54 protein-coding genes and 1 tRNA gene (1 of these 55 only partly in view) are annotated in these 57,671 nt (G+C 31.1%); 38 read left to right on the top strand and 17 right to left on the bottom strand.

The window, feature by feature from the left end:
- The 3 genes from CIW83_RS00290 to CIW83_RS00300 all read left to right on the top strand — a co-directional run.
- Positions 1-544, top strand: the 3' portion of a protein-coding gene (locus CIW83_RS00290) for a TraX family protein (protein WP_094898691.1). The gene continues 248 nt to the left of window position 1, outside the view; the window shows 544 of its 792 coding nt (coding positions 249-792); its start codon lies off the left edge, out of view; the stop codon is at positions 542-544.
- Positions 545-610: 66 nt separating this feature from the next.
- Complete coding sequence (locus CIW83_RS00295) at positions 611-1,321, top strand: response regulator transcription factor (RefSeq protein WP_094898692.1); 711 nt, start codon at positions 611-613, stop codon at positions 1,319-1,321.
- 13 nt (positions 1,322-1,334) lie between these two features.
- On the top strand, positions 1,335-2,735 hold the full coding sequence (locus CIW83_RS00300; RefSeq protein ID WP_158219971.1) for a sensor histidine kinase KdpD: 1,401 nt from the start codon (positions 1,335-1,337) through the stop codon (positions 2,733-2,735).
- Between the two features lie 95 nt (positions 2,736-2,830).
- On the opposite strand, the gene CIW83_RS00305 is transcribed toward CIW83_RS00300, so the two are convergent.
- The 8 genes from CIW83_RS00305 to CIW83_RS00330 form a co-directional block, all read right to left on the bottom strand.
- Positions 2,831-4,579: an ABC transporter ATP-binding protein gene (locus CIW83_RS00305; RefSeq protein ID WP_094898694.1), complete on the bottom strand. Its 1,749-nt coding sequence runs from the start codon at positions 4,577-4,579 to the stop codon at positions 2,831-2,833.
- 13 nt (positions 4,580-4,592) lie between these two features.
- Positions 4,593-6,347, bottom strand: coding sequence for an ABC transporter ATP-binding protein (locus CIW83_RS00310; RefSeq protein WP_094898695.1), 1,755 nt, complete (start codon positions 6,345-6,347; stop codon positions 4,593-4,595).
- Positions 6,348-6,463: 116 nt separating this feature from the next.
- On the bottom strand, positions 6,464-7,171 hold the full coding sequence (locus CIW83_RS00315; RefSeq protein WP_201259595.1) for an AraC family transcriptional regulator: 708 nt from the start codon (positions 7,169-7,171) through the stop codon (positions 6,464-6,466).
- A complete protein-coding gene (locus tag CIW83_RS22505) occupies positions 7,144-7,413 on the bottom strand; it encodes a hypothetical protein (protein ID WP_201259596.1) in 270 nt (89 codons plus the stop codon). The genes CIW83_RS00315 and CIW83_RS22505 overlap by 28 nt, the downstream gene beginning before the upstream one ends.
- Positions 7,414-7,469: 56 nt before the next feature.
- On the bottom strand, positions 7,470-7,847 hold the full coding sequence (locus tag CIW83_RS24120) for an MptD family putative ECF transporter S component (protein WP_201259597.1): 378 nt from the start codon (positions 7,845-7,847) through the stop codon (positions 7,470-7,472).
- Between the two features lie 29 nt (positions 7,848-7,876).
- Positions 7,877-8,071 carry an MptD family putative ECF transporter S component gene (locus CIW83_RS24125; protein ID WP_201259598.1) on the bottom strand — a complete coding sequence of 65 codons (195 nt, stop codon included), beginning with the start codon at positions 8,069-8,071 and terminating at the stop codon, positions 7,877-7,879.
- Positions 8,072-8,098: 27 nt separating this feature from the next.
- Positions 8,099-9,601, bottom strand: coding sequence for an ABC transporter ATP-binding protein (locus CIW83_RS00325; protein WP_201259599.1), 1,503 nt, complete (start codon positions 9,599-9,601; stop codon positions 8,099-8,101).
- 27 nt (positions 9,602-9,628) lie between these two features.
- Complete coding sequence (locus CIW83_RS00330) at positions 9,629-10,357, bottom strand: energy-coupling factor transporter transmembrane component T (protein WP_094898697.1); 729 nt, start codon at positions 10,355-10,357, stop codon at positions 9,629-9,631.
- Positions 10,358-11,367: 1,010 nt separating this feature from the next.
- On the opposite strand from CIW83_RS00330, the gene serS reads away from it, so the two are divergent.
- The 10 genes from serS (at position 11,368) to CIW83_RS00380 (ending at position 24,538) form a co-directional block, all read left to right on the top strand.
- A complete protein-coding gene (serS, locus tag CIW83_RS00335; RefSeq protein WP_094898698.1) occupies positions 11,368-12,639 on the top strand; it encodes a serine--tRNA ligase in 1,272 nt (423 codons plus the stop codon).
- A gap of 113 nt (positions 12,640-12,752) precedes the next feature.
- Complete coding sequence (locus CIW83_RS00340; RefSeq protein WP_094898699.1) at positions 12,753-13,724, top strand: TAXI family TRAP transporter solute-binding subunit; 972 nt, start codon at positions 12,753-12,755, stop codon at positions 13,722-13,724.
- Positions 13,702-14,262: a DUF1850 domain-containing protein gene (locus tag CIW83_RS00345; RefSeq protein ID WP_094898700.1), complete on the top strand. Its 561-nt coding sequence runs from the start codon at positions 13,702-13,704 to the stop codon at positions 14,260-14,262. Before CIW83_RS00340 ends, CIW83_RS00345 begins: the two co-directional genes overlap by 23 nt.
- Positions 14,259-16,250, top strand: coding sequence for a TRAP transporter permease (locus CIW83_RS00350; RefSeq protein WP_094898701.1), 1,992 nt, complete (start codon positions 14,259-14,261; stop codon positions 16,248-16,250). The genes CIW83_RS00345 and CIW83_RS00350 overlap by 4 nt, the downstream gene beginning before the upstream one ends.
- A gap of 115 nt (positions 16,251-16,365) precedes the next feature.
- Entirely contained in the window at positions 16,366-17,874 is a 1,509-nt protein-coding gene (locus CIW83_RS00355) for a M1 family metallopeptidase (RefSeq protein ID WP_235601184.1), read from the top strand.
- Between the two features lie 251 nt (positions 17,875-18,125).
- On the top strand, positions 18,126-19,316 hold the full coding sequence (locus CIW83_RS00360) for a D-alanyl-D-alanine carboxypeptidase family protein (protein WP_094898703.1): 1,191 nt from the start codon (positions 18,126-18,128) through the stop codon (positions 19,314-19,316).
- Positions 19,317-20,042 (top strand): LytTR family DNA-binding domain-containing protein, encoded by a 726-nt coding sequence (locus CIW83_RS00365; protein ID WP_094898704.1) that lies wholly within the window; start codon positions 19,317-19,319, stop codon positions 20,040-20,042.
- A gap of 118 nt (positions 20,043-20,160) precedes the next feature.
- Positions 20,161-20,766 carry a sensor histidine kinase gene (locus CIW83_RS00370; RefSeq protein WP_255374246.1) on the top strand — a complete coding sequence of 202 codons (606 nt, stop codon included), beginning with the start codon at positions 20,161-20,163 and terminating at the stop codon, positions 20,764-20,766.
- An 87-nt stretch (positions 20,767-20,853) separates the two neighbouring features.
- Positions 20,854-22,689 carry an ABC transporter ATP-binding protein gene (locus CIW83_RS00375; RefSeq protein ID WP_158219972.1) on the top strand — a complete coding sequence of 612 codons (1,836 nt, stop codon included), beginning with the start codon at positions 20,854-20,856 and terminating at the stop codon, positions 22,687-22,689.
- Complete coding sequence (locus CIW83_RS00380) at positions 22,682-24,538, top strand: ABC transporter ATP-binding protein (protein ID WP_158219973.1); 1,857 nt, start codon at positions 22,682-22,684, stop codon at positions 24,536-24,538. Before CIW83_RS00375 ends, CIW83_RS00380 begins: the two co-directional genes overlap by 8 nt.
- Positions 24,539-24,715: 177 nt before the next feature.
- On the opposite strand, the gene CIW83_RS00385 is transcribed toward CIW83_RS00380, so the two are convergent.
- From CIW83_RS00385 to CIW83_RS00405, 5 genes are all read right to left on the bottom strand, one after another.
- Positions 24,716-25,012, bottom strand: coding sequence for a GNAT family N-acetyltransferase (locus CIW83_RS00385; protein ID WP_094898708.1), 297 nt, complete (start codon positions 25,010-25,012; stop codon positions 24,716-24,718).
- Between the two features lie 78 nt (positions 25,013-25,090).
- Positions 25,091-25,606, bottom strand: coding sequence for a hypothetical protein (locus CIW83_RS00390; RefSeq protein ID WP_094898709.1), 516 nt, complete (start codon positions 25,604-25,606; stop codon positions 25,091-25,093).
- Between the two features lie 124 nt (positions 25,607-25,730).
- Entirely contained in the window at positions 25,731-25,991 is a 261-nt protein-coding gene (locus CIW83_RS00395; RefSeq protein ID WP_094898710.1) for a CD3324 family protein, read from the bottom strand.
- Positions 25,992-26,167: 176 nt separating this feature from the next.
- Positions 26,168-26,767: a response regulator transcription factor gene (locus CIW83_RS00400; protein ID WP_094898711.1), complete on the bottom strand. Its 600-nt coding sequence runs from the start codon at positions 26,765-26,767 to the stop codon at positions 26,168-26,170.
- 5 nt (positions 26,768-26,772) lie between these two features.
- A complete protein-coding gene (locus CIW83_RS00405) occupies positions 26,773-27,579 on the bottom strand; it encodes a sensor histidine kinase (protein WP_158219974.1) in 807 nt (268 codons plus the stop codon).
- A gap of 710 nt (positions 27,580-28,289) precedes the next feature.
- Between CIW83_RS00405 and CIW83_RS00410 the strand changes: the two genes are divergently transcribed.
- The 11 genes from CIW83_RS00410 (at position 28,290) to CIW83_RS00450 (ending at position 41,647) form a co-directional block, all read left to right on the top strand.
- Positions 28,290-29,933: a hypothetical protein gene (locus CIW83_RS00410; RefSeq protein WP_094898713.1), complete on the top strand. Its 1,644-nt coding sequence runs from the start codon at positions 28,290-28,292 to the stop codon at positions 29,931-29,933.
- A gap of 152 nt (positions 29,934-30,085) precedes the next feature.
- Entirely contained in the window at positions 30,086-31,708 is a 1,623-nt protein-coding gene (locus tag CIW83_RS00415; protein ID WP_094898714.1) for a hypothetical protein, read from the top strand.
- Between the two features lie 445 nt (positions 31,709-32,153).
- Positions 32,154-32,315: a hypothetical protein gene (locus CIW83_RS22045; protein WP_158219975.1), complete on the top strand. Its 162-nt coding sequence runs from the start codon at positions 32,154-32,156 to the stop codon at positions 32,313-32,315.
- Positions 32,316-32,423: 108 nt separating this feature from the next.
- Positions 32,424-34,067 (top strand): hypothetical protein, encoded by a 1,644-nt coding sequence (locus CIW83_RS00420; protein WP_094898715.1) that lies wholly within the window; start codon positions 32,424-32,426, stop codon positions 34,065-34,067.
- 440 nt (positions 34,068-34,507) lie between these two features.
- Positions 34,508-34,681: a hypothetical protein gene (locus CIW83_RS22050; protein WP_158219976.1), complete on the top strand. Its 174-nt coding sequence runs from the start codon at positions 34,508-34,510 to the stop codon at positions 34,679-34,681.
- A 106-nt stretch (positions 34,682-34,787) separates the two neighbouring features.
- A complete protein-coding gene (locus tag CIW83_RS00425; protein ID WP_094898716.1) occupies positions 34,788-36,107 on the top strand; it encodes a hypothetical protein in 1,320 nt (439 codons plus the stop codon).
- Between the two features lie 24 nt (positions 36,108-36,131).
- On the top strand, positions 36,132-36,425 hold the full coding sequence (locus tag CIW83_RS00430) for a hypothetical protein (RefSeq protein WP_094898717.1): 294 nt from the start codon (positions 36,132-36,134) through the stop codon (positions 36,423-36,425).
- Positions 36,426-36,452: 27 nt separating this feature from the next.
- The gene (locus CIW83_RS00435) at positions 36,453-37,757 is read left to right on the top strand and encodes a radical SAM protein (RefSeq protein WP_094898718.1); all 1,305 of its coding nucleotides are present in this window, start codon (positions 36,453-36,455) and stop codon (positions 37,755-37,757) included.
- Positions 37,754-39,082: a radical SAM protein gene (locus CIW83_RS00440; RefSeq protein WP_094898719.1), complete on the top strand. Its 1,329-nt coding sequence runs from the start codon at positions 37,754-37,756 to the stop codon at positions 39,080-39,082. Before CIW83_RS00435 ends, CIW83_RS00440 begins: the two co-directional genes overlap by 4 nt.
- A gap of 17 nt (positions 39,083-39,099) precedes the next feature.
- Positions 39,100-40,740, top strand: a complete 1,641-nt coding sequence (locus tag CIW83_RS00445; protein WP_094898720.1) for an ABC transporter ATP-binding protein — start codon at positions 39,100-39,102, stop codon at positions 40,738-40,740.
- Positions 40,733-41,647 (top strand): M55 family metallopeptidase, encoded by a 915-nt coding sequence (locus tag CIW83_RS00450; RefSeq protein WP_094898721.1) that lies wholly within the window; start codon positions 40,733-40,735, stop codon positions 41,645-41,647. The genes CIW83_RS00445 and CIW83_RS00450 overlap by 8 nt, the downstream gene beginning before the upstream one ends.
- An 8-nt stretch (positions 41,648-41,655) precedes the next feature.
- On the opposite strand, the gene CIW83_RS24715 is transcribed toward CIW83_RS00450, so the two are convergent.
- Positions 41,656-41,772 (bottom strand): IS3 family transposase, encoded by a 117-nt coding sequence (locus CIW83_RS24715; protein ID WP_143598493.1) that lies wholly within the window; start codon positions 41,770-41,772, stop codon positions 41,656-41,658.
- Between the two features lie 90 nt (positions 41,773-41,862).
- On the opposite strand from CIW83_RS24715, the gene CIW83_RS00455 reads away from it, so the two are divergent.
- The 5 genes from CIW83_RS00455 (at position 41,863) to CIW83_RS00475 (ending at position 45,789) form a co-directional block, all read left to right on the top strand.
- Positions 41,863-42,795 carry an ABC transporter ATP-binding protein gene (locus tag CIW83_RS00455; RefSeq protein WP_094898722.1) on the top strand — a complete coding sequence of 311 codons (933 nt, stop codon included), beginning with the start codon at positions 41,863-41,865 and terminating at the stop codon, positions 42,793-42,795.
- Position 42,796: 1 nt separating this feature from the next.
- On the top strand, positions 42,797-43,852 hold the full coding sequence (locus tag CIW83_RS00460) for an ABC transporter permease (RefSeq protein ID WP_094898723.1): 1,056 nt from the start codon (positions 42,797-42,799) through the stop codon (positions 43,850-43,852).
- Positions 43,839-44,963: an ABC transporter permease gene (locus CIW83_RS00465; RefSeq protein ID WP_094898724.1), complete on the top strand. Its 1,125-nt coding sequence runs from the start codon at positions 43,839-43,841 to the stop codon at positions 44,961-44,963. Before CIW83_RS00460 ends, CIW83_RS00465 begins: the two co-directional genes overlap by 14 nt.
- A 116-nt stretch (positions 44,964-45,079) precedes the next feature.
- A tRNA-Arg gene (locus CIW83_RS00470) sits at positions 45,080-45,156 on the top strand.
- Between the two features lie 279 nt (positions 45,157-45,435).
- Positions 45,436-45,789, top strand: a complete 354-nt coding sequence (locus CIW83_RS00475) for a hypothetical protein (protein ID WP_201259601.1) — start codon at positions 45,436-45,438, stop codon at positions 45,787-45,789.
- A 286-nt stretch (positions 45,790-46,075) separates the two neighbouring features.
- Here CIW83_RS00475 and CIW83_RS00480 read toward each other — a convergent pair whose 3' ends face one another.
- Positions 46,076-46,615: a class I SAM-dependent methyltransferase gene (locus tag CIW83_RS00480; RefSeq protein WP_094898725.1), complete on the bottom strand. Its 540-nt coding sequence runs from the start codon at positions 46,613-46,615 to the stop codon at positions 46,076-46,078.
- A 382-nt stretch (positions 46,616-46,997) separates the two neighbouring features.
- Between CIW83_RS00480 and CIW83_RS00485 the strand changes: the two genes are divergently transcribed.
- The 7 genes from CIW83_RS00485 to tadA all read left to right on the top strand — a co-directional run bounded on the left by CIW83_RS00485 (position 46,998) and on the right by tadA (position 53,443).
- The gene (locus tag CIW83_RS00485) at positions 46,998-47,903 is read left to right on the top strand and encodes a YafY family protein (RefSeq protein WP_094898726.1); all 906 of its coding nucleotides are present in this window, start codon (positions 46,998-47,000) and stop codon (positions 47,901-47,903) included.
- A 60-nt stretch (positions 47,904-47,963) separates the two neighbouring features.
- Complete coding sequence (locus CIW83_RS00490; RefSeq protein ID WP_201259602.1) at positions 47,964-48,671, top strand: hypothetical protein; 708 nt, start codon at positions 47,964-47,966, stop codon at positions 48,669-48,671.
- A 29-nt stretch (positions 48,672-48,700) separates the two neighbouring features.
- The gene (locus tag CIW83_RS00495; protein ID WP_094898727.1) at positions 48,701-49,147 is read left to right on the top strand and encodes a pyridoxamine 5'-phosphate oxidase family protein; all 447 of its coding nucleotides are present in this window, start codon (positions 48,701-48,703) and stop codon (positions 49,145-49,147) included.
- 37 nt (positions 49,148-49,184) lie between these two features.
- Positions 49,185-49,661 (top strand): GNAT family N-acetyltransferase, encoded by a 477-nt coding sequence (locus CIW83_RS00500; RefSeq protein WP_094898728.1) that lies wholly within the window; start codon positions 49,185-49,187, stop codon positions 49,659-49,661.
- A 383-nt stretch (positions 49,662-50,044) separates the two neighbouring features.
- Positions 50,045-51,730, top strand: a complete 1,686-nt coding sequence (locus CIW83_RS00505; RefSeq protein WP_094898729.1) for a [Fe-Fe] hydrogenase large subunit C-terminal domain-containing protein — start codon at positions 50,045-50,047, stop codon at positions 51,728-51,730.
- 14 nt (positions 51,731-51,744) lie between these two features.
- The gene (locus tag CIW83_RS00510) at positions 51,745-52,911 is read left to right on the top strand and encodes a SpoIIE family protein phosphatase (RefSeq protein ID WP_094898730.1); all 1,167 of its coding nucleotides are present in this window, start codon (positions 51,745-51,747) and stop codon (positions 52,909-52,911) included.
- Between the two features lie 79 nt (positions 52,912-52,990).
- A complete protein-coding gene (gene tadA / locus CIW83_RS00515) occupies positions 52,991-53,443 on the top strand; it encodes a tRNA adenosine(34) deaminase TadA (RefSeq protein ID WP_094898731.1) in 453 nt (150 codons plus the stop codon).
- A gap of 55 nt (positions 53,444-53,498) precedes the next feature.
- Here tadA and CIW83_RS24130 read toward each other — a convergent pair whose 3' ends face one another.
- Positions 53,499-53,630, bottom strand: coding sequence for a hypothetical protein (locus tag CIW83_RS24130; RefSeq protein WP_255374242.1), 132 nt, complete (start codon positions 53,628-53,630; stop codon positions 53,499-53,501).
- Positions 53,631-54,065: 435 nt separating this feature from the next.
- Between CIW83_RS24130 and CIW83_RS00520 the strand changes: the two genes are divergently transcribed.
- Positions 54,066-56,414 (top strand): excinuclease ABC subunit UvrA, encoded by a 2,349-nt coding sequence (locus CIW83_RS00520; RefSeq protein ID WP_094898732.1) that lies wholly within the window; start codon positions 54,066-54,068, stop codon positions 56,412-56,414.
- Positions 56,411-57,328: a serine hydrolase gene (locus CIW83_RS00525; RefSeq protein WP_094898733.1), complete on the top strand. Its 918-nt coding sequence runs from the start codon at positions 56,411-56,413 to the stop codon at positions 57,326-57,328. The genes CIW83_RS00520 and CIW83_RS00525 overlap by 4 nt, the downstream gene beginning before the upstream one ends.
- Positions 57,329-57,415: 87 nt before the next feature.
- On the opposite strand, the gene CIW83_RS00530 is transcribed toward CIW83_RS00525, so the two are convergent.
- Positions 57,416-57,640, bottom strand: a complete 225-nt coding sequence (locus CIW83_RS00530) for a hypothetical protein (protein ID WP_094898734.1) — start codon at positions 57,638-57,640, stop codon at positions 57,416-57,418.
- Positions 57,641-57,671: the final 31 nt, after the last annotated feature.

Below are 57,671 nucleotides of genomic sequence, written 5' to 3' on the forward strand. Positions count from 1 at the left end.
GATTACAAAATGGTTTCAACGTGGTGATAACGTTGCTCTCATGGCGAATATTTTTGCGACTCTCTTTTTAATTACTGTTTACTTAACCATCATTGACTATTTAGGAAAAGGTATTAAAGAAAGACGTATCATGCCTATAGTGTTGGGGATTTTGGGATTGGTGTTGCCTGTTGGCCTTGGTATATTTATGATGATGAACCTCCATATTCCAGGAATGATTTATGCCATGTTTTTATTGCCAACTCCAATGATCGTTGAAGGTGGCCCAGTATTTGTAGGGCTGGGAATCTTGTTTTATTTATCCCGTGATAAAAAAGCACTTCAACTTACTCTGTATGCGTTGGTATCTATTGCTCTAATACCATGGCAAAACCTTTCTTTACAGGGACTGTTTTATAATAATTTCCAATGGCTGATGATAGGAGCTTTACCTTTTTTAGCACTTTATAATGGACAGAGAGGAAAGGGGATGAAGTATCTGTTCTATGTATTTTATCCTCTCCATATTTATGGTTTATATATTCTATCCACTTTTTTTGTGTAAATCACTTAACATGTGGCGCTGGATTTGGGTATACTATAGCTAAATTACAAATAAAGGAGCTATACTATGGATGTGCTATTTAATAAAAAAATACTTGTTGTAGATGATGAAGTCGAGCTACTGGAGATAATTGAACATGTTTTGAAGTTGGAAGGATTCACACAGATAAAAACTGTAAACACGGGAGTTAAGGCTTTAGAGCATTTTCATAGCTGGCAGCCGGATTTGGTGATTTTAGATGTAATGTTACCTGATATTCAAGGTCATGATCTGTGTAAAATTATAAGGGAGGATTCACAGATTCCTATCGTATTTGTGTCTGCTAAAACGGAAGAAGTTGATAGAATTGTAGGCTTTGCAATTGGAGCAGATGATTATGTGACAAAGCCTTTTAGTCCAAAGGAGCTTGCATATCGGGTTAAAGCACATTTAAAACGCTCAGAATCTGTAGTTGAGACACAGGATATTGAGACCATTAATTTTGGCCCTTTTAAGATGACTCCCTTAAAAGGGGAGCTCTTTAAAGGAGAGGAAGAAATCCTATTGCAGCCTAAGGCATATAAGCTACTTGAATATTTTGCTAAACATCCTAATTTGATTTTAAGTAAGGAACATTTATGCGAGTCAGTCTGGGGAGAGGATTATATTGGCTTTGACAACACTATTATGGTACACATTAGAAAGATAAGAGAGCAGATTGAAACAGACCCGTCCAATCCAGAGTATTTAGTTACGGTAAAAGGATTGGGTTATAAGCTAGTAGTAAAGGATAAATAATATGAGGCTACATTTGACTTTTAAATATCTAATGAGTATTATTATGGTTATCATTGTGGTGGGATTAGTCAATGGATTTATAGCCTTTAGTTTATTTCAATTTGGACCTAGGGAATCCTATTCCTATGGCATCGCCAATGAGCATTATATTACCCCGGAGGATTATGCCAGACAGTTTTTTCAGTATATTAGTTTAGAAAAAGGACAATTTTCCTTAGACAAAGATGCACAGAATTCCCTAATGGAAAATAATGCTTGGATTCAGATACTCGATACAGATTATAAGGTAATTTTTCAATTCAATGGAAATAAAGAACTTCCGCAGATATATACACCAATGACTTTGGTGCACAATTATAAGTACGCAAATCCAGATACGATGTTTGTAAGCGAGGTATCTTTTGAGGAGGAGACGTATACCTATTTAATTGGTATGCCATATAGCGACATTCAAAGGACGTTTTTTACGTTTAATAAAACTTATTTTGCCAGTATTATAGGTGGACTTGCGCTACTTGTTCTGGCTGTGGACCTAATTTTAGGTTTGCTCTTTGGCATGGGTTTTAGCAGAGGATTAACAAAGCCCGTAGGACAGATGATCAAAAGTATAGAGGATCTGACTGAGGGACATTACAATCAAGTTCTACCAACAAATGGCTTATACGGTTCGGTCTTTTCTAATATCAATAAGCTGTCGGACCAGCTACAATCCAATGAGAAAGAACGTGTTGCCATAGATACCATGAGAGAAAATTGGATCTCCAATATATCTCATGATATAAAAACTCCTTTAGCATCTATTCGTGGATATGGGGAATTACTCCGTAGTGATGAAAGAATATCAGAAGAGAATATGCATCATTATTTAAAGGTTATTGAAGATAAGGCACTTTATATCTCAAATCTAGTGGATGATTTAAATTTAAGTACAAGACTTGAGAGAGGGCATTTGGTGTTAAATTTACAGACGGTGAACCTAGTGACTTTGTTAAGAGATATTGTTATCGATGTGCTTAATGGTGTAGATATATCTAATGTTCATTTGGATTGGAACTGTGATGAAACACAGATTTTATATGAACTTGATTCAATTCTTTTTAGGCGAGGGATAAACAATATTTTATATAATGCCATTATACACAATGATAAGTCAGTTAATATCAAGGTGAAATTAAGCTATGAGGAAGGACAAATTCACATACAGGTAGCTGATGATGGAAAGGGAATTTCGCCTGAGGATTTGCTATATATTTTCAACAGGCATTATAGAGGCACAAATACCTCCAATGGAGTTGAGGGAACAGGTTTAGGTATGGCTATAACTAAACAGATTATAAAGATTCATGGAGGAGAAATCAGTGTAAAGAGTGAGCTTGGTTCTGGTACATGTTTTGAAATTATTCTTCCCAACTAAACAATTATATCCTTACCTTGTACACTAGAATACAAGATAAGGATATAATATTATTGTTAACTATATTTTTAGTATTTTAAAACTAGAAGAATCAACTACGCAATCATCCATCCTTCTGCTTTCTCGCGAATTCCAATAAAACGCCTATAAATACCTGCTTCTTCTATTAAATCCATATGAATACCTCTTTGCACAATTTGTCCATTATCTACTACAAGTATCTGATCTGCATTTTGGATAGTAGCTAAGCGATGGGCTATGGTGATAATGGTTTTTCCATGTACCAAAGCACTAATGGCTTGCTGAATAAAATGCTCATTTTCCGGGTCAATACTAGCCGTAGCTTCATCTAATATGACTATTGGAGCATCCTTTAACATAGCTCTTGCAATAGATATTCTTTGTTTTTCACCTCCGGAGAGAGTAGAACCACCGTCCCCTATGATAGTATTGTAACCTTGGGGAAGATTCATGATGAATTCATGACAGCATGCTTTCTTTGCTGTTCCTACAATTTCATCGAAGCTAGCTTCTGGCTTTCCAAACTTAATATTATTTAGAATAGTATCATGAAATAAATATACATTTTGAAATACCATGCTAATATTTTTTAATAAGCTGTCACAGGTCATTTCTCTAATATCCACATTTCCTATTTTAATACTTCCTTCATTTACATCATAAAATCTGGCAATCAGGTTACATATAGTTGTTTTACCGCTACCGGATGGACCAACGATGGCAGTAGTTGTATTTTGTGGAATTTGGAATGATATGTTGTTTAACACATTTTTGTTATCGTAAGCGAAGGATACATTTTGAAATTCAATGCTATAATTACTCAAGGAAATATCCTTACCATTATGATCAATAAATTCTGCATTTTCAATGGGTTCTAATTTATTAAAAGTAGCATCTATGATTTTTAGAACGTGAGCTGCATTATTGATGGTTTCTACGCTACCAAAGATAACAAAAGAGAAGATAATCATCATTAGCATAGTTGGTAGATCCATAGTTCCATTTATAGCAAAAATAGAAGAAATAGCTATAATACATACAGATGCCGCCTTTAACACAAAATGATGCATTGTGTTATATGGAACGTAATTCTTTTCAATTTTAAGATTAATATCTTTGCTGGATTTGTAAGCGTCACGAATCCCGTCTATTGAAACACCTTCTTGTTTAAAGGCCTTTACTACAGGCATTCCTCTAACATATTCAATAGTTGCATTTATCATAGTGTCTTGTGCTCTTTGATGAATAGGAGCATTCTGATTACTTTTATTTCCTAAGAGTTTTAGGAATACTGCAGATAATAGTATTCCTGTTACGGCAGTTACTGCAATCCATATATTATAAAACCCCATACATAATACCATAGTAAAAGCACTGATATATCCGTTTATTACTGTATCAATCATCTTCATTCCGTGCATCTCAATGAAAGATAAATCCGTTGTAACAGCCGAGGTTAGTTCTCCTGTATTATTATTGCTGAAAAATCCAAGGGATACTCTTTTCAGTCTATTTCCGATTTTAGTTCTTTCTTCTGCAGAGACCTCATATCCAACACTTTCTTGCGTTTTAGCACGAAGATAGGAAAATAAAAATCTTCCTAAGACAGCAAATATCATATATACAGTTAGTAAGATAATTTCTTTACTGGATAATGATTTTTTTCCAGATATATCTTCTAAAATTAGATTCAATCCATAAGCTGTTGCCATAATAGGCATTGCAATAAACATAGTGTGTATGAAAGAGTAAATAAACCCAATATATAATCTCTTTTTATGCACTCCTGTCCATGTCATTATCCTTTTTATTGACTTAAACATATTACATTCCTCCTCATTCTTGATTGACCGCCCATAGCTTCGCTCCAATATGTGCTGTCCACATATCCTTATAAAGGCCTCCCTCTTTTAATAACTTTTCATGGGTGCCTTTACTTTTAATTTTTCCTTTTTCTAGAACGATAATTTGATCTGCACTTTTTATAGTAGATAACCTATGAGCAATAACCAGCAATGTCTTTCCTTTCGTAAGTGCTGCAATAGACTTTTGGATTTTATCTTCATTTTCCGGATCAGTAAAAGCAGTTGCTTCATCAAGAATTACGATTGGAGCATCCTTTAATATTGCACGAGCTATAGCAATTCGTTGCTTTTCTCCGCCAGACAGTCTTCCTCCGGCTTCACCGGCGCTAGTATGATATCCCTTTTCAAAATTGGAGATAAATTCATCACAACATGCAGATTTGGCTGCTTGTAAAACCTCCTCATCAGTTGCCTTTGGGTTGCCCAAACGAATATTTTCAAGTAATGAACAGTTAAACAAGAAATTATCCTGTGTAACAAAGCTAACCATATCACATAGCTGACTAAGAGGTATTTCTTTTATATTTGTACTACCTATTTTTATTTCACCTTCACTTACATCCCAAAAACGAGCAATCAATCTTGCTATGGTAGATTTACCACTACCGGATGGGCCTACTAATGCTGTAAAGTTTCCCTGTGGAATCTTTAAACTTAAGCTTGATAGTACCTCGTTGCTGTGTGTACCATCATAGGAAAATGAGACATTATTTAATTCAATATCATATTCTTTAATAGAAACAAACTTATCTGTGTTTTCCAGTTCTATCAAATTAAGTAGTTCATCAGCATCTTTTACAGCATATTCAATAGATTTTAAGTCATTGATGAATACTGTAAAGCTTGTTAGTGGTCCTATAATTCCCAGAGATAAAATCATACACATAGTAAGCTCTGCTGGACTTAAACTTCCTTGTTTGTAAAGGAGAATTCCTATAGGTAATGTACCAAGTAAAGTAGAGGGTAGAACAGCTCCTCCAAAATTCATTAATTTCCATGTACTTCTAAACCAGTCCAAGGTGTACTCTTTAAAAGAGTATATGGCTTTTTCAAACTTTTCATAGGAGGTTGTAGATTGATTAAAGGTTTTAATAACCTCTATCCCTTCTACATATTCTACAATGACTCCATTGACATAGGTACTAGCTTCCATATAGTCACTATATTTTTCATTGAAGTTTCGCATCATAAAACCATATGCAATAAAAGCAATGGGAATTGTTATAATTGATGCTAATGCCATACGCCAATCTATTACGAAAAGATAGATGAAAACGCAAATTGGTAATAATAGATTTGAAAATCCTTCTGGGATTAAATGTGCCAGAGGAAGTTCAATTGTTTCTACTCTATCTATTATAATGCTTTTTAAATTTCCCACTGTTTGATTTAATACTGTACCGAGGGGTGCATGCATCAATCTATTTGCCATAGCCATTCTCATTCCTTCTAAAACTGTATAAGCGGAGATATGTGATAGTGTTGTTGAAAATGCATGGAATAACAACTTAATTACATATCCTAAGAGACAAATGGATGTCCAAAATAATATATCACGTACAGACTGTTTTCCTTCGAAGAAGAGAATGATTATTTGATATACTCCAAAATAAGGAACTATGCCTCCAGCTACACTAATGACTTCTAGAAAAATAGAAAAAAATAATTTTCTCTTACATGGTTTTGCGAATTTCATAACGGTTTTTAACCAAGATTCTTTATTCATAATAATCTCCTTTCTAAAATTAAGGTTCATAAAAATTGGGAATAGTTGTTTAACTATTCCCAATTATATTTTATATTTAGTAACCTATCTACTCTAATGGGTCCATGATACTCCATTTAGACAATGGAATTTCTATACTCCTTTGGTGATTTTCCTATAACAGCTCTAAAGGCTGATGCAAATTTACTTGAATTATCATATCCGACTTTATGAGCTATATCACAGATGTTTTCCTTAGTTTGTCTTAACATAATAGCAGCTTTGTTCATACGATACGCTCTCATATAAGAATATATTGAAGTCCCGTATACCCCTTTAAAGCATAATTTCATTGAAGTTAAAGGAATATTGAATTTTTCTGAAAGCTCATCTAATGTATAATGATCCTCTAAATTCGTGGTAATAAACTCTTGGATTGCCTTTACTTTTTCAACTTGAGTCTTATAATAGTATGGTCTTTTATCAAAGTTTTTGGGAATCTCTAAAATGCTTAAATGGAGCAGTAGTTCTAAAATTTTTATTTTCAAGTAATCGTTCTTTATTTTATTAGGTATTGTATAGAGCTCCAAAAAGATATGTGCTATTACCTTATCTGCTTGAATAATAAAAGGTCTATTTAACATGGAAAACTTTTTACTTAAAGCAGCTAAATCAATAGAAAATCCTCCATATAGTTTTGTAACCTTCTCTGCTTCTTCAATATGAAATACTAATGATATTCCATGGTAATGATTAAGAGGAAATCCAAAGTTTTGAATATGGTTTTCTCGACCATTTATCTGCAAGTCACCGGCTTTCATATATACATAGGTATCGTTATCCAATTTCCATTCGATTCTTCCTTCGCGGCAGAAATCGATGCAAAGAAAATCAGCCTTTGTATGGAATTGTGAGGAACAATTTTCATATGAAAATCATTATATATTAAAGTAATTCCTGGGAATACCTTGATTGCTGTCATAATGCCATCACCGGACTCATCTTTCATTCGATAAATTGTACAATCTTTACTTTGAGAAAAAGTAGTTATATTATCGCCAAAAAAGGTTTTTTCTTCCCATGACATTTTATACACTCCTTTCCGTTTTACATCCTATCTTTATTGTACAATTATACTTCATCTTATACAATTCCAGCCTTTTTAAAGTGCTTATGAAGTAACCTTTTACCCCATAAACACCCTAAAACAGAAGCAGTGACTGTTATAATACATAAGATAATCATTAAATTTGGGTTCATAATCTCTAAACATTGCTGAACAATAGGCAATGTACCTGTAGTTTTTGTTTTATATAATGCTATGTAGGCGTCTTGCATATATACAAATGGAATATATTCACCAAGAGCGTAGCCTAACATAATAGAAGCAAATCCAGATACAGCTGCTATAAATTTATTTCTTCCTATTAGATTAAAAAGTAGCTCTCCTATAAATCCTCCTGCTAAAATTCCCCAGAACATAATAGCTTTTGGTGCCATTGTGATTAGGGTAGAGCCCATTAAAGCTCCGCTGATTATGAACACACCCTTCATAGGTGCTTGGCAATCATAAGCATGAATATAGTGCCTCCAATAAGGCCTAAGATAATTGGCAATACTAATAAAATAGGTGGAAAGAAACCTATAGTACATGCTATAATCCAAAATACTACTAATAATAGTGCATTAAAGATTCCGATGGTAATTAAATTTTTTATTGTTTCATTTTTCTTTTTTGAATTCATGTGAACCTCCTTCTTAATAACATTTTTTTATATAATTTTAGATAAATACTTTTCTAAAGACATTTTAGACACAGTATTTTCATCATTAAAATATAATATGGAATCAAAGGTTTGCACTGCAAATTCATAATCATGAGTAATGACAAAGATACTACGATTTTCTTTCGCTAGTTTGCGGATGATATGACTGACTCTATTCATATTGGCTGCATCCAATCCGCTAGTCGGCTCATCAAGAAATAATAAATTTGTATTATGCATACATGCTATAGCAATGGCAAGTCTTTGCTTTTGTCCCCCTGATAATGTGGCAGGGTGGCAATCCTTCCATTCATCAAGTTGAAAATATTTTAGATATTTATTTGCTCTTTCCTTTTCTTCTTCTGAATCATTAAATCCTACAAGCATTTCCTCCATAACACTAGGAGCAAAAAACTGATAATCTACATCCTGCATCACATAAGATGAATTTTTAACTCGTTTTCTTTTATCAGCTGTTTTTTCATTCAACAAAATTCTACCTTGTTTGGGACTTGATAATCCCATTAAAACCTTTACCAGAGAACTTTTACCGACACCATTTCTTCCAACAATACCAACGACTTCTCCTGTATAGGCTTCAAAGGATATATTGTTCCATAACAATCTGTCTCTGCCATATCCAAAGGATAGATCTATGACACGTAGTAGAGGAGAAGATTGGCTATATAAATCATCAAATTGATATTTAGATTTCATTGTTTTCAAATGTTTTAAATCAACTTGACGTAATCCTTTTTTATGAAACCAATCTGGAGAGTGATTTATAAATGTTTCTCCCTTAAAGATTTCTTGTATTCTACCTTTTTTCATATAAATAACACGATCTATTAAGTTTTTAAGATAATAGAGCTTGTGCTCTGAAACAATGATGGTGCATCCCTTTTCTTTTAATATTTTTAAGATATCATAAAGCTGTCTTGTGCCTTCATCATCTAGATTTGCTGAAGGTTCATCTAGAACATAAACTTCTGATCCTAATGCATAAACAGAAACCAGTGCTACTTTCTGCTTTTCTCCGCTAGATAAATCAAAAATTTTTCTTTCCATTAATGGTAGGAGTTTTAAGTTGTCTACCGTTTTAGAAATATTTTTTTGCATTTTATCTGTAGAAATACCATGATTTTCACTTGGAAAGGAAATTTCTGTCTTTACATGCATGGTAAAGAATTGTGAACGTGGGTCTTGAAAAACAGAACCTACTTTATATGATCTTTCTTTTATTGATTCACTCGTTATGTTTTGCTTACATACAGTTCCCTTCCCCTTTAACTCACCCTTATAAAAAGATGGTATCAATCCATTGATACATCTTGTCAATGTGGTTTTTCCACATCCGCTTTCTCCAGTGATGACTATAAATTCCCCCTGTTTTATACTTAGATTTATATCTGTTAAATTTTCTTCATGACTACCTTCATAGGTGAAATAAACATGTTCTAATTGAATTACATCCTTTTTTTCCTTTTGTGATATTATTATTTTCTCCACGTAAATCACCTCCTGCTATCCATAGAATTATAGGAGAAATCCAGATTTATCCATATAAATAAGACTGACTGCAATGATAATGCATATTAAACAATAAATAGCATCACTAGCTTGGAAACGGACATCAGATAGACAAGTGCGTTTATTTGCAATATCAAGGCCCTTGCAAAGTGATGCTGCAGATAATTCATCTGATATTTTGCTGCTTCTTATTAATAATGGAATAATAAAATTTTCTATGGTTTTCATAGGGTGTATTATAATACCGATTAATGAAGTATTTAGACCTCTCATTTTTAGACTGACTTTAACACAGTTTATCTCATGTATAATAGTTGGAACATATCTATAAACAACAGCAAAAGGTATTATAATCATTTGTGGAATATACATATTTTGTAAAGCTGTCATCATCTCATTCATTGGCATTTTATTCAACATAATTATAGAAGACATATAAGCAGGCAGTACACGAATAAACAATAAAATAATTAAATTAAACATTATAGTTAAATAAGGAATCTGCAGCATATCTAGGATTTTATATAAAGCTAATAAAATCATATATCTCCATACCATTTGAATAGCTTTATCCTTCATATTATGGGAGATCATTAAAATAAGCATTATCATAAAGAGAATAGCTATTGCCATATGACTGGATAGTATAAAACTAGTCAATGAGACCACAATTACTTGAAAAATCATTACTCGTGCATCAGGTTTTGTAGATTTAAATTCAAATGGCTTGTCCATAAAAATTGAATCACGTCCTTTTAAAGTAGTATTTATCCTTGGCTAGTTAGTATCCACTAACTATAAGGCGGGAATGGATAATATTATATATCAGTGATATATTAAATAGTCTAATATAGATTTTTAAGATTGTCTGCTCTATAAAGACCGTTATGCTCCATTTAGACAAATATATAATAGAAATAAATTAAAAAGTTTATGAGTTTTTTATCAAGATGTCTCTATTTAAATCTCATTTGTATTGTAAGTTAAATAAAATTTTTTTAAAGTTATCCTTGACAATAGCAATTATTATGCTATAATATCTATAATTAAATACTTGGCTAAGATGGGAAATAGTAAATATGTAACTTTTTTAGAGAGTCAATGGATGGTGAAAATTGATAAAGTGAACTATTGAATCCAGCCCTGAGCTAATAAATTTCGAGTGAGCCTTTTGGCTAACTAGGGTGGCAACGCGGGAATACTCTCGTCCCTACTATTTGTGGGACTGAGAGTTTTTTTATGACCTAACACAACGAACGATAGTGAGTTGATGTAGGTCAAACGCAACGAACACCGAATCTATACGAGCATAGCGAGTAAATAGATTCGAGTTGCGAGACTGCGGGAAATGACCTAACTTAGTGAACGTTAGGTCCTAAGGGACACCACTGAATGATACCCTATGGGGTAAATAGAGGTTGTGAACTTTAGTAGGTCAAACGCAACGAACACCGAATCTATATGAGCATAGCGAGTAAATAGATTTGAGTTGTGAGACTGCGTAAATAACTGAGTAGTAATAATCGAAGTTAATCGAAGCTATTGATGGTAGGTCAAATGTATCGCTCACTTCGTTCGCTTCGTTGTCCGTTTTGTCTACAATCCGCTATGCTCATTGGACAAAAAGGCAATGAATACCAACCTCAATGTAGAATTTATCATTGGGAGTGTCCGTTAGGATCAAATCTATGTGAGCAAATAGATTTGTGTTTCAAGACTGTGAAAAATTTAAGGAGGTTAGAGAGATGTTAGATATTAGAAGAATAAGATCAAATCCAGAAGAAGTAATGAAAGCTTTGCAGAAAAGAAAGGGCGAATTTTCAATTAACAGAGTTCTTGAATTAGATGAAAAAAGAAGAGCTATTCTTGTGGAAGTAGAAGATATGAAAGCAAGACAAAACCTTGCATCAAAGGAAGTTCCTAAACTTAAGAAAGAAGGGAAAGATGCATCTCATATCTTTGCTGAAATGAAAGAACTATCAGAGAAAGTAAAGGAATTGGATATTGAAGTAAAAGAAATAGATGAAGAACTAAAAAACACTTTACTTCAAATACCGAATACTCCTCATGAATCTGTGGTAGAGGGTAGAGATGATACTGATAATATAGAGATAAGAAAATTTGGAGAACCAAGAGAATTTGAATTTGAAGCAAAAGCTCATTGGGATATAGGTACAGGTTTAAGTATCTTAGATTTTGAATCTGCTACAAAGATTACAGGAGCTAGATTTACAGTATTTAGAGGATTGGGAGCAAGACTTGAAAGGGCTATTACACAATTTATGCTTGATTTACACACAGGAGAGCATAATTATACAGAGATGGCAACTCCTTTTATGGTAAATAGAGACAGTATGACAGGTACAGGTCAGTTACCAAAATTCGAAGAGGATATGTTTCATTTGCCAAGTAAAGACTATTTTCTTGTACCAACTGCAGAAGTCCCTCTTACAAACCTACTAAGAGACGATATATTAAATGAAAAAGATCTACCAATATATTATACAGCTTATACACCTTGCTTTAGGCAAGAAGCGGGAGCTGCAGGCAGAGATACTAGAGGTCTTATAAGAAATCATCAGTTTGATAAGGTAGAATTAGTTAAATTTGTAAATCCAGATAACTCCTATGAGGAACTAGAAAAACTAACCAGCAATGCTGAAGAGGTATTAAAAAGATTAGGTTTACCATATAGGGTAGTAGCACTTTGTAGTGGAGATTTGGGCTTCTCATCTGCAAAGACTTATGATATAGAAGTTTGGATGCCATCTTATAATAGATATGTAGAGATTTCAAGCTGTAGTAACTTTGAAGACTTCCAGGCTAGACGGGCAAATATTAGATATAGAAGAGAAGAGACGGGAAAAGTTGAATTTGTTCATACACTAAATGGATCTGGCTTAGCAGTGGGCAGAACTTTCGCAGCAATTCTTGAAAATTATCAACAGGCAGATGGAACAGTAACTATCCCAGAAGCATTAAGACCATATATGGGCGGGTTGGAGACAATTAAATAGAAATTCATTGCAATATCACAGTAAATTGATATAATAGTAAACATATTATATATTGCAATATTCTGAAAATATTTATAATATATAATATTAATTCCAGAAAAGGGGGAAATCTTATGAGAAAAAGATTTGTATCAATTGCTGTGGTATTGCTATTATTGATGTATTTAGTAGTAGGATGTACATCTAATACTGCATCAAAAGGAATTTATATTTCTATAGCTACAGGGGGAACTGCAGGTACTTATTATCCGCTGGGGGGAGCATTAGCTAAAATTTTTAATGATAATATTGATGGAGTAAATGCAAATGTTCAATCTACAGGTGCTTCTGTTGAAAATGTAGGGTTGATATCAAAAGGAGAGGCAGAAATAGCTTTCATACAAAATGATATTACCTACTATGCAACTACTGGAACAGAAGCTTTTGAAGGAAAAGAAAAGGTAACAAATCTTCGTGGTATGGCTATGATTTATCCAGAACTAGTTCAGATAATAGCGACAGAAGAATCTGGAATTAAAACAGTAGAGGATCTGAAAGGAAAAAAAGTTGCAATAGGTGCTCCCGGTTCAGGAGTAGAGGCTAATGCTAGACAGGTGTTGGCTGTTCATGGAATGACTTATGATGATTTAGGGAAAGCTGATTATCTGTCATTTAATGAAGCTGCTGATCAGTTAAAGAACAAACAAATAGACGCAGCATTTTTAACAGCAGGAATCCCAACGTCTGCAGTTACTGAAGTTGGACAGACTTCAAAAATAGCAGTAGTTCCTATAGCAAGTGATAAAATATCTAAGCTTAGTGAAGCTTATCCATTTTATACAGAAGTGGTTATACCAGCTGATACCTATAGTGGGCAATCACAAGATATAACTACTGCTGCAGTAATGGCTATGCTAGTGGTATCAGATAAATTAGAAGATGATCTAGTTTATAACTTAACTAAAGAAATGTTTGAAAAAAGACAAGTAATAATAGATACTCATAGTAGAGGTAATGACCTCAAGTTGGAAACAGCTTTGAAGGGGATGCCAATAGAACTACATCCTGGTGCAAAGCGATATTATGATGAAAAGGGTATCAAATAAAGTATGTTTTGTGGGTAAAGGTATTGAAAATAACTTCAATACCTTACCTCTATATCAAAAATTAACTTTATTATTTCTTAGTCTTTTTTTATTATTATCTATTTGTCCAGTAAAAGTTTTAATAGCGGCTGATTATAAAACAAATGATTATATTAAATCTTGGCAGATTAGAAACAGAGAAAGCTTTACTATAGAATATACCCATTCAGTACAACTTACTCCAGTGTCAGAAACTTATATTATCAATGGAAGTGATATTATATTGGTGGAGTCATATTTTCAATCCTATGGTGCTGGTTTACCATTTACAACACCTTATGAGTTTGAGATTACGGATAAGGGATTTAGAATATATGATATAAATGAAGTTATGGAAAATTTAATATATCGAACGGGTGCTGAGAGGGCAAATCATAAGTTAATTATAAATGATAATGAATATGAATTTTTAGAGTTTACAAAACCTAGAATGAGTGTTGAGTTTAATGTAAAAAAAATTATGCTTATATCTTATATCGTAAGGGAGGTTTTAAGATGAGTGACAAAAAATTAATAACAGAATCGGACGTAGCCATGGATGTAGATAAGTTAATGGAAGAATATGATATAGAAACTTCAAAGGTCAGAAGATTAACTGGAATCATAGGTATCATTACTACAGTTATAGCTATATTGATGTCTGCTTTTCAATTTTATACTGCTGGTTTTGGAACCTTATTATCAGCTAAGCAGAGATCTCTTCATGTTATCTTTGCCTTTACATTAGGTTTTTTATTGTTCCCTGGAGGGAAGAAATCTAAAAAAGATAAGGTGTCTATTTTAGATTATATATTCATACTTTTAGTAATAGTAGTATTTGGATATTTATTTGTATTTGTAAATCAAATTTCAACTAAGGGGGGAAATGCAACAACAGTAGATCTGCTTTTTGGTGGGTTGGCAATACTACTTACTCTAGAAGTAACGAGAAGGGTTGTAGGTCCAGAGCTTCCTATAGTTGCTATGCTGTTCCTTTTATATGCAAAGTTAGGTCCATATTTACCTGGAGTATTAGGTCATAGAGGCTTTACATGGGAAAGGATAATATCTCATATGTATTTGACTTTGGAAGGAATATTAGGTATTCCAATAGGAGTATCTGCAACATTTGTTTTTATGTTTATATTATTTGGATCCTTTTTAGATAAGACAGGGGTAGGTAAGTTTTTCATAGATTTAGCTTATTCTCTTACAGGTCATTTAAAAAGCGGGCCAGCTATGACAGCAGTAGTAGCCAGTGGACTTATGGGATCTATATCTGGTAGTTCTGTTGCCAATACTGTTACAACAGGAGCATTTACTATACCATTGATGAAAAAAACAGGATATAAAAATTATTTTGCAGGAGCAGTAGAAGCAGCAGCCTCTACAGGTGGACAAATAATGCCTCCGGTTATGGGAGCCGCCGCCTTTATAATGGCAGATTTTACGGGAATACCATATTTGCATATTATTGCAGCAGCTGCAATACCTGCAATATTATATTACTTTGCAGTTGGAACAATGGTTCATATTGAGGCTTCTAAGTTAGGATTAAAAGGTTTGCCTAAGGAGCAGTTACCACGATTAGGCCAGATTCTTAGAGCAGATGGTTATTTACTTATACCTTTAGCATGCATAATATTTTTCTTGATTAAGGGTTATACAGCTACAATAGCTGCATTTTATTCTATAGTTATAAGTATTATAATAGCAATAGCTGCATCATTTATTAAAAAAGATAACTCCTTTGGAATCAAAGATTTTCTCAGTGCTTTAGAGTCAGGAGCTAAGGGTTCCATTGGAGTTGCTTGTGCATGTGCTTGTGCAGGAATGATAGTTGGTGTTGTTACATTAACTGGCCTTGGTCTTAGGATAGCTGAACTTATAGTAACTCTAGCCCAAGGTAAATTACTATTGACATTATTCTTTACCATGATTGCATCAATAATCCTTGGCATGGGTTTACCTACAACAGCAAAATATATAGTTTTGGCTACAATGGCTGTTCCAGCCCTTGTAAAATTAAATGTAAATTTAATGGCGGCTCATCTGTTTATACTATACTTTGGGGTAATAGCAGATATTACACCGCCAGTAGCATTAGCAGCTTATGCAGGTGCGGGAATAGCCGGTGCAAATTCAATGAAGACAGGTTTTCAAGCTGTGAAGCTCGCTTCTGCAGCATTTATTGTGCCATATATATTTGCAGTAGACTCTTCTTTAATTATGGTTAAGGATGTAGTAGGAACTACTGTAACTTATTTACCATTTATCAGTGCCATACCCGTAATAATAACGGCTATTTTGGGGATATTATGCTTAGCAGGTGCTGTGGAAAATTATTTAATAGATCATTGTAAAATTTACGAGAGAATATCATTAGGAGTAGCAGCACTATTATTATTAAAACCAGGCTTATGGACAGATATCTTTGGATTGATAGTGTTGATAGGTATATATCTGTTACAAAAAAATAGAATAAAGAAACTTACTCTAGCTAGTTAAATTGCAATAAAAGGTTGAGTAGATTCTTACTCAATCTTTTTTAAATATAAGATTAATAATATTTAAGAACATAGTAAATAGTAATATTAAAACTATTATGTATTGGAGGAGTATTATGAAAAAAAATAAAGTATTATTTATAATACTATTACTGATTACTATACTATCTTTAACCAGTTGTAAACAAGGAAAACCATTAAATGCAGATGCTCTTATAGCCAGAAATATTAATGAAATAAATGAATCTAAGATAAATGAATATAGGATTAACGTAGATTTAGATACTGAGAGTATGACATATGAGGGAAAACAAACAGTATCCTATGTAAATAATACAGGTATAGACTTAGAAGATATATACTTTCATTTATATCCAAATGCTTTTAAATCCTTAGCAGATGCACCTATATTATTTAATATGGAAGAAAAAATGAGTTCTTTAAGTTATGAATCAGGGGATATGGATATTGAGAAAGTTATACAAAATGGAAAAGAATTAGAATGGAGTATAGGAGGAGATAAAGATACTATACTGCATATTAAACTTGATAAGTCACTAGAAAAAGGTAAGAGTACTGAGTTATATCTAGAATATAAAGTAAAACTGCCTACGACTAAGGATAGGTTTGGGTATCATGATAAAGGTATAAATTTTGGAAACTGGTATCCTATATTATGTGTATATGACGAAAGTGGATGGAATCTAGATCCATACTATAAAGTTGGGGATCCATTTTATAGCGAAGTTTCTAATTATAAAGTTTCTATAACTACTCCAAAAGATATAATAGTAGCTTCTAGTGGAAACATTGTGTCAGAGAACAGAAAGGGAGATAAGAAAATATATGAAATTGAAGGACCTTTAATAAGAGATTTTGCTTGGGCTGCTAGTAAAGATTTTATAATTAAGGAAAAAAAGGTAGAGGACACCATAATTAAGGTTTATTCTATAACTAATGACTCAAATCTTATAAATGAAAGTTTAAAAATAGGGGAAAATTCTATTAAAACCTTCAATAAAATTTTTGGTAAATATCCTTATGGTGTATATACAATAGTTAATACAGAGTTTCCATCAGGAATGGAATATCCAGGTATAGTATTTATATCTAATGACTATTTTCATAAACATTTAATAAGTATATTAGAAAAAGTAATAGTACATGAAACGGCACATCAATGGTGGTATGGAATTGTAGGAAATAATCAAGTAAAGGAACCTTGGTTAGATGAAGGTTTAACCACATATTCAGAGGTAATATACATTAATGAAGTTCATGGAAAGAAGAAAGCTAAAGAATATTATGACCAAGATATAAAGTTAGGATATGAATATGCAGTACAGTATTTAGGTGAAAATGAAGTAGTAAATAAACCTTTATCAGAGTTTATAGGTTGGGATGATTACGGGCTTTTAGTATATACTAGAGCAGCTATGTTTGTAGATAGAATAAAAGAAGACTTTGGAGAGGAAACACTATATAAGATATTAAATAAATACTATGAAGAATATAAATTTAAAAATGCAAGAACAGAAGATTTTATCAAAATATGTGAAGAAGTAACTAATACCTCCTTTAATGGATTGGTTAAGGAATACCTAAATGGAAATAAAAATAGATAAAAGCAGAGAATTTAGGTTCTCTGCTTTTATCTATTTTTCACAACCTAAGCCAAATCCTCCGCAGAATAGAATTACTAATAGCAAAAAGAAGAATAGTAGACTAGAATTATTTTCACAACAACCTTTACGTTCACCCATTTTTAAATCCCCCTATAATGTATTAGATCTTCCTAGTAAAACTTCTCGGAATCCCTAATACATTATATAAATATATATATAAATTTGTTACAATATAGTGGGAGGAGATTTTTTTGAGAAAAATATCAGCTATACTATTATTAATAATTATTATTATGACTAATACCATAGTATATGGAAATATAGGAATAGAAGAAAATTTAAGATCCTATATTCTAGCAGATTCTGAGACCGCTCAGATATTAGAAGAATATAAAATAGATGAAATAGTTGAAATTGCCAGTATCTCAAAATTAATGTCTTATTTGATTGTTATGGATGAAATATCAAAGGGCAATATCTCCTTAGGAGATATTATTACCATAGACAAAGATACTACTAAAATAAAAGGGTCTAGTTTTAATTTGAAAGTAGGAGAAAATTTTACTGTTAAAGAACTTTTAGAAGCCTCCATAGTAGTATCTGGAAATGATGCTACATACGCATTGGCAAAATACATCGCAGGAACTGAAGAAAACTTTGTAAAAATGATGAATCAAAAGGCAAAAGAAATAGGGATTGAAAATGCTGTGTTTTATAACTCTACAGGGCTTCCTATAGGAGAAAAAAGCATACAAAATAAGATGACAACCAGAGAAATATTCAAATTAGCTCAGTATATAATAGAAAATCATCCAGGAGTTTTGGAAACGGCTAAAATTAAATCAATAGAAATGGTTAGTAGAGATTATTTTCAGAGAAATACCAATCCATTGCTCAACGAAATAAAGGAAGTAGATGGGCTAAAGACAGGATTCACGAATAAAGCTGGATACTGTTATGTATCTACCTTTAATATAAGAGGGAGGGAAACCCAAACCAAAGATTTGAGACTTATAGCTATAGTAATGGGTGCAAAGGATTTAGAGATAAGGGATGCTATGGCTAAGATACTAGTGGAATATGGGCTTAATAATTACTCTCATAAGATATTTTTAGATGAAGAAATGCCTTTAAAAACTTTAGAATTTCCTCGAGGTGATATAACAGAAGTACATGTTTTTGTTGAAAATGGATTTTCAAAACTAGTTAAAAATGATGAAGATATAGTAGTTAATATAGACATAAATGAGGATATAACTTTACCGATAGAAAAGAATACAAAAATAGGTAAGGCAACAGTAGAAAAAGAAGGGGAGGTAATTTGTGAATCAGATATTTTAATTAAGGAAAGTGTAAATAAGGCTAAGTGGTATGTTTTAATTGGAAGATTTTTTAATAGATTGGCTAATATGGTGATAGGATTTTTCGGGGGGGATAACTAAATGATTGGGAGAATCAATATAGCCATATGTGATGATGAAAAGATACATGTAGAATTATTGGAAAGATATGTACATAATTGGGCTAAGAAAAATAATATAAAACTCGGAATTGAATTTTTTCATAGTGCAGAAGCCTTCGATTTCAGCTGGAGTATGGATAAAAGATATCATATACTTTTGCTAGATATTCAAATGCCAGGAATAAATGGAATTGAACTAGCAAAAAGAATAAGAAAAAGTGATAATTTATTAAATATAATATTTATTACCGCTATTCCTGACTTTATAGGAGAAGGCTATGATGTATCAGCAATTAATTATTTAATTAAGCCAATAGAAGAAAAAAAGCTATATGAATGTTTAGATAAAGCTGTACAGAAAGTTCCTAAGAAAGAAAAAACAATACTTATAGATGTAGAAGGAGAAACTATTAGAATAAAACAAGAGGATATAATTTATATTGAGGCTTTTTCTCATACAGTAGATATAAATACTGTTAGTGAAAAATATGCTACTCGTAAAAATATTGGAATTATAGAAAATGAATTAGAGCAAAATGCTTTTGTAAGATGCCATAGATCCTATATAGTAGGATTAAAACATATAAAAAGAATAGGAAAAACAGATATAGAACTAGACAATGGAGATGTAATTCCTGTAAGCAGGAGGCTCTATACTAATACAAATATGGCCTTTATAAAATATTTTAGGGGTGAGATAAATTAAAAATAAGGTATTTATTATACTTGGTATTCCTCTATTACTGGTAGGCATTTTCTTTATAATCAGATACATACTAAATAAAATAGTAGATAGGCGAATTACTAACTATCAAAATGACCTTATCTCAAAGCATTATACTGAAGTAGAAAATATATATAAACAGATGAGAGGCTGGAGACATGATTATCATAATCATATACAGGTAATGAAGGCATATCTTTCTTTAGGAAAATATGAAGATATGGATGAGTATCTTAATGATTTAGATAAGGATTTGACCAATATAGATACTGTACTAAAGACAGGGAATTTAATGGTGGATGCAATTCTAAATAGTAAATTATCCATGGCCATTAGTCAAGGAATAAACATAAATGCAAAGGCAACGGTTCCAAAAAATCTTCAGGTGGCAGATGTAGACCTATGTGTCATTATCGGAAATCTAATGGATAATGCTATGGAGGCAGCAATAAAGTTAGAGAATCCAGAAGACAGGTTTATCAGAGTATATATAAGAGAAATGAAAGGTCAACTTTATATATCTATTACCAATTCTGTAGGTGGAGAAGTAAAAAAAGTAAATCTAGAATATATATCTACAAAGCTAGGATTAAATCATGGTTTTGGATTAAAAAGAATAGATAGTATAGTTAACAAATATAATGGCTTCATCAATAGACAAAATGAAGAGGGAGTATTTGCAACAGAGATAATTTTACCCATATAGTACCATTAGTGTCATAAAAGTGACCATTGGTGCTATTTTTGTACATAAATTTGGATTTGTTGCTATAGTATGGTTGAGGTGATAAAAATGGCAATTAAAAATGAAGAAAAGCCTAAGTATGGAGTATTAGAAAATATGATGTATTTAATTAAGAATATGTGGAGTTGGGATAAAGGATTATTTCTTTTCTTTGTTATTCAAATTCCTTTAATTGTAATAGGTCCTTTACTCAGTATATATATGCCTAAAATATTAATAGACTCTATCTCTCAAGGAGTAAGTATAAGGCAATTTCTTATAAATATAGGGATACCAACAATAGGAATAATAATAGTAGAAAGTATGTTAAAAGCATCCTATTTCAAAGCTCAAATAGGTGGAATGAAGTATAGACATATATATACACTTAAACACGCAGAAAAATCCATAGATACAGATTATGAAAATATAGATGGTCCTAAAGGTCAGGATAAGCTTATGAAGGCAATTATGGCAACAATAGGTGATGAAGCAGGAACACAGGCAATAACCGCAGTATTAATAGGTTTAATCTCCAATATGGTGGGAATGGCCTTATATGGAAGTATAATATTTACTATTCATCCACTTCTAATAGGATTTTTGACTATATCCTCATTAATTAATTATTTTATAGGGGATTATGCAAATAAATATGAGTATAAAAATAAGGATAAGCTTTCACCAGTAGGAAAGAAACTGGAGTATATAAGAACTAAAGCAGGAGATTTTAAATCTGCTAAAGATTTAAGACTATATAATATGACTTATTGGTTTCAAGATATGTATGATGTGTTTTTAAAGGATGGAATAGAATTACAAAGACAGAATATTTACAGAAGATATTTAGCTAACCTTGCAGATGGTGCATTGGCTTTTTTAAGAGATGGTATTTCATATGGTTTTTTAATTTATTCGGTTTTATACAGAAATATGAGTATAGGTAACTTTGTACTATATTTTGGAGCAATATCTGGATTTTCAAATTGGCTGTCAGGCATAGTAAAGAATTTAAATGAATTAAATAGGATACATTTAGAAACTTGTGATTTAAGAGAATATTTTGATATGGAAGATAGGATGAATAGAGGAAAAGGGGTAGAATTGCCTAAGGAGTTTGAATTACCCTGTGATATAGAATTGAGAAACCTCTATTACAAATATCCAGATACAGAGGAATATACTATTAAGGGAATCAATCTCCATATAAAGAAAGGTGAGAAACTAGCATTAGTAGGAGTAAATGGTGCAGGAAAAACTACGTTGGTTAAGTTGATTTGCGGTTTATATACTCCTACAAAGGGTGAGATATATATCAATGGCAAAAATTCCTGTGAATATAATAGAGATGAATATTATACATTGTTTTCTGTAGTATTTCAGGATACCCATCTTTTACCTAAATCCATTGAAGAAAATATTTCACTTCAAAAAAAGGAAAATATAGATGAAGAAAAATTGGGCAAGGTTCTTTATATATCAGGATTAATGGAAAAGATAAAATCCTTGCCTAGGGATAAAGAGACATTATTGATGAAGTCTATATATGAAGATGCCATAGATTTATCAGGAGGGGAGCTGCAAAAACTAATGCTAGCAAGGGCATTGTATAAAAATGGACCTATTATAATCTTAGATGAACCTACAGCAGCTCTAGACCCCATATCAGAAAATGAAATATATCAGAGATATAATGAATTAACTAAGGAGAGAACCTCCATATTTATTTCTCATAGATTAGCTTCTACCAGATTTTGTGACAGAATAGTATTTTTAGATGAGGGACAGATAAGGGAATACGGCAGTCATAATGAATTGATGAGTAAAAATGGAAAATATAATGAGATGTATACTATGCAGTCTTACTATTACAAGGATAAAATCGGAGGTGAGGAAATTGCATAAGAAGGGTTTGATGTATGATTTAAGACTTATAATTAAGGGATTAAAGGAAATTCATAAATTGCAGCCATGGGTATTGCCTGTTGCTGTACTGGAATCATTTCTTAAAGCTATAGCACCTTTTGTGAATATATATATGTCTGCTAAAATCGTAGATGAATTGATAAATTTTAGTTATTTGAACAGACTTATAGTATTTGTAGGCATTACCATAGGATTAAATCTAATTATTTATCTAGCATCTACAGGATTTGAGCATATATTGAATTTGCTTATAATTATAATGGTGCAAAATCGAGATATGGTATTAAATAGAAAGATAATTGATATGGATTATGAGCATATAGAAAATCCAGAGGTTCATTTACTGCGTACAAAGATACAAGAGGCTCAAAATCAAAGTGGAGGAGGTATATATTCTTTAATTAAATATTTTGGAGTGCTGATTAAATGCTTAGTTATAGTGCCTATAAGTTTAGTTATGATAGTGGACATATTTAAAGTCACATCTAATGAAAGTTCCATAAGGTTTTTAAATTCAAATATATTAAATTTTATTTTTATAATTCTATTATTGATTGGTACAATTTATAATATGAGATTAAAAGAAAATTCTGAGAGAGAATATTTCAACTCCCTCAATAAAATAGTAGATTATAACAGAATAGCGAATTTTTATTTTGAAAAAATCGTGGACTATAATTCAGGGAAAGATATAAGGTTGTATAATCAGAAGAATTTGTTTAATACTGCCTTTGGAGAGGTTATAGGTGAAGTTAACAAAATTGCAGATGAAATTTCCTTAAATTATATGAAATATGGGGGAGCCAACGGATTTATTTCATCATTACTAACAGGATTGATATATATTTTCATAGGATTAAAGGCAGTTATGGGCTCTATTACTATAGGAAATGTAGTTAAATATACGGGAAGTATAAATCAATTTATAAGCAGCAGCAGTATGCTTTTAGTAACTATTGCAGCTTTAAAGATCAATAATCAATATATACAGCTATATCTAGATTTCTTAAACATAGAAGGGAAAAAGTATAAAGGAACATTGCCAGTAGAAAAAAGAAATGATGATGAGTATGAAATTGAATTTAGAAATGTGTCATTTAAATACCCAGGAACAGATAATTATGTATTAAAGAATATCTCTATGAAATTAAATATAGGAGAACGACTCGCTATAGTAGGTATGAATGGCTCAGGAAAGACTACATTTATTAAGCTATTATGTAGACTATATGACCCTGATGAAGGAGAAATACTTTTAAATGGTATAGATATAAAGAAATATGATTATGATGAATACCTGAATCTATTCTCCATAGTATTTCAAGATTTTAAGCTATTCTCATTTTCTTTAGGCCAAAATGTAGCTGCATCTGTGGATTATGATGAAGATAAGGTAAAAGATGTTTTAGTTAAAGCTGGGTTAGGGGAAAGATTAAATAATATGCCTAAAGGAATTCAAACACCTTTATATAAGGATTTTGATGAAAATGGGGTAGAGATTTCAGGAGGAGAGGCTCAAAAGATAGCATTAGCTAGAGCCTTATATCGTGATGCACCTATTATAATCTTAGATGAACCAACAGCAGCATTAGATCCTATAGCAGAATTTGAAATATATTCTAAATTCAATGAAATAGTAGGAACAAAGACTGCCTTATATATATCCCATAGACTATCTTCCTGTAGATTCTGTGATGAAATAGTAGTATTCCACGAAGGAAGGATAATTCAAAAAGGAAATCATGATGAGTTGGTCAAGGACGAGAATGGAAAATATTACGAGCTATGGAACTCCCAAGCTCAATATTATAAGGAAGAAGCAGTATAGATATAGGAGAAAAATAAGAATTTTGGATTATAATAGGATAATGAAGAGAGTAAAAATGACAATTTAATAAGAATAAAAAGCTACGGTTAGATTACACGTAGCTTTTTTAGATGGTATAATATCCTTCAACTTGAATGGTGATGCTAGTTCATGATTTAGTCCATAGAAATTATTCTTTCAGCTTCTTTTCCCATATAGTAGAGGTAGCGAATGGACGAAAGCCAATACTATAATAGAACTGCTGAGAAGAGTCCACCAAGCTGTTTTTGCTCCAAGTTTACCCACGCGCTTTATCCCCTCTAAAACTGCTGCCTTCCCTAATCCCATTCTGCGATAATCAGGATCCGTTGCTACTGGCTCTACCACTGCATAGCCTACCTCTGGGTCATACCACATTCCACAATAAGAAACAAAATTTCCATCTGGTGCGACGACAGCAACTTTTAAGTTTAAGTCCACATTAGGACGGATCATCTCTTCTTTTCCAGCTTGTTCATCCTCTTTAGAAAATTTAAAATCTCCTTCACCATTTAGCTCGTGATTAAATCCTTTTCATAATACACGACCATATTGATAAATGTCATAGGTTTCTTTCATTGTAGTAATATAAAATCCTTCTGGCAAATTATAATCGGTGGATGTTTTATCTAAATAAAAAATGGCATCATTTTCTTTCTGAACTGTAGCAATAAAGCCAAGATTGGCCGCAATATCTTGAAATTCTAAATCTGTGTCTCCAATTGTAATTCCAAACTTTTCATCTTTAGAAAGATTATTTATTGCATATAATAACAATTCCTTCTTTAAGAATGTATATTCTGGCAAAGTTAAACAAAAAGATTGTCCCAGCTGACAATCAAAGGTTGCTACTCCTACAATCTTATCATTGTCTTCCCACAGACCAGTTCTATTTACTGCAGATTTATCTAGATAACCATGAGTTGCCATCCAATCCCATCTTGTATATGTAAATTCTGCATATCCTAATCTTGTAAAAAATGCTCTAACCTTATGATAGTCTTCTGTAATGCCTGCTTGATTTGTATAATTCCTGAACTTTATTTCCATACTAATTCTCCTTTTTGACTATTATTATAAGCAATACTATATATGATATAAATTCCAATCTTATCTATAGCTATTCTATACCCAAAAAAGAGGGGCTCGAAATGTTTTCAAGCCCTCAATACTTTTATGTTTTATATACTATTTTTCGTACTGTTTCATATGCTAATCCAAATTCTTGAGATATTTGTTCTAAAGTATCCCCATTTTTATATTGTTTTTTTATTTGTTTATTTCTAATTTCAAAATAACTTTTAGAGTCATTCTTCTCTCCCCATTTTAAATGTTCATCCCCGATGGGGATATATAAGATTTCTCCTCTTATATATTTTTGAATTTCGGCTAACAAATATTTTGGTAATACTTCTGCTGCATTTATATATTTCATGACATCCGCTCCTTTATTTATCATCATATAAATAAATTACAGAGTTCAGCAGATAGCTTATTTATTGATCCCATACAGATGCTTTCTCTGTATGGTATAAGTCTTGATCGAGGCTATTTCTCAATATAACTCTTATTATCATTTAATTACCCTCCTATCGTTTATAATTATCCACTTTATAATTTATAATAATAAATTGCAAGCTGAGTTCTATCCCTTAGGGATAATTTCTCTAACATATTAGAAATGTAATTTCTTACAGTACCCTCACTTAGAAATAACTTATCGGCAATTTCCTTGTTATTTAGTCCTTCGGCTACTAAAAGTAAAATATCAAATTCCCTATCTGTTAAATCTATATCTATATTTTTCTTAGAATGCTTTTGTATATTAGATACTATCTTTGAATCGAAAACATGATTACCAGAATAAACTGCATTTATGGCAGGGATGATACCTTGAATATTCTGCTTTAATATATAACCTTTACAGCCTAAGGAAAGGGCAGCAGATATATATTCATCATCTTGAAATGTTGTAATCAACAGTATTTTAGCATTGGGATCTCTATCTAAAATTTCTTGAGTCGCTTCTATTCCATTCATTTTTTCCATCCTTATATCCATAAGGATTAAATCTGGTTTGTGAAGGGAATAAAGTTCAACTGCTTCTATACCATTATGACCTACGGCCAAAACTTCTATTCCACTGGCATTTACGATTGTTTTTAAAGAATTTACCACTAAATAATCATCATCTACGATTATAACTCTCATATACATCATCCCTTCATTAAAGTCAGGTGTATTTTAAATCCATTATCAAATTCATAATTTAAAAAACCATTATATTTACTAGCGATTTCATTCATAGAAATAAGACCTATTCCTTTAGTTAAGAGATCATCTGTTTTATTAAATTTGTTGCCATTATCCCTCACTATAATAGAATAGAACTTAGGTTGACTTAGAAGGCTGATTTTAAGCTCTGTAGCATTAGAATGTTTAGCACAATTGGTAATGGCTTCTCTTATAATAGATAATATATCAAATTTTAAATCATATGGTAAACTATCTTCTAACTTATATATAAGTTGAATGTCTATAGTAGGAACTTCCCTGCAAAGGCTTTCGATTCTACTTTCCAAATCAAGAGATTCATTATATAAATTATGGATACTGTTCCTAATATCATTCATTCCATTATTTAAGGTGTTTTGAAGTAAATCTAAACCTTCTACCATGGTATTATCGGAGACTATCTTTAAGGCTTCTACCTGTAATATACTACTACTTATAGCATGACCTATTGAATCATGGAGTTCTCTTGCAATTCTATTTCTTTCTGTAAGTATGGCAATATGAATATTCTTTTCTCTATCAATTTTTAATTGCTCAGTATATTTTTTTAAATAAATGGCGTCCTCTTTCAATCCATCCCTTACTATTTTGTTTTGATTTAAAAATACATTGAACCTTTTTGTCATAATTGAAAGGTAGATAGATATGGAGAAAACTAAAAGATTAGCTATAGAGAAATCCCTTAGAATTAATATCATGGCGAAAAAAGCATATATATTGAAATCCAAATACATATTATACAAAATCAAAGGCAAGTAGTAGATAAATAAGGGATCATAAAGATAAAATATTAAAAAGATAAAATAAATAAAAACCCTTACTTTTTTAGGGTGAAATAAATCTAAGCACAAGGAAAGAATCAGAGATATAAGAAAGTAAAAAACCAAGTCTCTTGTTGTATTTATTTTATAAGTATTATATAAACAAAAAAGAACTATGAATGATTTTTCTATAAATCTTCTCATTAAGAAACTCCTTTATAAGCTTTCTATTATCTGTATAATCCAATTATACTAATATTTATTAAACTATACAAATATATTGTAATTTTATCTTGTAATATATAGTTTCTTTGGTCAGATAAATGCCGGTGGTCAGATTTGTGTATAATTATTTAAATAGAATCGACAAAATATGTCAAAAATTGAGCGGAATCAATAGGTTGACAGGCTTTTCTATGAATGATATGCTGATTTTAGTGAAAACTTTGAAAATATGGAATATATGACCAATTTTAGCAACAATATATGATTCAGATATTGAATAATGACATAAATATAATATATATTAAAGAACCCATATTTGTATATTATTTTCAAATTGTATTCTTAAGAGGCATTATTTTTCAAAAAATTAATTAGTAGAATTATGTAATTTCAAATTTACTAGCACTAGAGGTTGCTTTAATATAAAAGTATAAATAAGGAGGACATACAAAATGAAAAATAAAAAAATCATACTCTTACTTATCATCACGATATTACTTATAGGATGCAGTGAAAAAAAAGAGCCAATTAAATTAATAGAGGTTAGTGGTGAAGGCTCTACAATCTATGAAAACGATAATATAAAAATAAAAATAGCTGATAATGTAAATGAAAAAGAAACTATATATACGTCTATACTGAATGAGCTACAGAAAATAGATGAATTTTCTCCTATAGAAAATATTGAAATACAAATATCAAAGCAATATATAGTTCCAAATATAGATAAGATAATAAAATGTGATGCTAAGTTTATAGAAACAGAAGAATTTAAAAAAGAACTTATAAAAAAATCCTATGGGATATATGATAATTGGATATCAGAAGGACTATATGCAAAGATATATAACACAGAAAAAAGTCAAATAGACTTCGCTACATATTATTCAGATAATGAATTCTCATTATTTGGAGCAAGGTTTTTTGAACCATTTGCATCAAAGGAAGAGATAGAAAGTGTGAAATCTGCATCTATAGATTTAGTGGAATATCTATTAGAAAACAATAAAAAGATGGAGCTTATAAAAAACAATATAGAATTATCTGATATAGAAGCTTGGGCAAAGGAAAAGGATATAGATTTATCTTATCAAAGGGAAATAGAAAGTTTAATGAATAGGATGGAAGTATATGATATAGCAGATAAACTCATTATAAATACCAGAGAAGAAATAAATGGATTTAAGATAGATATTAGTATTGCAGATATAAAAACAGGACATGAAAAAACTGAACAATATGATACATCAAAGAAGATAGAGCAAATTATATTAAGGTTTGACAGAGATATATTAGCTATAAAGAAGGGGATTGAAAACGATGCGCCAAGATTCTATGCTGAATATAAAGAAGTATTAAATAATGTTCCTAAGATAAAATATATTTTTGAAATGCCTTCGGAGCCTTTTAGGGGTGGCGGTTATGTTATGAAAGGGACTGACGAAATATACTTAATAAACATAAATACTCAAGTACATGAGTATTGTCATTTTCTATTTCATAATCCGTTTATTAAAAAGGATATAGTTGTTAATAAGCCATCAGGGTTAGATGAAGGAATTGCCAATTATTTATATGTAGTGTATTCAGAGACGTATGGTAAATGGATAGAAAGAACATTTTATGTTATTGAAAATCCAATGGAGCGCAATGGGGTAGAAAATGCTACGAGTGATATTTTAATAGCGGTAGAGAAGTTAAGTGAGAAACAGCTTAATATTTATACTGAAAACAATATTAGTGCAAATAATGTTGAAGAAATATTAAAGAGTAAAAATAAAAGAATACTAGCAAGCCATGTTGAATATTCTTTTACAATTAAGATTAGCGAAACTATTACTGGTGATAAATTAAGTAGGGGGATAGCACCTTTGGATTTAATGAATGAAGGAGACTCTATGGATTATGTTGTAAATTTTAGTTTTATTCCATATTTAATAGAAGAATATGGATTGGAAAAGATACTTTATTTAAATGTCGCAAGTTTTGATGGGCTGACCTATAAAGAGGTATTTGGAAAAACCTTTGATGAATTAAAAGTAGATTGGATGGACTATTTAAAAGAAACTATTAAAGGTATTGAATCCATACTTTAATAGTTGATATTCTATACTGCTATTTAAATATCTACTAAATATATAATATAGAATAGATAGAAATAATTTGCATCTATTCTATATTAGTATTTATCTAATTCTATCATCTTTATATTATTTGAATAAAAAAGTAGCCAAAGGAGGACATATGAATGAAAAATAAAAAAATTTTATTTCTACTTATCATCACAATAGTTCTTATAGGGTGCAGTGAAAAAAAAGAGCCAATCAAATTAATAGAGGTTAGTGGTGAAGGTGGCTCTACAATTTATCAAAACGACAATATAAAGATAGAAATCTCTAGCAATATGGAAAATCCAGAAGATATATACAAATCAATATTAAATGAATTACAGAGAATAGATAAGTTTGCCAAGGTAGGAAGTCTCGAAATACAAATATCAAAGAGAAATATAATTCCAAGGTTAGACAAGATAATAAAATGTGATGGAAAGTATATAGAGACAGAAGAATTCAAGAAGGAACTAATTAAAAAATCCTATGGTATATATGATAACTGGATATCAGAAGGACTATATGCAAAGATATATGATATAGAGAAACCAGAAGTAGACTTCGCTTCATATTATGCGAATAATGAATTCTCCTTATTTGGGTCAAGGTTCTTTGAGCCGTTTTCATCGGGGGAGGAAATAGAAAGCATAAAATCAGCATCCATAGATTTAGTAGAATACCTGTTAGAAAATAATAAAAAGGAAGAATTGCTAAAAAATAATATAAAAGTATCGGATATGGAAAACTGGGAAAAAGGGATAGATTTAGATTATCAAAGAGAAATAGATAGTCTGATGAATAGGATGGAAGTGTTAGAAATAGTGAATAAGTTAATTATAAATACTAAAGAAGAAATAAATGGGTTTAAAATAGATATTAGTACTGCAGAAATAAATGAACAGTATGGTACAGCAAGAAAAATAGAACAGCTTATACTGAGATTTGATAGAGATATATTAGCTATAAAGAAGGGAATAGAAAAGGATGCTCCTAAATTTTATTCAGAATATAAAGAGGTACTAAATAATGTACCTAAAATAGAATATATTTTTGATACTACTAACTCCTATGATTCTATTGATGGAGGATTTTTTTCCAGAGGAACTGACAAAATAAACTTAAGAGATATAAATTCTCATGCACATGAATATTGCCATTTGTTTTTCTATAGTCCTTTTATGGAAAAAGGTATAAATATTGCAAAACCTGAATGGTTAAATGAAGGAATTGCAAATTATTTAGATATAATATATTCAGAAGCTTCTATTAAAATGATTGAAGATGAATTTAATAACATACCAAATTATACAGAGCTTCTATCTACACAAGACTTCACAGAAAATGAGTTAAAAGAACTAAAGAGTTTATATCACGATTTATTAAATATTTATATTAAAAATGATATTGATATCAATAATATAGAAGAAATTGCAAAGAGAAAAAATAAGAGAATAATGAAAAACAATTTGAACGTTTTATATAGAGTTAAATTTCGTAAGATTCTAGATACTAACTCAAATGAAGGAAATGCACCTATGGATTTGATGATAGAAGGTGATTCCATGGATTATCACAAGAACTTTAGTTTCTTTAATTATTTAGTTGAGGAATATGGATTGGGAAAGATGCTTTACCTAAATGTTGCAGATTTTAATGGATTGACCTATAAAGAAGTATTTGGAAAAACCTTTGAAGAACTAAAAGTAGATTGGATGAATTACTTAAAAGAAAATATCAAAGGTATTGAATCGATACTATGATATCTTGCAAGTTCTTGGGATTGAATAGATGTTGAGTGTATAATTAAATAGTTTTGAAATATTGAAAAAGTCACTTGGAGTTAAAAGAGATAATTTTGACTGACTTATATTTATTCGATAATATATACCGAATTATGTTGAATAATGTCGGGAAATAAGTCGTATCAACGGGTTGACGGGATGTTTCAGTGATAGTACAATGAACTTATGAATTGGCTAATGGAAGTATTTGATATAATATTATGCTAATATTTCTATAGCTCTCTATGGGGAAAGGGGAATAGAGTAGGTCTCTCATTTATAAACTAATTTTGAATTATATATATGATTAGTTAATTATGTATAAAATGAGAGAAACCCAGCCATTTCAATTAAAGAGTAGTACTTATGTTAATTACAGAATTTTGTAATTAGCGACAAATACTTATAGAAGGGAGGAGAAAATATGAAATCATTGAACGATATTATCTGGAATGAAGATATTGATTTAGAAGAAGAGAAAAATGGCGACATTCAATTTGGAGATGACCCACGCTTAGAGCAAAGTTGTGGAATTAATGTTAACTGTGGTTGTGGATCATATAACCCATCCACATTATGTAATTGATAATTTTCAAGGTATAAAATAGATGGAACTTAGCTCCATCTATTTTATATTAATATTTATCTAAGTTTTATTCTTTGTATGAAACTTTGCTAGAATGGGGGATATAAAATGAAAAATAGAAAAATCATACTCTTACTTACCATCACAATATTTCTTATAGGATGTAGTGAAAAAAAAGAACCAATCCAATTAATTGAAGCCAATGGTGGAGGTTCTACAATCTATCGAAATGATAATATAAAGATAAAAATATCAGATAATACAGATGAAAAGGGAAGTATATATACATCTATACTAAATGAACTACAAAAAATAAATGAATTTTCACCAATAGAAAATCTTGAAATAGAAATATCAAAACAATATATAGTTCCAAATATAGAGAAGATGATAAAATGTGATGCCAAGTTTATAGAAACGGAAGAGTTTAAAAAGGAACTTATAAAAAAGTCCTATGGAATATATGATAACTGGATATCAGAGGGACTTTATAGCAAAATATTTGGACAACAAAATGAAAGTATAGATTTTACTACATATTATTCAAATAATGATTTCTCATTATTTGGAGCAAGGTTTTTTAAGCCATTTGTATCAAAGGAAGAGATAGAAAGTGTAAAATCTGCATCTATAGATTTAGTGGAATACATATTAAAAAACAATAAGAAGGAAGAACTTCTTAAAAACAATATAGAAATATCAGATATAGAAGAATGGGCAGAAGAAAAGAGTATAGATTTATCTTATCAAAGAGAAATTGAAAGTTTAATGAATAGAATGGAAGTATACGATATAGCAGATAAATTCATTATAAATACGAGAGAAGAAATAAATGGATTTAAAATAGATATAAGCATGACAGAAATAAAAGCAAAAAATGAAAGAACTAAACAGTATGATACAGCAGAAAAAATAGAACAAATTATATTGATGTTTGATAGAGATATATTAGCTGTAAGAAAGGGAATAGAGGAAGAAGCACCAAAATTCTATGCTGAATATAAGGAAATATTAAACAATGTTCCTAAGATAAAATATATTTTTAATACGAGTGTTGATTATTTGCCTGATGGTGGATTTGTGATACAGCCAGGAAGTGAAGAAGTAAATTTGAAAATATTGAACGTTCATGCACACGAATATTGCCATATTTTATTTCGTAATCCTTTTATAGAAAAAGGTATAAATATAGGAATTTCAGGATGGATTGGTGAAGGAATTGCGAATTATATGCACGGAGTGTATTCAGAATCTTATATGAAAATGATGGAAGATGGATTTAATAACATACCCAATTATACAGAACTTCTAGGTACACAAGATTTTACAGAAGAAGAGTTAAAAGAACTAAAGAGTTTATACGATAATTTATTAAATATTTATATTAAAAATGATATTGATATTAATAATATAGAAGAAATTGCAAAGAGTAAAAATAAGAGAATAGTGGAAAATAATTTGAGAGTTTTACACAAAGTTAAATTTCATAAGACACTAGGTATTGACTTAAATGAAGGAAATGCACCCATGGATTTAATGACTGAAGGTGACACTATGGATTATCACAAAAATTTTAGTTTTTTTAATTACTTAGTTGAAGAATATGGATTGGAGAAGATGCTTTACCTAAATGTTGCAGATTTTAATGGATTAACCTATAAAGAAGTATTTGGAAAAACCTTTGAAGAACTAAAAGTAGATTGGATGAATTACTTAAAAGAAAATATTAAGGATATTGAATCGATACTATGATATCGTATAAGTTTTTTGGATAGATGTTGAGTGTATAATTAAATAGTTTTGAGATATTGAAAAAGTCAGTTGGAATTAAAACAGATAATTCTGGCTGACTTATATTTATTCGACAATACATACCGAATTATGTTGAATAATGTCGGGAAATAAGTCGTATCAACGGGTTGACGGAATGTTTGAGTGATAGTACAATGAACTTATGAATTGGCTAATGAAAGTATTTGGTATAATATTATGCTAATATTTCTATAGTTCTCTATGGGGAAAGGGGAATAGAGTAGGTTTCTCATTTCTAGACTAATTTTGAATTATATATATGATTAATGAATTATGTCTAAAATGAGAGAAACCCAGCCATTTCAATTAAAAGAGTAGTACTTATGCCAATTACATGATTTGTAATTAGCAGCAAATACTTATAGAAGGGAGGAGAAAATATGAAATCATTGAACGATATTATCTGGAATGAAGACATTGATTTAGAAGAAGAGAAAAATGGCGACATTCAATTTGGAGATGACCCACGCTTAGAGCAAAGTTGTGGTGGTGTGCTTAGTCCTGGTTGTAAAATAGATTACTCATATCGCCCTGCAACAGGATGTACTAAATAATTTCTAAGATATAAAATAGGTGGATTAATCTCCATCTATTTTATATTAATTTTTATTCAAACTCTAATAGTTGTAGAAATTTTACAAGGGGGAATATAAAATAAAAATGCGAAAAATACTTTTACTTATACTCATAGTACTCCTAATAGGATGCAGTAAAAAGAATGAGCAAATCCTATTATTTGAAGCTGGTAGTGGAGGCTATACAACATATCAAAATGATAATATAAAGATAAAAATATCGGATAATATAGACGAAAAAGAAAGTGTTTATACATATATACTAAATGAACTACAGAAAATAAATGAATTTTCACCAATAGAAAATCTTGAAATACAAATATCAAAGCAATACATAGTTCCCAATATAGATGAGGGAATAAAATGTGATGCCAAATTCCTAGAAACAGAGGAATTTAAAAAGGAACTTATAAGAAAGTCTTATGGAATATATGATAACTGGATATCAGAAGGACTATATGCAAAGATATATGAGATAGAGAAAAAGGAAGTGGACTATACTACATATTATGCAAATAATGAATTTTCATTATTTGGAGCAAGATTTTTTGAACCATTTGCAACAAAAGAGGAAGTAGAGAATGTACAAGCTGCATCAAGAGATTTAGTAAAATATTTATTAGAAAATAATAAGAAGGAAGAGATTATCAAAAACAATATAAGTATATCAGACATAGAAGAATGGACAAAAGAGAGGGGAATAGATTTATCCTATCAGAATGAAATTCAAAGTCTAATGAATAGGATGGAAGTTTATAGAGTAGCAGATAAATTCATAATAAATACAAGAGAAGAGATAAACGGATTTAAAATAGATATAAGTATTGCAGAAGTAAAAGCGCAATATAGCACTGCTTTACAATATGATACAGCAGAAAAAATAGAAGAGATTATATTGAGGTTTGACAGAGATACGTTAGCCATAAAAAATGGAATAGAAGGAGAAGCACCAAAATTCTATACAGAGTATAAAGAAATATTAAATAATGTTCCAAAAGTAAAATATATTTTTAATTCAAATGATGATGGGGGTGCGTATGGTGGTTATCTTAAACTGGGAAGTGACGAAATACACTTGATGGACATGAGTGTTCATGCACATGAATATTGTCATTTTCTATTTGATAATTCCTTTAAAGAAAAAGGTATAGATATTTCAAGTCCATTATCATTATGGATAGACGAAGGGATTGCAAATTATTTAGATGTAGTATATTCAGAAGCTTATATTAAAAATATAGAATATGGGTTTTATGTTATATCTGATATTACAGAGCACTTAGAAGGACAGGGTTTAACAGGTAGTCAATTAGAGGCAATACAAGAATTAAACTATCATGAACTAAGTATTTTGGTTGAAAATAATATTGATATTTATAATATCGATGAAATTGTAAAAGAATAAAAATAAAAAATAATAGAGAATCATTTGAGATTTCTATCTAAAGTTAAATTTCATGAAATTCAAGGCATTAAAATAAGCGATGGAAATGTTCCATCTGATTTGATTAGTGAAGGTAATACTATGGATTACCATAAAAATTTTAGTTTTTTTAATTATTTAACTGAAGAATATGGATTAGAAAAAATGCTTTATCTTAGGGTGACAAATCTTGATAATTTAACCTACAAAGAGGTATTTGGAAAAACCTTTGACGAGTTAAAGGCAGATTGGGTAATCTACTTAAAAGAAAATATTAAAGGTGTTGAATCAATACTTTAATAACAAACCATAAAAGGGGGACAGGCTATGCATTTTATAGAACATTCTACAATTATGAAGACAAATAAAGATGATGAATATATCTTAATCAATTTGCTAAACGGGTTATCAGATATATTATCCGAAGAAGACTTAAACTTAATCAAGCTTTGGAGAAGATCAGAGAATATTCAATTTGACAATAAATATGAAACAGAATTATATGATGCACTGATTCAACGAAAATATATAATGGAAAATCCAGAAGAGGAGAATAGATATAAGGAATCTCAATTGGCAATCCTTAGAAAAAATTATGAAAAGCGAAGAAATAATATTAAAGATTTAGGTATAGTTCTGACCTATGATTGTAACTTTGGATGTAGCTATTGCTTTGAATCTAATATTAGCAGTCACGATAAGGATTTGCTTACAGAAGATATGATTGATAGAACTGAAAAATTGTTTCCAAATATAGAAAGTATACTTTTATATGGTGGAGAGCCTCTATTGGAACAAAATATGGATATTATAAAATATATAATAGAAAAATATCCTGATAAAGAATATCGAATAATAACAAATGGCTACGATATAGATAAGTATATTGATATTTTGAAAAAGATTAAGGTAAAGTGGCTGCAGGTAACATTAGATGGAGGCAAAGAGACCCATGATAAATCTCGGTTCCTAAAAAATAATAGAATGGGAACCTTTGATAAACTAATATCTAATATTGATTTAGCCATTAAAAATAATATAAGAATAAAAGTAAGGATGAATATAAGCAAAGCTAATTATCAAGAGTGTTTAGAGCTTAGAGAGAATCTAAAGGAAAAATATCCAAATAATGAATTATTAATATTTGAATTGCAGCCTATATTTCAATTAGATGATGAGAGTAAAAATTTTTTAGAGCCTATACTGTACTCCGTAGATGAATATAGTGACAATACTATTAATAACTCGTCAGTTAATTTTCAAAAATCTATAATCGATGGGAAACCCATAGGTTTAAAATTTTATAGCTGTTCTGCAGAAACAAGTGCTAGATTAATAGACAATAGAGGAGATATCTACTCTTGCTTGGTTTCAGTGGGCAATAGAGATTCTAGAGTTGGAACGTATTATCCTGAATTTAAATATTTTGAAAAAAGCTTGATAAATAGAAATATAACAACTATTGAACAATGTAAAAATTGTAAATTTGCATTATTATGTGGCGGTGGATGTGGAAACTCAAAAAATATTAACAACGAAGGATTTATAGGGGAATGTAGTTTTTTTTCAAGGAAATTATTTCAATATTCAAATGCTTTAGGATATGAAACCATAGAGGAAGTGATACTATGATTAAAAAATTCAATATAAGAACAGACAACGAAAAAACGGTTCATTATAATTATGGAAAATATATAATTTTCGACTTGGTAACATTGGACTATATAGTTGTGGATAAGGAAGAGTATAATGAATTTTTAGATGATTATAGGGATTATTTGAGTAATAAATCCAATATAGCAATTGATGAAACTGAAATAAATAAAAAGAAAAAGGAACAAATTCTTGATGTAATGTTCATAACCAGCTTTGATTGTAACTATAGCTGTACTTATTGTTATCAAGAAGAGTACAAAAATATTAGATCTAAGTTGAATACAGCTGATTTTGATAAAATAAAAGAATTTTATCAAGTTCATGACAAATTATTCGATACTCACTCAATCATTAAAACAATTGGTATTATGGGTGGAGAACCTTTACTTGATGATAATTGTGAATTAATAGAAAGTATTTTTAAGAATTTTCCAGAAGCTAAGATAGGATTCACTACTAATGGTTCAAATATATCACCATATAAATCATTGATAAAGGCGAATAGAGAAAGGATTAAGTCTATAATACTTTCAGTCGATGGCGATAAAAAACTACATTTAAAACATAGAAATACTTTTAATGATAAGTTCTATGACAATATATGGGAGGCATTGGAGTTTTTATTGGATAATGATATTGAGATAATTATCAATTCTGTATATCATCCTGAAGAGATTGAAGATTATCCTCTATTTTTTGATATTTTAGAAAAGTATGGATGGTTAGAAAATAAATTTTCAGTGAAACTTGATTTAGATATTATGAAAATACAATCTATAGATGAAGATGATATCTATATTAATATGGCAAAGGAATCCTTTAAAAAACTAATTGAATTAGATAACCGAGCAAAATATCTAGGCCAGAATTTTACAAGTTATACTGAAATCTCCATGATTGGTATGATACAATCAAGGGATTCTCGAATACCATATAAGCATTGTGATCTTACATTTAGACCTTCTTATACATTTCTGCCAAATGGAAAAGTTGTTACCTGCTTAAGTTCAGATAATCCTAAACTAGAGGTAGGAACTTATAAACCAGAGATTCGAATAAATAAAGATAATATAGAAAATATCTACAATCGTGATGTCCGTAATATGTCAAGATGCAAAGAATGTGACTATAAATATTTTTGCAGAGGCGGTTGTGTTGCCGAGAATATCAAAAGATACGATACCTTAGATATAGGATATTGTAGCAGATGGAAAGAAGAAGATTATAAAGTAGCTTTGGAGAGAGTTTTAAATCAATTGATAGCTGAGGAAATAAGAAATACTGAAAAAATTAAAGCATGATATAGGGGAAGATAAATTTGCTATATATAAAAAAGAGCATGGCTTTATTGGATAGATATAAAATTAAATATTTATTGATTAAGTTGACAGGTATTTTGATAAAGGCCAGTGCTTTAATAGAGCCTTATCTAGTAAGTGTAATTGTTGCATCAATTATGCAGAATAATATATCTTTATTTAAAAGGTATATTATTCTGTTTGCTATGTACTATATGGTGTTTAGCATTATAAATTATTCATTAGATAAAGTATACTCTAAATTGATGATTAGAATAAATAATAAGGTTAAAGAGAGGATATTTTACAGCTATTTTGGACATTTCCAATATAGCAATACATATAATTCGGCTAAATTAAATAATGTATTCACAAGTGATTATAGTTCTCCGTTATCTTATTTAGATTATTTATTTAGTTATTTATCAGAAGTTATAGTTTTATTATCTATGCTATTTATATTAATTAAACAAAATACTTGGTTTATATATACTATTGTTTTAGTAATACCTATAATATTTATCAATATCCATTATTCTAAGAAGATAAAGAAATATAATAAAATAAATTTTTATTATTCAGATGTAATATTGGGTATTGTCAAAAAAGTTTCTAATAGTATTTATGAAATTACTTCAAATGAAAAGATTAAAAACTTTATTGTAAACGATTTTGATAATTGTATAGAGGATAAAATTTCTAATGTTGATAAGCTAAATGAAAGTAAGATAAATTTACAATATATAATGGATGCTATCATGAAAATCAATATATTCTTATTTTATATATTAGCTGGAATACTTGTATTTAAGAAAAGAATAACTCCAGAAATCTTCATATTTCTATCTTTTTATATTCAGAGAGTATTGGTAAGCCTCATAGGGATAACTAATCTGATACCAACTGTTCAAAGATATCATGTAAGCTTGGATAGGGTCTTTGAGGTAATGGAGACAAAAAATTTATTAAAAGATGAAGAAGAAAAGAAACAACCCCTTGATTATATTAAAAAAATAGAGATAAAAGACGGAGAATTTAAGATAAAGGATTCTTATATCTTAAAGGATGTTAATATGCATTTAAATAAGGGGGAACATATATTAATTGAAGGTGAAAATGGAAGTGGAAAATCCAGCATGATAAAACTTATCTCATTACAATACCCTTTAAGCTGTGGAGAATATCTGATTAATGATAATAGCCATAAAGAGTATAAGGCTTCAGATATTATGGAGTGTATAAGTATATCTAATCAAAGCCCAATTATCTATCCTTTGTCTATAAGAAATAACATTTTATATGAAGCTGATAATGGTAAATATACTTTAAATGAAATTCTGGAGGATTTTGATCTATTGGAGTATATAGAAAGTTTAGAAGAAGGTATAGATACTTTTATAGATGAAAATTACAATTTATCTGGTGGTCAGAAGAAGAAAATAGAAATAATAAGATGTTTATCCAAGAATTCATCTATTTATATATTGGACGAGCCTCTTTCCAATTTAGATGCTGATTTTAAAAATAAATTCGGTTATATATTAAATAAATATTTTTCAGATAAAACAGTAATAATGATTGAGCATGGAAACTATAAATCCGATTTTTTTGATAGGTGTTATAAATTTAAACACGAAAGCCTAGAGGTGCAAAATGGATAATATATTGATTATAATCGATTTAGAAGGAATTATTGGAGTTGAAGATTTATGGGATAATAAAAGGAATGAGGATTTATTATATAAAGAAATATCTGCAATTATAAATCCCATACCCGATAGCATGGATATATATCTATGCTATGACCATAATGATGGTATATTGCCAGGTAACTTAGTAGAGAAATTAAATCCTGAAATCAATATAATTAAGAAAATTAGAAATATTGATTTTAGCATTGATTATAAGACAGCTTTTCTAGTAGGCTTTCATGGCAAGAAAAGTGATCATTGTAGATTCCCTCATACCTTTAGAGATGAGATTGAAATATTATCTTTAGGAGAAAAAGAAGTCGGAGAAATTGAAATGGTAACTAATCTTTTATCCTATTATAAAATCCCAGTTTCATTGATAAGCACTGAAGCTTCAGTAATTGATTACCTAGATTATGATTGCATATATCATGACATAGATAAAGGGGATATGTCTTCAATATATTTAAACTTAGAAAATGATGTAAAAAAGGCCCTTAATAGTGAAATCTCATTGTTCAAATTTGATGATTCCAAAGTTAAAATTATTTATAATAATTATGTACAGAGAAGGGTGAAAGCATTAGAATTAGATATCAAAATTTCTTTTAAAGATACAATTGATTTTTTTAGATATCTGCCGAATTTACACATTCCTTTAAATCATATAATAAGTAAAGATCTTGAAAATATGTTTGAGGAATTAGTGCGAAACAGACCTGAATCCTTGGAATTGGTGAAAGATGAGAATATAAGAAAATTATTAGATAAAGATATAAGTTTAATAACTTATCTTGATCTATATGATATATCACAATACTTTTATAAAATAAAAGATAATAAGAGTGCTAAATTTGAACTTCAACCTAAAGAGTAGAAACAACTCTAAACAGCCCTAGTTCGATATTCTATCGGATTGAGGCTGTTTAATCTTTTTAGAAATCTTTCATAGTTATAAAAATAAATATATTTTTCTATATTATTTTTAATATAATATGACATTTGTCATATTATATTGTGATTCTATACACTACAATGAAAAACTCCAAATTCGTATAATTAAATTAAGATGAAATAGGGGGAGTGATTTAAGTGATAGTAAAAGTTAATAATTTAGTAAAAAGATATAAGGAATTAATTGCCCTTGAGCATTTCAATATGGAGGTTGAAGAGGGAGAGATATTGGGACTTTTAGGACCCAATGGCTGTGGTAAGACTACAGCAATAAACTGTATTCTTTCATTATTGAATTTTGATAAAGGTGAAATAGAGATATTTGGAAAGAAAATGACCCCAAACTCCTATGATATTAAAAAACAAATAGGAGTAGTGCCTCAAGAGGTTTCAGTTTTTGAGAATTTAACCGTAAGAGAAAATATAGATTATTTCTGCGGACTTTATGTAGAAGATAAAGTCACGAGAAAACAATATGTAGAAGAAGCTATAGAATTTGTAGGGCTAAAGGATTATGTAAAATTCTATCCTAATAAATTAAGTGGAGGACTTAAAAGAAGACTAAATATTGCTTGTGGGATAGCTCATAAACCTAAATTGATTTTTTTGGATGAACCTACGGTTGCAGTAGATGCTCAAAGTAGAAACTTCATATTAGATGGAATAAAAAGGTTAAATCAAGAAGGCAGCACTATTATATATACTACTCATTATCTAGAGGAAGCAGAAATGATTTGTAAGAGGATTATAATCATGGATAATGGCAAAAATTTGGTTTCAGGAACTAACGAAGAATTGAAAGCTATGATAACAACAACTGAAAAAATAGTAGTTGGATTTTCAGTGATTAAAGATGAAACGGTTCAAAAGCTTAGGAAAATACCTCATGTAATTGATATAGAAAAAAGGGAAGATGATTATATCATAAAGTTTGAAAATGGACTCAACAACTTATCAAATCTATTGGAATTTATAAAAGAAAACAATCTCACCTATACAAAACTATATAGCCAATTACCTACATTAAATGATGTATTCTTAGAATTAACAGGGAAGGAGCTTAGAGATTGATATGAAAAGTGTATTTCGTAACTGTATATATCAAGGGAAAAACTTATATAGAGACAAATCTTTTCTTTTCTGGACTTTAATATATCCATTGATAATGGCAATATTTTTCTACACAGCTTTCAACGGACTGATAAATATAGAACTAGAGAATATAGATATAGGAATAAACTCTCAAAACCCAATTGCATTTATATTGGAAGAAATCGAAATAGTAAATGTTCATAAACTCTCAGAGGATGAAATAAATGACAAGTTAGAGAATGAAGAAATTCAAGGATTTATTGACGACGATTTAAATCTATTAGTCAAAAAATCAGGAGTAAATCAGACTATAATTAAAGAGATACTTGATCAAATTAAACAAATGGGAAGTTTAAATGTTCCTATTGAAAAATTTGATTTTACAGTAGAATATATTTCAGAAATAAATCAAAAAGCAGATATTGTAATTATAATATTTTACTCACTAATTGCAATGGTTTCTGCCTATGGAATTTTTCCTGGAATTGTAACAGTAAGTTTAATTCAAGCAAATTTGACTAATGTAGGCAAGAGGATAAATATAACACCCCTACGAAAGAATGAATTTCTGTTAGCAGGTATCATAGTTTCACTAATTTTAAATTTACTTTCAAATGTGATATTGCTGATTTTTATAAAATATATCTTAAAGATTAATTTGTTTACAGAGATGAAGTATAGCACTATTTTTATAATAGCAGGAAATTTATTTGGAGTAGCCCTTGGAATATTTATTGGAGTTTCTAATAAACAAAATGAAAATACAAAGACTATTTTAGGTATTATGATTACTTTGTTTTTATCAGCTTTATCAGGAATGATATCACCAAATATAAAGATTTGGCTTGATAAGAGTGTTCCAGTATTAGGAAAGATAAATCCAATCGCCATAATAACTAATAATCTTTATAGGATAAATCTGTTAGGAAACACTCAAACTGTAATTGAAGGAGCTTTGATTTTATCAATTTATTGTATAGTTCTTATTAGTATATCCTATGTATTTTTAAGGAGGAAGACCTATGACAGTATATAAATATTTCGTTAAGATAGCATTAAAAAATAAAGGAGTTATCCTTTCATACACAATCATTTTCTTCATTCTATCAATATTAAATGGTGGAGGGAATACACAAAGAGAAACCAGTTTTATGGAAACAAAGCTTGATATTGGAATAGTTGATAATAGTAATAGTGAATTATCAAAGAGTCTAATAGATTATTTAGGAAAAAAGAATGATATAATCGATACCAAGTCAGATGAAAAGTATATTAAAGAACAGATTTTCTTACAAATAATAGATGCAGTAATTGTTATTCCAGAGGACTTTGAGAAAAAGGTAATCAATAAGGAAAAGACTATTGAGGTATTTAGAGATGATAGGAATATAGGAGCTTATCAAATTCAAAATCAGATTAATAAATTTATTTCCTTTGCTAATGCAACCTATGAAGATGGGAAATTTGATTTATCTAATGTAAGTACTGCCTTGGATGAAGGTATAGAGGTAAATATAATTAAACCTGATAATAATATAAATCAGAAGATGAATACATGGTTTAAATTTTATTTTAATTTTGTCTCCTATATAGTAATGGCCTTATATATCTCTGTAATAGGCTTTGTTATGACTGACTTTATAAATAAGGAAGTTGAGAATAGAAGAAAGATATCTTCAGTAAAGTTTTTGAAATTTAATAGCCAAATATATTTAGGACAGTTAACAATAGCAAGTTTTCTAACATTAATATTTATATTGGGAAGTATTATTTTGAAAGGAAGATATATTGGAGAAGTGAATTTTCTAAAATACGTAATTAATACAATAGTATTTTCATTCTCTGCATTATGTCTTGTATTTTTAATTAACAATATAACAAATAATAAATTTGTTATATCAGGTGTAAGTACGGTATTATCCCTTGGAGTCTCATTTGTCTCAGGTGTAATGGTACCACAGCAATTTTTAGGAGAGAAGGTATTGACAATAGCTAAGTTCTTTCCCACATATTATTTTGTAAAAATAAATGAAACAGATATCAGCTCTTTTCTAGATGTAAAATATGAAATATTTATGCAGTTGTTATTTGCCATAGCATTCTTATTGATGGGACTATATTTTTCTAGGGCAAGACAAAAGGCTTAAAAGATAATAAGAGGCAGTTCTAAAGAGGTATAAGAACTGCCTTTATTAATTATATGAGTATTTTACTGATTGTTGACATCCTTTCAAAAATGCTGTAAAATATATTGGTAAACTATGCACTCGTAGCTCAGTAGGATAGAGCGGCGCCCTCCTAAGGCGTAGGCCGGGGGTTCGATTCCTCTCGAGTGCACCAAAACCAAAGCTGCGAGTCTTTATAAAGACTTGCAGCTTTTTTTATGATAATGTAGATTGTGTATTTCCATAAATAATAGCAATTAATTCAATAAGATGGACAAAACAATTAAGTTCAGGTATTTTATATCTTTTGAATTTCAAATATTTACTTTTATTTTTTTATGTAGGGAATTATGTTATTATAGTAAAAAGATTATTAATTATACGGACAAACAAGGATTTAACATTGATATACAAAATGAATATCATTGAAAATTTATATTTTGAGAGGTGAGATATGAAAAAACATAACATTAAGCTATATAATATAATTTTTCCTATATGGTTCTTATGGCTGATACCAATTACTTGGATTGTGGTTTTGCCGGCAAATTTTCTTATAGATTTGATTGTAATTGTATTGACTATGAAACATCTAAAAATAGAAAACATTAAACAGAAGGCTAAGACTGCGATCTTTAGAGTTTGGATATTTGGGTTTATTGCTGATTTTATTGGCACAGTGGCAATGTTTATACCTAATCTAATTAATTTTAGCTACGACACAGCCTTAGGACAATGGTGGTATAAAAATATCATAAGTGCTGTTAGCTATAATCCTTTCAAAGCATCTATTCTATGCTGTGGGTAACTGTATGCGTGATAATAACCGCATTTTTTATCTATTTGTTTAACTATAAATTCTGTCTGAAAAAATCAGATTTAGATGACATACAGAGGAAAAAACTTGCATTATCCTTAGCGGTATTTACAGCACCCTATTTGTTTTATCTTCCTACATCTTGGTTTTTCTAAAGGTTATAAATATAAGTAGGGAAATGACAAATTCTATTATTTTATATAATAGGAATTGTTGAAGTTTGAAAAAGAAGGAGGCTAATTCTAGGAAGTAGAAGAATAAGCCTTTACTTCTTCTTTTAAGAATTCAGAGTAAAAATCGATATATAAAAATTCTCTCCCAATTCAAAATACTTTATCTTATTGAATTCATGTTTTTGCAGCAGATTATCAATCTGTTCAGGGCTCAATCTATGATTGGTAGGTGGACCTATAGGAGTTTTACGTTTATGAAATTCGATAACAGCCAAGAGTCCACCATTAGTTAAAATACGCTTGATTTCGTTTGCCATACCATCCATATCCTCCAATTCATGGAAAACAGTAGAAGCTAGGACAATATCACAAGAGGATGAAGGTACATCTTGAACATCATTCTTTAGTATAACATTATCTGCATTATGTTCTGTTCTTTTAACTTTTAATACTTCTAGCATTTCAGTGGATATATCTACTGCATATATATTGGAATTAGTTAATTTAGATGCTGCAAATGTAAAAATTCCTGTTCCTGCACCGATATCACAAAAAGAACTTCCACCTCCAAGACCAAGATTTTCAAGTGTTTGTGATGGATTTAATTCTTTTAACCGTTTAGGGTTCTCTAATTTATGTTCCATATTTTTAAATTCTCCTTTCTAGATTAGACATAATACCTTTCATTACTTTTTTTAACAATAATATGTTCTAAGTATATCGATTACCCTTTCCACCCTATGGTAAGCGAGACTATAGGTTATGTTTTAACCAGATTTGGAAAAGCCTAAAATCCCATGAGCTTTTAATATAGTAAGATATCAAGATAAAGCAGATTGTGCAATATTGAGAGTTTTTTGATTTTACTCACAATCATACCGTATATTGGTATGTATCAATATACTAATATATTTGATATTAGTCAAGAAGTTTAGTTGAGATTTCATGTGTTATAATGTTAATAGGAGGTGCTTCTATGACGCAAATTGCTAAAGAGATACCAAAGAGAATTGGAGGCGAGTGTCCATGAAGATTGACCGCTTGCTTGGAATACTCACAATCCTGCTTCAAAATGAACGGGTAACAGCTCCCTATCTTGCTGAGAAATTTGAAGTTACTCGCCGTACCATTGGCAGAGATATTGACACTCTTTGCCAATCAGGGATACCTATTATTACATATCAAGGCAGCGGTGGCGGTATTTCTATTGCAGAGGGGTTCAAGCTTGACAAAAGCATTCTGACTGTTGATGAGCTTTCAGGGATTATTGCTGGTCTCAAAGGTATTGGAAGCGTATCGGAAAAGTCCCATATTGAGAAAACTCTAGATAAATTATCTGCTAATAAAGATATTGTTGTATCGCTAAGGGAACCCATTATAATCGATCTTGCTTCTCATTACAAGGGCAGCTTGACAGAAAAGATTGAACTTATTAAAAGAGCGATTCATGAGCAGAGATTAATTGAATTTGACTATTATTATGAAAAGGGTATTACACATCGCCGTATCGAGCCATACTTTATAATTTTCCAGTGGGCAGCGTGGTATATATTTGGCTTTTGTCAAGACCGAAAGGATTGGCGGTTGTTTAAGATGATGCGGTTATGGGATTTATGTCTTTGCACTGAGACCTATATTCCTCGTGAAATTCCACCTGAAAAGAGAGACTTCAATAAGTGTCTTCCCGATGATAAAAAGCTAGTTGTTCTATTTGACCCATCAGTTCGTTATCAGCTCATTGAAACATATGGGCTTCATTGTTACACAGAAACGGAAGAAGGCCTGCTTCGTCTTGAAATTGGGTATACAAATAGGGATTTTACTATATCATGGATTTTGGGGTTTGGAGATAAGGCAAGGGTACTTGAACCTGCTGACATGGCGGAGCATATAAAACGAATCGCTGTTAATATTTTGGAACACTATAAATAAACAGGACAGGATGTTGTCCTGTTTAATGTGATATGATTCTTTCAAAAGGAGGGTTTTGGATTGAATAGTAAACCGATAAAAGATTATGGAGATTTTGTTAGTACACTGCTGGATGCTGGGTTTTCAATGGGGGGTGGGAATAGTGAAGGCATTTTCTCCGTGATTCCATGGAATTGGGAGGAATCACCGCCTTACGAGACACCTATATGCTGGCATACAGGAAATCCAGATACTGACCCATGGGAGTGGCGTATGCGTGTATTAGACGAGCGTAAGGATATTGCTTATGCAAAATTATTCTTCAAGAAAAGCGGATATATGGTCAGAGAATGGGTTCCTTATTTTCTCGCAGTTCGGCGAGAAAATAGGACATTTGATGAGAAATATGCAGATGGTGAAATCAGTAACCATGGGAAACGAATTTATGACACTATCCTCGAAAATGGGACGTTGCCATTACATGCAATAAAGCAGTTGGCAGGCTTTGGAAAAGAGGAAAAGTCTCAGTTTGACCGAGCCTTGACAGAACTGCAAATGAAAATGTATTTGACTATGTGTGGAAGGCAGCAAAAAATATCTCAAAAAGGAATAGAGTACGGCTGGTCTTCAACTGTATTTTGTACAACTGAGAATTTTTGGGGGGAAGATGTATTTGAAAAGGCTGTAAAAATCGAGAAAGATGAGGCAATTGAAAAAATAACGGAGCGTGTTTTTATACTCAATCCTAATGCTGAGTTAAAAAAGATTTTGAAATTTATTAAAGGATAAAGAAAATTTATTATTACGGGGGTGTGTAAATGAGTAAAGAGATTATTGCAAAAGCAGGAGAAATTATTTGTCAAAATACAGCTCATAATTCATTGGAAGGTTCAGAACCTTATTGTGTTCTTGCACTCATTGATAAGGACGGGTATCCTACAGCTTCAACTATTACGGCATCAAAGTCCCATGGAATTAATTGGATTACCTTTTGCAGCGGGCTTGAAGGTAACAAGGCAAAACGTATAACAAACTGCAACCGAGCAAGCGTGTGCTTTAATAAGGATGGGGCATATAACATTACTTTAGTAGGAACAATTGAGGTTGTAAAAGATCTAGCCATCAAGGAAGAAATGTGGTATCCGGGAATGGGGCAGCATTTCAACGGTCCTGACGATCCAGACTATTGTGTTTTGCGTTTTAAGACAAATCGCTACAATCTTTTGGTTGATTGGCAGGAAGCGGAGGGAAATTGTGAAATATGATATGAGTGCTTAGAATAAATTTGCAGGGAGAGATTATATGAGTTTAATAATTGAAATGACAAAAGATTTCGCTATAGATATTTCAAATTGGATTTATGAAGACCCTTACTCAATGTATAGTTTTGAAAACAATTCAGAAACCATTCTTGAACTTATGAGCGGTGATTATTATGCTTTTATTGACGATAAAAATCAATTGTCTGGTTATTTCTGTTTTGATAAGTCGGCGCAAATACCAACTCATGACTATACATACTCTGAAGAAGCATTAGACATTGGATTAGGTATGAATCCACTTCTGTGCGGAAAGGGATTAGGATATTCATTTCTAAATGCAGGTATAGGCTTTGCTCGAAAGAAATTTCAAGCTAAAAAATACCGACTGACAGTTGCTTCTTTTAATAGGCGTGCTATCAGTTTGTATGAAAAAGTTGGTTTTATAATATTAAAGACTGTTAATCATTCCAAGTCTGGAGATGAATTTTATATTATGATTCGAGAAGAAAGAGATTAAATTATCTTTATAAGCCATTGTTTTTACCTTTATAGGCGAATTCTATTGACTATTTTTATTACCTTGATTGACATCATAGATGCATACTGTTATTATTATAACAAAGAACTAGTGTAATATAGATAAATTGGGTATATAATGAATGAAAATAAGTCTTTTTTGAGGATTATTAAGATTTATAATAATCTTTTTATAACTTATAGAAAGATTCTAATTTTTTTCATTTTGGAACGTGACCTCAATGAGTTTTAAGCAGATTGCTGAAATCTTTGATTTTGTGCAAGTCGCTTATGCAGTAACTAAGAAAAGCTTACTTAAAATCCTTTATTAGAAGCTTTTCTTATATTTGTATTAAATAAACTATTTCAAAGTAGGGGAATCATATGGCGATTTTAAGTTTTAAAGAAATTGAATGCATGGATTGTTATAAATGTGTCAGACATTGTCCTGTTAAATCAATAACAGTTAAAAATGGACGAGCACAAATACTTGAATCAGAATGTATATTATGTGGAACTTGTACTGTTGTTTGTCCTCAAAATGCAAAGGAGGACAGTAATGATATTCCTAAAATATTAGAGTTACTTAGCCAAGGGCGTCAAATTGTGGCAACTGTAGCACCTTCATGGATTACTGCATATCCCAAAGCGTCATTTCAGACCTTTTCTGATGCACTTGCTGAGTTAGGTTTTTCTTATGTTTCTGAAACAGCAGAAGGAGCATATGTTGTGAAAAGCCATTATGAAAAATTGGTTGAGGATAAATGGAATGATGTAATCATATCTTCCTGCTGTACGACTATAAATCTATACATTGAACATCATTTTCCTGAGGCACTGGATTTTTTGGCTCCAATAATCTCTCCTATGCAGGTAAGTGCTCGTAAGTTAAAGGATTTATACCCTAATGCTATAGTGGTATTTATTGGTCCATGTATTTCTAAGAAAGCTGAATGTGGTGAAAATGGTGCAGACTATGTAATTACCTTTGATGAGCTTGAAGGATGGTTTGAAAATTCTAGTATAGAACCTAAAGAAGACAGTTCAATACCTACGCCAAAGCTTTCCCGATCATTTCCATATAGCGGAGGTATATTGGATAGCATGTTAAAAAATGACAACTTTCAATACATCGCTATTGATGGGATTGAGAATTGCATAAGTGCATTACAGGAAATCGTTTCAGGCAATTTAAAGGGATATTTTATTGAAATGAGTGCATGCACCGGAAGTTGTATAGGGGGACCGTCTTTTCAAAAAAGCCAAAATAAGCAAATTTTTGGAAAGACTCTGGTTAGAAAACAAGCAGTAGATGAAAGTGGAAAGAATATTGATTTTGAGACAAGAACTGGTTTTTCGCTGAAACAAAAATTTCTTGATAAAAAAATAGTCTGCATGCCTCCGACAGAATGGCAATTGGCTGCAATATTGAAGAAGATGGGAAAAAATACTGTAGAAGATGAGCTAAACTGTGGTTCGTGTGGATATCCTAGCTGTAGAGAGAAAGCAATTGCTATCTATGAGAATAAAGCAGATATTAACATGTGTTTGCCATTTATGAAAGCCCGTACGCAGTCTTTTGCAGATAAGGTAATAGAAGTATCACCTAATCTTATATTAGCTGTGGATATTGATATGTGTGTCATAATGATTAACAATGCCACATGTAAAGCATTCCATTTATCCTCACCTGAGGATATCCTTGGTTCTCCTGTATCACGTATACTAGATGAGTATAATTTTATTGATTTAATTGCAAGTGGGGAAGAGAGAATAAGCAGAAATATATATGTTGCAGAGTATGGTTTATACTTAGAGCAGACACTCATATACGATAAGGGAAATAGCATAATAAGCTGTATAATGAAGGATATTACTCAGCTTCGCATGGAGAAGAATAGGATTCGTCAAGCAAAGATGGATTCTGCTAATATGGCTGATGAAATTGTGGAGGCTCAGTTACGTACAGTACATGAGATAGCTTCTCTTTTAGGAGAAACAGCTGCAAAAACTAAGCTGGCAATAATGGATTTGAAAAAAACAATACTTATGGATGATGAGATTTTTTAGGATAGGTGGCTTATATGCTGGATTATGTATTAGATTTTGCAAAGATAAGTTATAATAAATATACAGAAAGTATTTGCGGTGACTTTTACTATAAGGAAACAACAGAAGATGGAACCACTTTAGTTCTTTCTGATGGCCTAGGCAGCGGTGTAAAGGCAAATATACTTGCAACGTTGACTTCTCAAATACTAGGGACATTACTTTCAGGAGGCATGCTCTTAGAAGATGCTGTTTTTACTACAGTTCAAACATTGCCTATGTGCAGGGAGCGAAAGTTAGCCTATGCTACATTTGTAGCTGCCAGGATACAGAAATATAAGGTATATTTGGCCCAATTTGATAACCCTCCTGTTATACTCCTTCGAGGCGGAAAAAGTATAAGTCATGAGTCTGCACGTTTTTTCATTCAAGAAAAAGAGATTTGGGAAAGTACAGTACCGTTGCTTTCTGATGATATGCTTTTTCTAATGACTGATGGCGTTACAAATGCAGGTATAGATAGCGAAATTGGCAAAGAATTAGGACATGGTGAAGTTGTAAGGCTTTTGGAGCAATGGTATAAACCTGAAGTTTCAGCTGCATGGCTAGGGGCCCGTTTGATGAATGCCTGCTTATGTCTTTATGATGGAAAGCCTAAAGATGATATAACACTGTTGACACTGCAACTTCGGGAACGAAAAGCCGTAAATATTATAATCGGCCCTCCAGAGAATCCTAACGAAGACGATAAAATATTAAACATGTTCTTTGGAAAAAAAGGAAAACATGTTGTGTGCGGCGGAAGTACAGCTAAAATGGTTTCCAAATTCTTAAAAGCACCTCTTGTGCCTTTAGAGAATACATCATCTGAGGGTATACCTGCTATGGCGAAAATAGAAGGAGTAGATCTTGTGACAGAAGGTATTATTACCTTAAAAAATATTCCTAAGCTTATACATGAGTATGAGAAGAACGCTATTATATTACTTGAATTAGAAAAGAGAAAAGATGGTGCTGCTATGTTGACACGTATGTTAATCGAGGATGCAACAGATATTAATATATATTTAGGAAATGCTGTAAATCATAGTCATCAGGAGGACGGGTTAGGAATTGATATTGTTTCAAAATTGAAACTTGTACAGGAAATAGGGGAAAGTCTTGAAAAGATAGGTAAAAAAGTAAAGATTAGCATGTGTTGACACTTGAAAAGTTCTATGATACACATTTAATATACAAATAAAAAGCTGTATCTAAATTTAGCATTATAAGGTGATATCAATGGATATTTTATATATGAGAGAGGCTTTAGAAGAGGCTAAAAAGGCGTATAGCATCTATGAAGTGCCTGTAGGTGCTGTTGTTGTTTATGAGGGAGAAATAATCGGCAGAGGTTATAATCAAAGGGAAACTTCAAATGACCCAACAGCTCATGCTGAAATACTTGCAATAAAAGAAGCAAGTAAGCATCTTAATGCGTGGAGGCTGCTTAATTGCACTATATATGTGACGTTAGAACCCTGTGCCATGTGTGCAGGTGCAATAGTAAATGCTAGAATAGGAAAATTGGTTATAGGTACTAGAGATCCTAAAAGAGGCTGCTGCGGAACTGTGGAGGACTTAACGAATCATCCTAGGTTTAACCATAGATTAGAAGTGGAATTTGGTGTATTAGAAGATGAATGCAGCAGTATAATTTCTAGTTTTTTTAAGGAGCTTAGGGAAAGTAAATAACTAACAATAAAGAAGTCTCAGCATATAGGTCTTGAGACTTCTTTATTGTTGTATTTTACGAACTATATCCTCTATAAATTATTTTTTGGTGCAACTCTAATCCAAGTTTCTTCGTAGCATTTTTCATTTGCAGTTTCATAGTACATCTCAAATTCAAAGCCCTATTCATACTCTCTAAGCAATCCATATGTATTCTCCTCCTTTAATTAAAGTAATAAATTCATATCTTTGCAATAATTGCAGGATATTGCAAGGAGCTAAAGATAAAAAGGATTATATCAATGGAATCTATTTCCTTATATACTTTTTGTAGTCCTAAGGGGTTAATGTTATAGGGTTGTTATGTTTGTTGTTTAATATATAAACTATACTATTACAATAATTAAATTTAATTGTCTATATCAATAATAATACACACTTGACTTTTTTTTCAATACCAATATATAATGATTTTAAATTTAATCTATATTGAATTGACAAAGATAAGATAACATATGAGATCAGGGATTATTTTCTAAGGAAAAAGAGTTTTGAATATAGAATGAATTATTATAATCAAAAAAGACAGAATTGTATTTGATAGGTAAACATTGGAGGAATTTAGGTATAAAGGAGAGTTGCCATGAACGGCTTCATCGAAATAAAAAATGCACGAATACATAATCTGAAAGGCGTAGATGTAAAGATCCCCAAAAATAAACTAACTGTAATTACCGGAGTATCTGGCAGCGGAAAATCAAGCCTTGCATTTGATACCCTTTATGAGGAAGGAAAACGAAGATATCTTATGTTCTCTGGGACACAGTTTATAGTTGACAGTACACCCTCTTTTGACAGTATCACAGGGCTTTCTCCGACGGTTGCAGTAGAACAGCGTATAATCCGTCAGTCTAATCCTCGAAGTACAGTTGGTACACGAACAAAAATAAGCAATATGCTTGCTATGCTGTTTGCTGCTTATGGGGTGAGAGATGACAAATATAATGATGACATACCCCTTACGATGGAGATGTTTCAAAAAAATTCTCCCAAGGGTATGTGCGTAAAGTGTCTGGGCACGGGAATTATTAAAGAACTTGATGAAGAAAAGCTGTTTGAAGATTTATCGCAAAAAATAGAGGATGTTTGCTTAGGATTAGGAAAACGGGGAATTACAAAGCGAATGCTTGATAGCTTTTGTAAATATCATAATATCTCTCCCACAGACAAGCTCTCAACGCTTACTGATGAGCAATTAAACTTTTTGAAATATGGTGATAATGGAAAATCATCCTTTATGGGTTTTGTGCCATGGATAATGCATACTACAAATGGAGCTTTCTCGACATCGAGTCGCCTCGAATATTTGCTTACCAATGCAGGATATATGGGCAAAGCATCTTGTCCGAAATGTGGTGGCACGGGTCTTGGAGAACAGGCTTTTCATACTGCTATAGGAGGCAAAACTATTTCTGAGCTTGAAAATATGTATATAAAAGATTTGTACCAATTTTTAGCTACAGTCCCTATAATATCACCTTTGTTAGGCGAGATATTGGTAAAGCTAAATTGCATGGTTGATGTGGGGCTGCATCATCTTGCGCTTTCACGACCTGTACCAACACTTTCAGGCGGAGAAATTCAAAGACTATTTTTAGCTTCTTATATAATTGCTGAAATGGATAGTATTATTTTCGTATTTGACGAACCGACAATTGGATTACATGAGGTGGAAAAAGCTAAGCTGATTAAAATTTTGAAGAATCTTGTTAATCGTGGAAATACAGTTATAGCTGTTGAGCATGATGAAAAATTTATACGATCTGCTGACTACATTATTGACCTAGGTCCAAATGCAGGTGTACTTGGCGGTGAATTGATTTTTCAAGGTGGTTTTGAAGAATTTTTGTATTGTAAAAATTCAAATACATCACCATATTTAAGATGTGAAGAAACTCTGAAAATGGAAAAACGAAGCAGGACTATCGATATGCTAAATGTCTTAAAGATAGAAAATGCAGCACTTCATAATCTGAAAAATGTTACAGCAGAGATACCGCTTGGATTAATGGTAGGTGTTGCCGGAGTATCAGGAAGCGGAAAATCAAGTCTTATTTCTGATACACTTGTGCCTAAGTTAAAAGAAATGTTGAATACCAAGTGCATAACGGATGATGAAGATGGGGAGTTTACCTATGAATCTAATAATGTAATTATAAGCGGTATAGAACATATAAAAAAATGCTTTGTTATTGACCAAAAACCAATTGGAAGAAGCCGTACATCCTGTCCTGCCACATACACAGGTATGTTTGATCGTATCCGAACTTTGTTTGCAAAGGAGAGCGGACTTTCAGCAGGTCTTTTTACCGTTAATTCCGAGGGTGGCTGTAAAGTATGTAAAGGTGACGGTGAGATACATTATCATGTAGGTTTTGGCAATTTTATTAACTTGGAATGTGAGGCTTGCCGCGGAACAGGTTTTATTCCCGAGGTTTTAGAGGTAATGCTTGACGGAAAGAATATTAAAGATATCTTATCAATGACGGTGGATGAGGCAGTGGAATTTTTTAAGGGAAAGGATAAATCAATTGATAAAATCCTTGCAACGCTTTCACGTGTGGGTATGAACTATATCACTTTGGGACAAAAAACTCCTACCATATCTGGTGGAGAAAGTCAGCGTATCAAATTGGCAAAGGAGCTTTCAAAAGGACAGAATGCAAAGGATGCAATTTATATCTTGGATGAGCCTACTACAGGGCTATCATTTCATGATAGTAAAAAGCTATTAAAACTTCTTCATGAACTTGTAGATAAAGGTAATACAGTTATCCTCACGGAACATGACCCTTATGTGTTATCAAATTGTGACTATATCATTGAGATGGGTGTCGGCGGAGGCAATGATGGCGGAAATATTATAGCAGCAGGCACACCGAAAGAGTTAAAACAAAACTCAAACTCTATAATAGGACGGTATTTGAAATGAATCATGAAATTGAGGAATATGTTGACCATTATATAAAACAAAGAAGATATCGTCTTATCAACAGCATTTTGCTTTTTAAGGATAATGAGTTGATTCTTGAACGATATTATAATAACTTTACAAAGGATAGCAGAAATAATATAAAATCCATATGGAAAAGTATTTTGTCCATATGTATAGGTATTTGTCTTGATAAAGGATATATTAAGAGCTTAGACGAGCCTATAAGCAATTATTTAACAGAATTTGCTCAGAATGTTCATCCATATCACAAGCTAATCACTGTTCGGCATCTTCTAACCATGTCATCAGGCATATATTGGAATGGCGGTGTTCATTATCACTGCCCCATGCTTGAACAGCTTTGGAGATCAGAAAATTGTTTGGAACATCTTTCAGATACAGCTATGGCAGATGTACCAGGTACAAAATTTGTGTACAAGGAATGGGATGTTATTTTACTATCTGCACTCATAAGCAAGGCAACAGGTATGAGCACATACGAGTTTTGCAGAATAAATTTATATGAGCCCCTTGGAATAACCAGTGGTGAATGGGCTGCATTTTCGAATGGTGTGAATTATAGCATTAGCAACAATCCAATTCTTGAAATGCAATCGGATTTATCTGCTCATGATCTTGCTAAAATCGGTTTTTTGTTTTTGCAAAATGGGAAAGGTATTGTCAGTGATAATTATATAAGACAGGCTATTTCTCCTTCCCAAAGGGAAAGGAATTATGGTTTCTTATTGTGGTTATTTGATGGTGGTTTCAGCTGTCGCGGATATGGAGGTCAGGAGGTAAATATTCTGCCAGAGTCAAATATTGTTTACGTAATACAGGCAACACCATCAGCACAAAGTAAAAGCTATGAAGATGTTTTTGATAATATCATTAAGATAGTACAGGAGTAATAAAGATATAGTATGCATAAAAATAGGGCTTAGATAAAAGAAAGAGCAACCAAAAGGTTGCTTCTAATACTTTATATGTCTGATAAATTAGAATTTATCAGCTTTTTTTATCTTTATTTTTAGCCATTCAATTAAAAAAGAAATAAGAAAGCAGACAATATATGAAATTACTAAATAAATTAATGTCTGTTCTAATATTGGAGGATATGTATTGTTGTAGAGCTTAGAAAAAAGGATTCGAGGTAAAATAATACTCCCAATTGTTACACCTATACTCACTCCTATTGCAGATTTCAAAGCCTTTTTAACCATAAGATTTCACCTCCATATTAGTCTATTATAA

Source organism: Tissierella sp. P1 (assembly GCF_002266425.1).
Classification (GTDB): Bacteria; Bacillota; Clostridia; order Tissierellales; family Tissierellaceae; genus Tissierella; species Tissierella carlieri.

Bases quoted from the DNA above. Each gene is read 5' to 3' on its own strand.
- CIW83_RS00295 (WP_094898692.1), top strand. From the start codon at position 611: ATGGATGTGCTATTTAATAAAAAAATACTTGTTGTAGATGATGAAGTC.
- CIW83_RS00305 (WP_094898694.1), bottom strand. From the start codon at position 4,579: ATGTTTAAGTCAATAAAAAGGATAATGACATGGACAGGAGTGCATAAA.
- CIW83_RS00310 (WP_094898695.1), bottom strand. From the start codon at position 6,347: ATGAATAAAGAATCTTGGTTAAAAACCGTTATGAAATTCGCAAAACCA.
- CIW83_RS22505 (WP_201259596.1), bottom strand. From the start codon at position 7,413: ATGTCATGGGAAGAAAAAACCTTTTTTGGCGATAATATAACTACTTTT.
- CIW83_RS24120 (WP_201259597.1), bottom strand. From the start codon at position 7,847: ATGGGCTCTACCCTAATCACAATGGCACCAAAAGCTATTATGTTCTGG.
- CIW83_RS24125 (WP_201259598.1), bottom strand. From the start codon at position 8,071: ATGAATTCAAAAAAGAAAAATGAAACAATAAAAAATTTAATTACCATC.
- CIW83_RS00330 (WP_094898697.1), bottom strand. From the start codon at position 10,357: ATGGACAAGCCATTTGAATTTAAATCTACAAAACCTGATGCACGAGTA.
- serS (WP_094898698.1), top strand. From the start codon at position 11,368: ATGTTAGATATTAGAAGAATAAGATCAAATCCAGAAGAAGTAATGAAA.
- CIW83_RS00340 (WP_094898699.1), top strand. From the start codon at position 12,753: ATGAGAAAAAGATTTGTATCAATTGCTGTGGTATTGCTATTATTGATG.
- CIW83_RS00345 (WP_094898700.1), top strand. From the start codon at position 13,702: ATGATGAAAAGGGTATCAAATAAAGTATGTTTTGTGGGTAAAGGTATT.
- CIW83_RS00350 (WP_094898701.1), top strand. From the start codon at position 14,259: ATGAGTGACAAAAAATTAATAACAGAATCGGACGTAGCCATGGATGTA.
- CIW83_RS00355 (WP_235601184.1), top strand. From the start codon at position 16,366: ATGAAAAAAAATAAAGTATTATTTATAATACTATTACTGATTACTATA.
- CIW83_RS00365 (WP_094898704.1), top strand. From the start codon at position 19,317: ATGATTGGGAGAATCAATATAGCCATATGTGATGATGAAAAGATACAT.
- CIW83_RS00375 (WP_158219972.1), top strand. From the start codon at position 20,854: ATGGCAATTAAAAATGAAGAAAAGCCTAAGTATGGAGTATTAGAAAAT.
- CIW83_RS00385 (WP_094898708.1), bottom strand. From the start codon at position 25,012: ATGATCCGTCCTAATGTGGACTTAAACTTAAAAGTTGCTGTCGTCGCA.
- CIW83_RS00390 (WP_094898709.1), bottom strand. From the start codon at position 25,606: ATGGAAATAAAGTTCAGGAATTATACAAATCAAGCAGGCATTACAGAA.
- CIW83_RS00395 (WP_094898710.1), bottom strand. From the start codon at position 25,991: ATGAAATATATAAATGCAGCAGAAGTATTACCAAAATATTTGTTAGCC.
- CIW83_RS00400 (WP_094898711.1), bottom strand. From the start codon at position 26,767: ATGAGAGTTATAATCGTAGATGATGATTATTTAGTGGTAAATTCTTTA.
- CIW83_RS00410 (WP_094898713.1), top strand. From the start codon at position 28,290: ATGAAAAATAAAAAAATCATACTCTTACTTATCATCACGATATTACTT.
- CIW83_RS00415 (WP_094898714.1), top strand. From the start codon at position 30,086: ATGAAAAATAAAAAAATTTTATTTCTACTTATCATCACAATAGTTCTT.
- CIW83_RS22045 (WP_158219975.1), top strand. From the start codon at position 32,154: ATGAAATCATTGAACGATATTATCTGGAATGAAGATATTGATTTAGAA.
- CIW83_RS00420 (WP_094898715.1), top strand. From the start codon at position 32,424: ATGAAAAATAGAAAAATCATACTCTTACTTACCATCACAATATTTCTT.
- CIW83_RS22050 (WP_158219976.1), top strand. From the start codon at position 34,508: ATGAAATCATTGAACGATATTATCTGGAATGAAGACATTGATTTAGAA.
- CIW83_RS00425 (WP_094898716.1), top strand. From the start codon at position 34,788: ATGCGAAAAATACTTTTACTTATACTCATAGTACTCCTAATAGGATGC.
- CIW83_RS00435 (WP_094898718.1), top strand. From the start codon at position 36,453: ATGCATTTTATAGAACATTCTACAATTATGAAGACAAATAAAGATGAT.
- CIW83_RS00440 (WP_094898719.1), top strand. From the start codon at position 37,754: ATGATTAAAAAATTCAATATAAGAACAGACAACGAAAAAACGGTTCAT.
- CIW83_RS00450 (WP_094898721.1), top strand. From the start codon at position 40,733: ATGGATAATATATTGATTATAATCGATTTAGAAGGAATTATTGGAGTT.
- CIW83_RS24715 (WP_143598493.1), bottom strand. From the start codon at position 41,772: ATGTCATATTATATTAAAAATAATATAGAAAAATATATTTATTTTTAT.
- CIW83_RS00460 (WP_094898723.1), top strand. From the start codon at position 42,797: ATGAAAAGTGTATTTCGTAACTGTATATATCAAGGGAAAAACTTATAT.
- CIW83_RS00465 (WP_094898724.1), top strand. From the start codon at position 43,839: ATGACAGTATATAAATATTTCGTTAAGATAGCATTAAAAAATAAAGGA.
- CIW83_RS00475 (WP_201259601.1), top strand. From the start codon at position 45,436: ATGAAAAAACATAACATTAAGCTATATAATATAATTTTTCCTATATGG.
- CIW83_RS00480 (WP_094898725.1), bottom strand. From the start codon at position 46,615: ATGGAACATAAATTAGAGAACCCTAAACGGTTAAAAGAATTAAATCCA.
- CIW83_RS00485 (WP_094898726.1), top strand. From the start codon at position 46,998: ATGAAGATTGACCGCTTGCTTGGAATACTCACAATCCTGCTTCAAAAT.
- CIW83_RS00495 (WP_094898727.1), top strand. From the start codon at position 48,701: ATGAGTAAAGAGATTATTGCAAAAGCAGGAGAAATTATTTGTCAAAAT.
- CIW83_RS00500 (WP_094898728.1), top strand. From the start codon at position 49,185: ATGAGTTTAATAATTGAAATGACAAAAGATTTCGCTATAGATATTTCA.
- CIW83_RS00505 (WP_094898729.1), top strand. From the start codon at position 50,045: ATGGCGATTTTAAGTTTTAAAGAAATTGAATGCATGGATTGTTATAAA.
- CIW83_RS00510 (WP_094898730.1), top strand. From the start codon at position 51,745: ATGCTGGATTATGTATTAGATTTTGCAAAGATAAGTTATAATAAATAT.
- tadA (WP_094898731.1), top strand. From the start codon at position 52,991: ATGGATATTTTATATATGAGAGAGGCTTTAGAAGAGGCTAAAAAGGCG.
- CIW83_RS24130 (WP_255374242.1), bottom strand. From the start codon at position 53,630: ATGGATTGCTTAGAGAGTATGAATAGGGCTTTGAATTTGAGATGTACT.
- CIW83_RS00520 (WP_094898732.1), top strand. From the start codon at position 54,066: ATGAACGGCTTCATCGAAATAAAAAATGCACGAATACATAATCTGAAA.
- CIW83_RS00525 (WP_094898733.1), top strand. From the start codon at position 56,411: ATGAATCATGAAATTGAGGAATATGTTGACCATTATATAAAACAAAGA.
- CIW83_RS00530 (WP_094898734.1), bottom strand. From the start codon at position 57,640: ATGGTTAAAAAGGCTTTGAAATCTGCAATAGGAGTGAGTATAGGTGTA.